The 57,671-nt window shown below is 55.2% G+C and carries 35 protein-coding genes (2 of these 35 cut by a window edge); 21 read left to right on the top strand and 14 right to left on the bottom strand.

Translation table 11 applies throughout. The annotated features are described in order from the left end of the window. The 5 genes from KTE_RS04540 to KTE_RS04520 all read right to left on the bottom strand — a co-directional run. Positions 1 to 745: the 5' portion of a Sir2 family NAD-dependent protein deacetylase gene (locus KTE_RS04540; protein ID WP_201379002.1), read on the bottom strand. 26 nt of this gene lie to the left of the window's left edge; 745 of the gene's 771 nt are visible here — the first part of the coding sequence; the start codon lies at positions 743 to 745; its stop codon lies off the left edge, out of view. Between the two features lie 266 nt (positions 746 to 1,011). Beyond that, the gene (locus KTE_RS04535; protein WP_201379001.1) at positions 1,012 to 2,922 is read right to left on the bottom strand and encodes a serine/threonine-protein kinase; all 1,911 of its coding nucleotides are present in this window, start codon (positions 2,920 to 2,922) and stop codon (positions 1,012 to 1,014) included. Positions 2,923 to 3,049: 127 nt separating this feature from the next. Next, complete coding sequence (locus KTE_RS04530) at positions 3,050 to 4,846, bottom strand: zinc ribbon domain-containing protein (protein WP_201378996.1); 1,797 nt, start codon at positions 4,844 to 4,846, stop codon at positions 3,050 to 3,052. Positions 4,847 to 5,112: 266 nt separating this feature from the next. Beyond that, positions 5,113 to 7,572 (bottom strand): Eco57I restriction-modification methylase domain-containing protein, encoded by a 2,460-nt coding sequence (locus KTE_RS04525; protein ID WP_201378994.1) that lies wholly within the window; start codon positions 7,570 to 7,572, stop codon positions 5,113 to 5,115. 100 nt (positions 7,573 to 7,672) lie between these two features. Next, a complete protein-coding gene (locus tag KTE_RS04520) occupies positions 7,673 to 10,099 on the bottom strand; it encodes an Eco57I restriction-modification methylase domain-containing protein (RefSeq protein WP_201378992.1) in 2,427 nt (808 codons plus the stop codon). 210 nt (positions 10,100 to 10,309) lie between these two features. Here KTE_RS04520 and KTE_RS04515 point away from each other — a divergent pair, with 210 nt between their 5' ends. The 7 genes from KTE_RS04515 (at position 10,310) to KTE_RS04485 (ending at position 20,608) form a co-directional block, all read left to right on the top strand. After that, positions 10,310 to 11,737 (top strand): 3' terminal RNA ribose 2'-O-methyltransferase Hen1, encoded by a 1,428-nt coding sequence (locus tag KTE_RS04515; RefSeq protein ID WP_201378990.1) that lies wholly within the window; start codon positions 10,310 to 10,312, stop codon positions 11,735 to 11,737. Positions 11,738 to 11,753: 16 nt separating this feature from the next. Continuing rightward, the gene (locus KTE_RS04510; protein ID WP_201378988.1) at positions 11,754 to 14,315 is read left to right on the top strand and encodes a polynucleotide kinase-phosphatase; all 2,562 of its coding nucleotides are present in this window, start codon (positions 11,754 to 11,756) and stop codon (positions 14,313 to 14,315) included. Between the two features lie 193 nt (positions 14,316 to 14,508). Then, the gene (gene pyrH, locus KTE_RS04505) at positions 14,509 to 15,213 is read left to right on the top strand and encodes a UMP kinase (protein WP_201378978.1); all 705 of its coding nucleotides are present in this window, start codon (positions 14,509 to 14,511) and stop codon (positions 15,211 to 15,213) included. Positions 15,214 to 15,514: 301 nt separating this feature from the next. Continuing rightward, positions 15,515 to 17,377, top strand: coding sequence for a transketolase (locus KTE_RS04500; RefSeq protein WP_201378970.1), 1,863 nt, complete (start codon positions 15,515 to 15,517; stop codon positions 17,375 to 17,377). A gap of 394 nt (positions 17,378 to 17,771) precedes the next feature. Continuing rightward, entirely contained in the window at positions 17,772 to 18,575 is an 804-nt protein-coding gene (locus tag KTE_RS04495; protein WP_201378968.1) for a ribonuclease H, read from the top strand. A 200-nt stretch (positions 18,576 to 18,775) separates the two neighbouring features. Then, positions 18,776 to 19,480, top strand: coding sequence for a DUF169 domain-containing protein (locus KTE_RS04490; protein WP_201378966.1), 705 nt, complete (start codon positions 18,776 to 18,778; stop codon positions 19,478 to 19,480). Positions 19,481 to 19,600: 120 nt separating this feature from the next. Continuing rightward, complete coding sequence (locus tag KTE_RS04485) at positions 19,601 to 20,608, top strand: phosphotransferase (RefSeq protein ID WP_201378964.1); 1,008 nt, start codon at positions 19,601 to 19,603, stop codon at positions 20,606 to 20,608. Between the two features lie 73 nt (positions 20,609 to 20,681). On the opposite strand, the gene KTE_RS04480 is transcribed toward KTE_RS04485, so the two are convergent. Continuing rightward, the gene (locus KTE_RS04480; RefSeq protein ID WP_201378958.1) at positions 20,682 to 21,824 is read right to left on the bottom strand and encodes a hypothetical protein; all 1,143 of its coding nucleotides are present in this window, start codon (positions 21,822 to 21,824) and stop codon (positions 20,682 to 20,684) included. A 422-nt stretch (positions 21,825 to 22,246) separates the two neighbouring features. On the opposite strand from KTE_RS04480, the gene deoC reads away from it, so the two are divergent. Continuing rightward, a complete protein-coding gene (gene deoC / locus KTE_RS04475; RefSeq protein ID WP_201378957.1) occupies positions 22,247 to 23,251 on the top strand; it encodes a deoxyribose-phosphate aldolase in 1,005 nt (334 codons plus the stop codon). Between the two features lie 19 nt (positions 23,252 to 23,270). Beyond that, positions 23,271 to 25,685, top strand: coding sequence for an aldehyde dehydrogenase family protein (locus KTE_RS04470; protein ID WP_201378956.1), 2,415 nt, complete (start codon positions 23,271 to 23,273; stop codon positions 25,683 to 25,685). A 78-nt stretch (positions 25,686 to 25,763) separates the two neighbouring features. On the opposite strand, the gene KTE_RS04465 is transcribed toward KTE_RS04470, so the two are convergent. Then, positions 25,764 to 27,290 (bottom strand): methyl-accepting chemotaxis protein, encoded by a 1,527-nt coding sequence (locus KTE_RS04465; protein ID WP_201378955.1) that lies wholly within the window; start codon positions 27,288 to 27,290, stop codon positions 25,764 to 25,766. Between the two features lie 258 nt (positions 27,291 to 27,548). Beyond that, positions 27,549 to 27,992, bottom strand: a complete 444-nt coding sequence (locus tag KTE_RS49450; RefSeq protein WP_201378954.1) for a DUF4388 domain-containing protein — start codon at positions 27,990 to 27,992, stop codon at positions 27,549 to 27,551. Between the two features lie 910 nt (positions 27,993 to 28,902). Between KTE_RS49450 and iscB the strand changes: the two genes are divergently transcribed. The 5 genes from iscB (at position 28,903) to KTE_RS04435 (ending at position 36,827) form a co-directional block, all read left to right on the top strand. Beyond that, a complete protein-coding gene (gene iscB, locus KTE_RS04455) occupies positions 28,903 to 30,192 on the top strand; it encodes an RNA-guided endonuclease IscB (protein WP_201378952.1) in 1,290 nt (429 codons plus the stop codon). 28 nt (positions 30,193 to 30,220) lie between these two features. Continuing rightward, on the top strand, positions 30,221 to 30,979 hold the full coding sequence (locus KTE_RS04450; protein ID WP_201378950.1) for an RNA polymerase sigma factor: 759 nt from the start codon (positions 30,221 to 30,223) through the stop codon (positions 30,977 to 30,979). A 405-nt stretch (positions 30,980 to 31,384) separates the two neighbouring features. Next, positions 31,385 to 32,194 carry a hypothetical protein gene (locus KTE_RS04445; RefSeq protein WP_201378948.1) on the top strand — a complete coding sequence of 270 codons (810 nt, stop codon included), beginning with the start codon at positions 31,385 to 31,387 and terminating at the stop codon, positions 32,192 to 32,194. Positions 32,195 to 32,441: 247 nt separating this feature from the next. Further along, positions 32,442 to 35,447 (top strand): CHAT domain-containing protein, encoded by a 3,006-nt coding sequence (locus KTE_RS04440; protein ID WP_201378946.1) that lies wholly within the window; start codon positions 32,442 to 32,444, stop codon positions 35,445 to 35,447. Between the two features lie 75 nt (positions 35,448 to 35,522). Then, a complete protein-coding gene (locus KTE_RS04435) occupies positions 35,523 to 36,827 on the top strand; it encodes a formimidoylglutamate deiminase (protein ID WP_236600641.1) in 1,305 nt (434 codons plus the stop codon). A 60-nt stretch (positions 36,828 to 36,887) separates the two neighbouring features. On the opposite strand, the gene KTE_RS04430 is transcribed toward KTE_RS04435, so the two are convergent. Next, positions 36,888 to 40,244 (bottom strand): S41 family peptidase, encoded by a 3,357-nt coding sequence (locus KTE_RS04430; RefSeq protein WP_201378942.1) that lies wholly within the window; start codon positions 40,242 to 40,244, stop codon positions 36,888 to 36,890. A 328-nt stretch (positions 40,245 to 40,572) separates the two neighbouring features. On the opposite strand from KTE_RS04430, the gene KTE_RS04425 reads away from it, so the two are divergent. From KTE_RS04425 to pyrF, 7 genes are all read left to right on the top strand, one after another. Further along, positions 40,573 to 41,898: an RNA-guided endonuclease TnpB family protein gene (locus KTE_RS04425; RefSeq protein ID WP_201378940.1), complete on the top strand. Its 1,326-nt coding sequence runs from the start codon at positions 40,573 to 40,575 to the stop codon at positions 41,896 to 41,898. A 101-nt stretch (positions 41,899 to 41,999) separates the two neighbouring features. Next, positions 42,000 to 42,680, top strand: coding sequence for an FKBP-type peptidyl-prolyl cis-trans isomerase (locus KTE_RS04420; RefSeq protein ID WP_201378938.1), 681 nt, complete (start codon positions 42,000 to 42,002; stop codon positions 42,678 to 42,680). 709 nt (positions 42,681 to 43,389) lie between these two features. Beyond that, positions 43,390 to 44,385 (top strand): aspartate carbamoyltransferase, encoded by a 996-nt coding sequence (gene pyrB / locus KTE_RS04415; protein ID WP_201378936.1) that lies wholly within the window; start codon positions 43,390 to 43,392, stop codon positions 44,383 to 44,385. Positions 44,386 to 44,430: 45 nt separating this feature from the next. Beyond that, a complete protein-coding gene (carA, locus tag KTE_RS04410; protein WP_201378934.1) occupies positions 44,431 to 45,570 on the top strand; it encodes a glutamine-hydrolyzing carbamoyl-phosphate synthase small subunit in 1,140 nt (379 codons plus the stop codon). Next, a complete protein-coding gene (gene carB, locus KTE_RS04405; RefSeq protein ID WP_201378932.1) occupies positions 45,571 to 48,786 on the top strand; it encodes a carbamoyl-phosphate synthase (glutamine-hydrolyzing) large subunit in 3,216 nt (1,071 codons plus the stop codon). A 293-nt stretch (positions 48,787 to 49,079) separates the two neighbouring features. Further along, on the top strand, positions 49,080 to 49,742 hold the full coding sequence (locus KTE_RS04400) for a phosphoribosyltransferase family protein (protein WP_201378930.1): 663 nt from the start codon (positions 49,080 to 49,082) through the stop codon (positions 49,740 to 49,742). 122 nt (positions 49,743 to 49,864) lie between these two features. After that, complete coding sequence (gene pyrF, locus KTE_RS04395) at positions 49,865 to 50,704, top strand: orotidine-5'-phosphate decarboxylase (RefSeq protein WP_201378928.1); 840 nt, start codon at positions 49,865 to 49,867, stop codon at positions 50,702 to 50,704. A gap of 103 nt (positions 50,705 to 50,807) precedes the next feature. Here pyrF and KTE_RS04390 read toward each other — a convergent pair whose 3' ends face one another. The 5 genes from KTE_RS04390 to KTE_RS04370 all read right to left on the bottom strand — a co-directional run. Continuing rightward, positions 50,808 to 51,194, bottom strand: a complete 387-nt coding sequence (locus KTE_RS04390) for a MazG nucleotide pyrophosphohydrolase domain-containing protein (protein WP_201378926.1) — start codon at positions 51,192 to 51,194, stop codon at positions 50,808 to 50,810. Positions 51,195 to 51,353: 159 nt separating this feature from the next. Further along, positions 51,354 to 51,923: a putative glycolipid-binding domain-containing protein gene (locus tag KTE_RS04385; RefSeq protein ID WP_201378923.1), complete on the bottom strand. Its 570-nt coding sequence runs from the start codon at positions 51,921 to 51,923 to the stop codon at positions 51,354 to 51,356. 21 nt (positions 51,924 to 51,944) lie between these two features. Further along, the gene (locus KTE_RS04380; protein WP_201378921.1) at positions 51,945 to 53,993 is read right to left on the bottom strand and encodes an arginine--tRNA ligase; all 2,049 of its coding nucleotides are present in this window, start codon (positions 53,991 to 53,993) and stop codon (positions 51,945 to 51,947) included. A gap of 413 nt (positions 53,994 to 54,406) precedes the next feature. After that, entirely contained in the window at positions 54,407 to 56,350 is a 1,944-nt protein-coding gene (gene acs / locus KTE_RS04375) for an acetate--CoA ligase (RefSeq protein WP_201378919.1), read from the bottom strand. A gap of 279 nt (positions 56,351 to 56,629) precedes the next feature. Continuing rightward, positions 56,630 to 57,671 carry the 3' portion of an acetyl-CoA C-acetyltransferase gene (locus tag KTE_RS04370; protein WP_201378917.1) on the bottom strand. It continues 143 nt past the right edge of the window, so only the last 1,042 of its 1,185 coding nucleotides appear in the window; its start codon lies beyond the right edge, outside the window; it ends in the stop codon at positions 56,630 to 56,632.

The following is a 57,671-nucleotide window of genomic DNA, read 5'->3' as shown; positions in this document are numbered from 1 at the left end:
CAAGGGGAGGGAGTATCTCGCCAGCTTTCCTGTGAATGACGACATCAGCGTAAGTATCGAGCGTGGTAGGTTCGAGATTAATGATGACGAGCGGCACGTTGCGGCGTAGCGCGATGCGTGGAAGCGTGGAGGCAGGCGTTACTTTCAGCGATGAGCCGATAACGATAAAGAGATCACACTGTGCGGCATATTCCTTGGCGCGGCTAAGCTCGCTTTCGGGTACGCGCTGGCCAAAGAGGATAGTCGCAGCCTTCAGATAGCCGCCACAGAGAGGGCATTGGGGATCGCGCTCGCCATCGTCGATGCGCTGTTGCAAGGCCTCTATGGACGAACGTGCTCCACACAAGGTGCAGCTAGCCATACGTGAGGTCCCGTGCATCTCTACGACGCGTTCGGGGGCATTGCCCGCGTCCTGGTGTAGCCCATCGAAGTTCTGCGTAATCAATCCCAGTAGCAGCCCCAAACGCTCTAAGTCGGCCAGGGCGAGATGCGCTGCGTTGGGGTGTGCGGTGCCCACCTGATGGCGCAACTGGCGCCGGGTCGCCCAATATTTCTGGCGCGCCTCGGCGCTGTTAATAAAGTCCCGATAGCTTACGGGCGGGTTGGCACGCCAGATGGAGCCAGGCCCGCGAAAGTCGGGGATGTCAGACTCGGTACTGATGCCCGCGCCCGTTAAGACCGCGATGCGGCGTGAGACCTGTAGCAGTTCGGTGGCATCTTGCAGTTGTTCCTGTAATGTGAGCATAAGCGATATGGCTGTGTTTTCTGTAAACGAGGAAGAGCTACAAAAACGGCAGAGTTATCATACATATGCTTGTTTGCGTACGATCCTCAGCATTATAGCGAAAGTGCGCGGCCTGTGCAAATTGCCAGATGGCACAGTTGAGAAGTTGTAGGGTCCATGCTGGCATGGACTCCGAGCGAAGCGACCATCCTGCGTTTGGGTATTCCCTATTCGGGGACGCGGCGGCCTGCGGGCCGGGCGAGTCCATGCCAGCATGGACTTTACAACTAAGGCAATGTGAGTTGGGCGTAGGTCGCAACATAGCCTGGTTCCTGGTCCTGGTTATTGGCTTTGCCTGCGACCAGGAGGCCTACCTGGCCTGCCGTATAGTGGCTATCGCTGATACTGGTTGTATGGTTGGCGAGAGTGATGGGGGTATTATTGACTTTAAAGCTATAGGTGCTGCCATGAGCGATGACCTGTAGTGTATTATCCGCGTTGAGGCCAGTGTGGATAGCTTGTACAGCAGTGCTGCTCCAAAGGGTGTTAGGCGTAGGGATACCGTTATTGCTGTCATAGCGTAGGACCATGAGACCACCTTCTCCGTCAATGATGAGGGCATAGCAGGATTGAACGTTTGATCCCGTATAGGAGAGGTGGAAGGCAATGCCATAAAAGCGCTCCTGGGTTCCAGCTTCCTGGTGGAGGGTGACGGTCCAGGTAAAGTCATCTGGCAGCGTGCCGCTGGTCTGAGGACTGGGAAAATGGGTTTTGTTATCATGCACAACAAGGTTATAGCCAGCGCTTGAGAGCGAGTCCGTGGTTGCATTGAGATCCCCCACGGGCCAGCCATGAGGATTGGCGCTGGATTTGAAGGTATCGGTAAAGGCCTGGACTCCCTGGGTGGAAGGTGAGGTCGGCCAGCCCAGGCTAACACCCAGGCGGGGGAGGACATTAGTCGCCACAAGCACGATGGCAAGCAGAATGAAAATAACTGTCATGACTGTAGAGAGCCTGAAGGCGGGCACGCGACGTGGTTGGTGTGTCTGAGGGGGAGCCTGGTAGGGATTGGTCTGTGGCATGGCCCCCTGACCGGTTACGGGCGTGCGATGCGATTGATACTGAGGCGTGGTGAGCGCACCTGCCTGAGTATAGGCTCCGGGCGAGGACGGCAGCGCCTGAGCCGTGGAATAGCTGGGTTGGGTGGGCCTGGCGGATGGATGCGAGGGAAGGGTAAGCGCCGAGGCATTAGAGGAGAACTGCGGCATCGCCGATGAGGGCTGCGAGAGCGTTGTCAGAGCCTGCTCCAGGGCATCGGCCATCTCTTCCGCGGTCTGAAAGCGCTGCTCGGGGCGTTTGGCGAGTGCGCGGAAGGTAATCTGCTCCAGAATTTCGGGAATCTGGGGGTTGGTAGCACGAATGGGGACAGGCGGCTGGAAGGTGTGCTGGTATTGAAAACCGGTAAAGTTTTCGGCCTGGAAGGGGCGCTGGCCCGCAAGCATCTGGTAAAGCACCACACCCAACGCGTAAATATCGCTGCGTGCATCCACAGGCTGTTCGTTAAATTGCTCTGGCGCCATATATGCCGCTGTTCCGACGATCTGACCTATCTGTGTCAGGGCCGGGTTGGCGTGTGCCTGAGCCAGGGTCGCGCGTGGTGCCTCATCATGGGTGGAGAAAAGTTTGGCGATGCCAAAGTCTGAGAGCAGCAGGTGATTCTGGTCGCTGGAGGAGACAAGCATGTTTTGGGGCTTGATATCGCGGTGGACGATGCCCCGGAGATGGGCGTGATGGAGGGCGCGCGCCATCTGGAGGATATAGCGTGTCGCGCGTCGTGGATCAACGGGCTGCCCATCGCGCATATAGTTGCGTAGCGTTCCCCCGCCGACATACTGCATGACCAGGTAGGTCAACGTCTCGCCCTGGATACGGGCCTCGCCGAAGTCATAGACCGACACAATATTGGGATGCTCCAGTTTGGCGATAAGCAGGGCCTCGCGTTTGAAGCGCTCGATAAACTCCGCCTTATCCTGGTGCTGTCCCTGGTCGAGCAGGTGTGGCAGAATCACTTTGAGCGCGACATCACGTTGCAGGCGATCGTGATACGCACGGTAGACGCGTGCCATGCCGCCCTCGCCAATGGCTGCCTTTATCTGATAGGCTTCGATCTGTGTGCCAATGAGTGCATCTTGTGGCATATCAACTCCCGGATAGGTGGTATGGGTGTGCAGGGTAGCAGCCAAGGGCTGCTACCCTGCACACCCATACCACCAAACTCTCTCTTCTATTCTATCATTGTCGAGCTTTTCGTGCTCAAGCATCCTATCAGGTAATGATTGTTGAAACGGTGAGCGTTACGGTTACCGTGACTTGCTTTGAGCCGCTGGTAAAGGTAAGGTAGCCGGTATAGGTTCCGTCTTTCAATTGGACCCTATTGGGAGCAGTTGCAAGTGTTGTCGTCTGCTGCCCCGCGCTCAGTGTACCAGAGGATAGTGAGAGACTCAGCCAGGTGGCAGAACTGGTTGCGCTCCAATCGGAGCTTACGTTACCACAATTGGTTAGCGTAATCTGCGCGCGATCCATGCCGCCATTGACGCTCTTCATGGCAATGGAGGTAGGAGAGGCATTGATGCAAACGACGGTTGCCGCTTTGACGGTAAGCGTGACGGTAAGCGTGCTGTAGCTGGAACTGGCCTGGCTAGAGAAGACGACCGAGGTAGTATAGGTCCCGGCTTTTAACTGGCTGGCATTGGCACTTACTTGAATTGTCTGTGTGCCTGGAGCTTCAATCTGGCCCTGCGAGGGATACACATTGAGCCAGGAGGCGTTCCAACTGGATTGCCAGGTAAGCGTTCCACTACCGCGGGTAGTGAGTGTGGTCGTAGCGGTTGTCGATTGGTTGCTACCAGCGGTTGCGCTTAGTGAGACGCTGGCAGGGTCGACGATGTCCAGGGCGGGTTGGTTTGACGCAGGAGTATCCGTGGTCGCTGGTGTATCTGTAGGAACAGGAGTATCCGTGGCAGTGGATGTGCTGGTCACAGTGGTGGTTGGAGTTGGGAGGTGAACACCATTCTGGGTCACCGTCACTTCAAGTGAGGCTGTGTGCTGGACTGAGTTGCCACTGGCCTGAATAGTATGCTTACCTGGATGCCAGGTATTGTCAACATGGAGTGAGACCTTAAAGGTTCCCAGGGCGCTGACGTTCAGTGTATTGCTTCCACGCGTTGGATGTTGTGTGGAAAGAACGTTTCCAGCCAGCATATTTGTCTGTTGTACGCTGCCAGGGGTTGAACCAGCGGCAAACAGAATGGGTGTGTTGCCATCAAGTGTAAGTGTAACCGAGGTTCCGGGGAGGAAGCCCTGCCCTGAGAGTTGATATGTATTGCCGACCTGCACGACCGAAGCTCCATCCAGGCTGAGAGCGGGAGTAAAGAGCACTAGCCCGAGGGTTCCGATGCTGGCCAGAATCACGAGCACGGTAAGCGCGATTAGCAGCCAGGAGAGGCAACCGGGGTGGCTTGGGGGCGTGGTTGGCTGGGGCGAGCCAGGAGGGCCTGGTTGAGGCGATGATGTCGGTGGCGTATAGACGGGTGGTGGTAGTGAAATGGGTGGCTGGGCCACTGTTGGCAGCCCTCCAGGGGTGAAATTGCCACCAGGACCTGGCATAAGTCCCACCTGCATGTTGCCCATGGGTGAGGGCATATTTGGCGTCCCGTTGGCGCCTGGTATGCCTGGCTGGCTGGGCGTACCCTGGACAGTAGGAACATTGTTAGGTGCTTGCTCAAATGCCGCGCCCATCAAGGGGAGACCGAGGAGGGCTGCGCGTTTACGGCGCTCCTCTTCCTCCTCCTCCGGTGTTGACGCAGGAAAAGGGGTTGGGCGATACATGGGTGTAATAGGCGTAGTGGGAGGCGTGGTGTAGACTGGGGGAGGAGTCGCCGGATTAGACGCGGAAATGGGTGTGTGCGGACCCGAAATCTGGGTCAGGGCATCAGCTTGCAGGACAGGATTATGCTGCCTGGTAAAGTCGTCGCTGGCGAGCTGGTTCAGGCTTTTTCCACAATTCCCGCAGAAACCTGCTTCGGCGGGATTGGGTGTACCACAATGTTTGCAATGCATCATCGTGTAGTCTCTACTTTTCTCTGCTTGGTTGCTAGCAGGGTATGTATAGAAATGAAAAATCCTTCTCTGTGTATATAAAATGCAGTTTGCGACGTCAAAAGTGGAATTGGATAAGAGCTCCACTTCATATGGTACCATGTATTGTTGGGTTCTGAAGTAAAAAATATGACAGTTTCCCTGTGATGTGTACCACAAAATAGTTTCAGAGCTTTACACTGCAAAGACGTGAGCTCAAGGCATTTCTTGTGCATGAAGTGGCGCGCTTGTTATCGGGAGGGAAGAAGCTCCTGCTCTTCGGAGCCGAGGCGATATTTAAGGTCATAGGAGCGAATAAAGGTCAACTCCTCTTCTGTCATGCCATAGTGTTGGGCCAGGAGCGCATCTATGTCATCAATGATCGGCTTGGCTTTTTTTGCATAGACGGTATAGCTGCCGGTTTGTCCCCGGCGGCGATGCAGGGCGTTGTGGCGATAGTCCTGCATTAAATCCTCACAGAGCTGGCACAAGGCCTCAACTATCTGGGGATCCTGGGGATAGGTAAAGCGAAAACCAAAGAGCATATAGTCTTTGAGGTTGAAGGTATCAAACGTGACGGTATAGTACCACCAGAAGAGCGAGCTGTTGAGAAGTGCCACGAAGACATCTCGGTGGTAAGGTGCTTGAAAAGAACAATACTTATTGGATGTGGTGTGATAGGGCCAGGGAAAGTTAATGAAGACCTTCCAGTACAGGCCGCCAGCCGAGCGATAGTACATACAATTCTGATTGGGCTGGGGCGAGAGGTAGCGCTCAATTGTCTCCTGCCGTAGGAGCTTGGCCAGAATCGCGTTCTCACTGGCGTGACCGAACTTTGGATAGTAATGAGGGTTCGCAGCATCAGCGTTCACGGTGACAGGACTGTAAGCGAGCGTAGGGAAGAGGGCCGGGCGCTGTTCCGTGCTCCATTTGCGTATATGCGTGCTGAAGCGTCGCTCTGGTCCACTGGCGCTCGCCAGGTAGATGGCGGTGGGGATGCTGGCAATTTTATGACCTCCAAAGAGCATGGCGGGCCGGAAGTGATAAAACGAGAGCCAGCTTGTGGGAAACCAGCGTTTAAAGCCTCGCAAGAAGGGAAGCATATTGCGCGTGGCGAAGGCCGCCAGGGGCAGGATCATGCCCTGCCTGCCATCTGGAGCGAGAAGCTGGACGCTGCGTTCGATAATATAGGGATAGAGGTTGGCGCAGGCGGCTGTTTCGTAGCGTGGTAGGCGATAGGCGAACTTACGCGCCTCGTACTCTACGTAGGGGGGATTTCCCAGAATGACGCTGAAGCCGCCCTGTTGTTGGATCTCGGGGAAGGTGGCCCACCAGTGAAGAGGCTGATGACTGGCACGCCAGCGGGCAAAGGCTTCGTCATCAGCAGGATCAACGCCATATGTCGCAGCCAGAGCATAGTCGAGTTCGCGCGGCGCCTGCGGATTCGGATAAGTTGCTGGAGCATGAACATAGCCAACCAGCGCATTACCCACATGTAGGTTCTGCTGGAGTGCGGGCAGAGGCTCAATACCTTCCACGCCTTGAAGCTGCGCCAGCAGTTTGAGAAAGAAGCGGAGTGTGCAAATCTCAATGGCCTCCTCCATGAGATCGACACCATACAGGTTGCACGTAATAATGGTCTTGAGCAGGTCATATTTCTGCTGTACGGCAATAGGCCCACTGAGACGGCAGAGACACGCCTCGTAGAGCGGTTCTAGCACATTGAGGGCCGCGAAGAGAAAGGCCCCTGAGCCGCAGGTGGGATCGAGAATCGAGACCCGGCAGAGTTCTGCATAAAAAGTGCGTACCAGTTGCAGAGGAAACGACACTGTGAGCAGATCGAGTACAAAGATCTGTATGTCCAGGTTGTGAGTGATACAAGCATCAAACGTGTGAATCTCGCCCGCTTTGAGTGTGTGCAAGAGATGTGTATAGCGTGCCTGACGTTGTGTGTATTCCTGTGCTGTTTCGCCGGGAAGCTCTGTTTGACACCCCATCTCGGCATAGATATAGCGCTCTGGCTGTGTGCGCAGGAGTTGCCAGTGAGGCGACGATGGCAAGAAGGATTCGGGTGCTTGTTGCGCGACTTTTTGTAGTAGATAGGGGAGCAGGGTATAGCGTGCGATATAGGAGGTCACATCGTCGTGTGTATAGTAGGCCCCCATCTGCTGTTGATTGACATATTGTTCCAGGATATGCCCAAGTATGTCAGGATTGATGACATCTTTCGTGCCAGAAGCAGAGGTTGATGGGTCAAGCTGCCACTCGTAGGTATCGAAGAAGGCGAAGAGTCGCTGAAAACTCTGGTCGGGAAGGTGGAGCGTGGGATAGCGCTGCTCGATGGCGTGCGGCGCGAAGAAGTTGCCCCCCAGGAAGGGAACAGAACCCAGACGTGCGAGTAGCTCAGGTGTGTGCTGGGCTTTGCTCAGGCCTTCGTGAAAGAGCGGTAGCAGGAAGTGGCGGTAGAACGTATCGGGTCCATAGTGTTCTTGTGTCTGCTGGAATTGCTCGAAGAGATAGCGTGGATTGCCCGCCAGGAAGCCCCGCTGTTGCAGGAAGGCGAGGAAGAGCAGGCGATAGAGCAGCAACGAGGCATAGTGCTCGCGCTCACGGCTCTCTTCAATACTCGAGAGCGCAGCGAGAAAGTGGTAGCGCTCCTGCTCAAATTGCTTATAAAAGCGGCGAATAACCTGTTCTTGTGTTTTCTTCACCCAGGCAACCCCTGATCTCTACTGAAACAAAAAATCTTCTAGTATAGCAACGTATAGTTGTGCTGTTTGTATGACATTTTATCCAATCGGGTAGGACCAGCTATACTTCGTTGTGGGCGGCGCGGTATTTCTGATCGTAGTGCAAGAGGAATGATAGCTCTTCTGCCGTAAAGCCATAAAACTCAGCCAGAAGTGTATCGATCTGATCAAGTAAGGGGCGTGAGCGGGAGAGCATGTATTCCATCAGCTCAATACGCAGGCCCGCGTGCGTATGTTGTACATTCTCGCGCGTATGGCGAGTACTGTGGTGTGCATGACGGAGAATATCGTGTTCCAGCGCAAGGGCGAGCTCCTGGAGCTGAGCGCTATCAAGGAGCTCGCGGGGCAAAGGGAAGGCCTTGACCAGGGTATGTGTCAGGTGAAAGCCATCCGAGTGGGTCGCGAACCAGGTATAGAAGAGCGAACTATTCATCACAGCCATAACCACGCGTGCCAGTGGCTCAGAGGAGAAGTAGAGGAAGCGGCCATGCGGAGGTGTCATAAGCACCCCATTCTTTTTGTAGAAGGGAATATGGCAGACGGCCTTTGTCCAGTAGTTGGTTGCCTCCTGGTAATACACAAAGTAGGGTGTACAGCCAGGCGCCAGTAGTGAGCCAAGTGCCACCTGGTCGGGGAGACGCGCCAACGTATGCAAAATCTGGGCATGAGGAGGCGCGGCCAACTTCAGAAAGGTCGTGGTGGCTGGCGCGCTATCCAGGGGCGTATAGTGAATCAGCTCAATGAGTTGGGGGCGTTCAGAGGCATACCAGCGCTGGATGCGGGTGCTATAAGTTTGGTGCGCAGCGGAGGTTGATGTGTCGCGTCGTGCGAGGAGCAGGGTAAGGCGCTGAAAGGCGCCCTCAAAGAGGCGGCAGGGGAAGATCTCAAAATGCGCGAGCCAGAGTGTGGCTGAGGATTGGCGTAACAGGGCGCGGAGCGAGGCGAAGCGTGGACTGCCACAGAGACTCAAGGGGACAAGCAAGCCAAGATAGCTCTGATCGGCGCGGCTGAGCTGTAAGGTGCGTAGGAGTACCTCCGCGTAGAGATTTCCATATGTTGGCGTCCTGGAGCGTGGAGGTTGATCAAGCAGGCTGGCCGGAGCGCGTTGTAGCTCCAGGTAAGGCGGGTTGCCGAGAACGATATCAAAGCCGCCGCGTGCCATAACCTGAGGAAAGAACGAGGGCCAGGAGAAGGCGGGCATGGTATCAGAGAGGATATCGCCAGAACAAATATGCTCTTCTAAGTTAGGCGGGAGCGGCTGGCGAGCGGAGGGAGGTGCGCACGCTAGCAGTGCCAGTAAAAGCTGGAGCTGACAGATAGTCGTTGCCTCCTCTAAAAGATCAATGCCATACAGGTTATGGGTAAGGATGGCGTGTAGCACGAAATAGTCCCTGCCGGGCGAACTGGTCACGGAGGCGCGAAGCTCCTGGCAGCGTGGGTGGGTTGTGAAGGAGCATAGACGTTGCAGGCAGGCGCTATAGAGCACCTGGAGGAGATCAAGGGCGGTGCAGAGAAAGGCCCCACAGCCACAGGTAGGATCGAGGACGCTTACATGCTCAAGGGTATCGTAGAAGGCCAGAAGGGTCTCAACATCCTCACACAGCGTTAGGGCATCCAGCAGAAATTGGCGCGCATCCAGATTATTAGTGACAAGTTCCATGGGTGTTGCGATACCTTCGTGTTCGAAGTGGGCTTTCAACTGTGCGAGGCGTGCGTGGCGCATGGCATGTTCAAAAGCTGTTTCCAGGGGGAGAAAGTTTGACTCCTGGAGCGCCGCTGGCAGGTAACGCGAGGGAGTGAAGTGGCTCAGAGGGAGCGCCAGCATAGCGTGAAGAGCGGAAGGTGTGATACGTTTTGCGAGAGTGTCTAAGAGATAAGGGATAAGCGTATTGCAGGCCATATAGTATGTAATATCCTCGCTGGTATAGTAGGCCCCCATCTTCTTCTGGTTGAGGTGCTGCTCGTACAGACAGGACAGCGCAACAGGCGTGAGGCTTTGTGTGTCGGACGGTTGCCTGGCAATCTGCCATGTATAGGTGTCAAAGAGACCGTAGGCAGCCCGGAAGGCGCTATCAGGCAAGCTAGCAGGCCTGCCTGTATATTCCATGGGAGAAAGGCGAAAGAGTGGGAGAGGAAGATGGGGAAGGGTATGAAACCGCGCGTCTTGTGATGGCTCACCAAGAAGTGCTGCTAGCAGCGGGAGGAAATACTGCGAGTAATAGGTATCTGGCTCATCATGGTGTTCCTGATGCTGCTCCAGGCTGTGGCGCATATAATCGGGATCTGCCTCCAGGAAATCCGCCTTTTGCAGAAAATAGAGTGTTGCCAGGCGCAGCAGAAGGCGTAGCGCCAGGGCGGAGCGCTCCTCATATGCCAGGTCGCCGGTTATCGCGCCTGCTATCTGGGCGTGCAAGCGTTGACACTGGTGGCAGAAGCGTTTGACGATTGAGTGTGGGCGTTTCGGCCCACGCCTGGATAGAGAGTCCATGAAACGTGTTCCCTCTCCTCTGGCATGTCTTCTTTTATTGTGTTGTTAGACGCATATCTTTGTCAAGGCGGTTGTACCATGTTTCAGCCCCTGGTATAATAATCAAAATTTGTCGATATATGCCTCCGTGCGGATATGCTCGTCTGTGTAGCTTGAATCGTGACGGTGCGCATAGAAAGGCCTGAACAGGCTGGAACATGTAGACGTGCTATGCTACTCACACTTACAACCACCCATCAACCCGCTACAGATTTAGGATACTTACTGCACAAAAATCCCGCACACGCGCAGACTTTCTCCCTCAACTTTGGGAAGGCGCATGCCTTTTATCCCGAGGCAAGCGAAGAGCAATGTACCGCCGCGCTGCTGCTGGATATCGACGCCGTGCAACTGGTACGTGGACGCGATAAGGGGCAATCGCTGGATCAGTATGTGAATGATCGCCCATATGTGGCCTCCTCATTTCTGAGCGTCGCGCTCTCCGAAGTCTTTGGCACCGCCCTTAATGGGCGCTGTAAGCAGCGACCCGAATTGGTAGACACGGCTATTCCGCTGAAAGCAACGCTCTCAGTGATTCCCTGCCGCGCGGGCGAGGGCTGGCTCAGGCGTTTATTTGAGCCGCTGGGCTATAGCCTGACCATTGAGCCGTATATGCTTGATGAGCAGTTTAGCGAGTGGGGCCAGAGCCATTACTATACCGTAACTCTGGAGGGGCAGCAGCGCTTGAGCGACCTCCTGTCACACCTCTATGTGCTGATGCCGGTCCTCGATCACAGCAAGCATTACTGGATTGGGGATGACGAGGTCGAGAAACTCCTGACGCGTGGCAAAGGCTGGTTAGAGACGCATCCTGAGCGCGAGCAGATCGCCTATCGCTATCTTAAGCATCGCCGTGATCTTACACGCGATGCACTCTCGCGCCTGGTTGCCGAGGACAGCGTCTCTGAGGAAGAAGAAGAGGTTCTCGACGAGGAAGAGGCCGCTGGGGCCACGGAGGAGCAAGAGGGAAGCGACGAGAAGAAAGTCTCAGTCCATGACCAGCGCTTGCAGGCGGCCTTTGAAACCATACGCCAGAGTGGCGCCAAACGCGTGCTTGACCTGGGTTGTGGCGAGGGCAAGCTGTTGCGTCTGCTGCTCAAAGAGAAGTCCTTTGAGCATATCCTGGGCCTTGATGTCTCGTATCGTTCGCTTGCCATTGCGCGGCGTCGCCTGCACTTTGAGCATATGGCACCCCGCCAGCGCGAGCGTATCAGCCTGGTGCATAGCGCGCTCACCTATAGTGACAAGCGCCTGAAGGGCTATGATGCCGCAGCGGTCGTCGAGGTCATTGAGCACCTGGATATGTCGCGCCTGAGCGCCTTCGAGCGCGTGCTTTTCGAATATGCTCAACCGGGCCTGGTCGTAATCACGACGCCCAACGCAGAGTATAACGTCGAGTTCGAGACCTGGCAGGCCGGTACCTTCCGCCATAAAGATCACCGTTTTGAATGGACGCGCCAGGAGTTCGAGGCCTGGGGTAAGGGTGTAGCCGAGCGCTTTGGCTATAGCGTCCGCTTCCAGCCTGTTGGCTCCGAGGAGACCGAGGTTGGCGCGATCTCGCAGATGGGCATCTTTGAAAAACGATCTTTTACCGCCTGAGGTTGCAATACATATAATGAAAATTACTATTCCAGAGTTCTGCCTCGTGGTGTTGATTGGGCCGTCGGGCTCGGGAAAATCAACCTTCGCGCGCACTCACTTTAAGCCGACTGAGACCATCTCATCTGACTTCTGTCGCGGCCTGGTCTCCGATGACGAGAATGATCAGACTATATCGAGCGACGCCTTTGATGTGCTCTACTATATTGCGGGCAAACGCCTGGCCCTCGGTAAATTGACTGTGATCGATGCAACAAATGTCAGAGCCGAGGATCGTAAGCGCCTCTTTGAGCTGGCGCGCACGTATCATGCCCTGGCGGTTGGCATCGTCTTTAACCTGCCTGAGAAGCTCTGCCATGAGCGCAATAGCCAGCGCCCAGATCGGCAATTTGGGCCACACGTGGTGCATCGTCAGCTCAACGAGATGCGTCGCTCGTTTGGCTCACTGCGTCGCGAGGGTTTTCATCACCTCTACTTTCTGGATTCCGCTGAGAAGGTGGCGTCCGTCGAGATCGAGCGTGAGCGCGTCTGGAACAATCGCAAGGATGAGCATGGTCCTTTGGATATCATCGGCGATGTGCATGGCTGCTTTGAGGAGCTACAGACGCTCCTGGAGCGGCTAGGCTACCAGGTGACCAGCGAGGTTGGTGAGCAGGGTAAGACCTATCACGTCACGCATCCCGAGGGGCGCAAGGTCGTCTTTCTTGGCGACCTGGTGGATCGTGGTCCGGCCACGCCCGAGGTCTTACGCCTGGTCATGGATATGGTTGAGCAGGGGAGCGCGCTGTGTGTGCCGGGCAACCATGATGCCAAGTTGTGGCGCAAACTGGATGGGCGTAACGTCCAGGTGCGGCATGGCCTGGCGGAGACGCTAGAGCAGATGGAAAAGGAAGCGCCGGAGTTTCACGCGCGGGTCAAGAAGTTCCTGGATAGCCTGATCAGCCACTATGTGCTCGATGATGGCAAGCTTGTTGTGGCGCACGCAGGTCTGAAGGCCGAGATGCATGGGCGTACCTCGCGGGCCGTGCGTGAGTTCGCCCTGTATGGCGAGACGACCGGTGAAACCGACGAATTTGGCCTCCCTGTTCGCTACAATTGGGCGGCGGAGTATCGCGGCCAGGCCCTCGTTGTCTATGGGCATACTCCCGTTCCCGAGGCCGAGTGGCTGAACAACACCATTAATATCGATGGTGGTTGTGTCTTTGGCGGCAAGCTCATTGCGTTGCGCTACCCGGAGCGTGAACTGGTGACGGTACCCGCCCTCCAGGCCTATAGTGACCCGGTGCGCCCGCTCCAGGTGCCAGAGTCCAAGCTCTCGGCTCAGCAGCAACATGACGACCTGCTAGATATTGAGGATGTATCGGGGAAGCGCTATATCCCTACCCGGCTCAAGCAGACCGTGGCTATTCGTGAAGAGAACGCCATCGCGGCCCTGGAGATCATGAGCCGTTTCGCTGCCAATCCCAAGTGGCTGTTATATCTGCCGCCAACCATGTCACCCGCGGAGACGAGCCGCGAGCCGGGCTTCCTTGAGCATCCTAGAGAGGCCTTTGCCTACTATCGTGAGGAAGGCATTGAGCGTGTGATCTGCGAAGAGAAGCATATGGGATCGCGCGCCGTAGTGATTGTCTGTCGAGACGAAGAGGTCGCGCGCCAACGCTTTGGCGTCATTGGTGAGGGGAGCGGCATCTGCTACACGCGTACGGGACGACGCTTCTTTGAAGATGCATCCCTGGAGGCAGAACTATTGCAGCGCCTACGCGTGGCACTGGAGCGTGCCAACTTCTGGACGCGCTTTGAGACCGACTGGGTCTGCCTGGATTGTGAGTTGATGCCCTGGTCCGTCAAGGCGCAGTCGTTGCTGCTGAAGCAATACGCGGCGGTTGGCGCGGCCTCGCGTGCTTCGCTGGGCAATGCTGTTTCCTCGCTCCGCCAGGCGGCTGAGCATGGCGTAGAGGTTGGAGATCTGCTTAAGCGCTATGAGCAGCGCGAGCACCTGGCCCGGCGGTATGTTGAGGCCTATCGTCGCTATTGCTGGCCCGTTACCTCGCTTGATGACCTGAAACTAGCCCCTTTCCATCTCCTGGCAACGGAGGGGAGAACCTACTTTGAGCGAGAGCATACCTGGCATATGCAGACGCTGGCCGAGATTTGCGCGCAGGATGAGCAGGTCCTGTTGGCAACGGCGTACCAGGTCGTGGACCTCACAAATGAGGCCAGCGTACAGGAAGGCATCGACTGGTGGCTGGAGCTGACGGGACGTGGTGGTGAGGGTATGGTCGTCAAACCAATCAACTTTATTGCCCAGGGGAAACACGGCCTGGTGCAGCCCGCGATCAAGAGCCGCGGCCCGGAATACCTGCGTATCATTTACGGGCCAGAGTATAGCGAACCAGAGTACCTGGAGCGTTTGCGGAAACGTGGTCTGGCAGCTAAGCGTTCAATGGCTTTGCGCGAATTCGCCCTTGGCGTGGAGGCGCTGGAGCGCTTTGTCAAATTGCAGCCGCTGCGGGGCGTGCATGAATGCGTCTTTGGGGTTCTGGCTCTGGAGAGCGAGCCAGTCGATCCACGCTTATAGGAATTGATGGCCGAGGTAGAAAGGTTTGATTTTGTGCTGCTTGGCCCTCCCAAACTTGGCTGCCTTACCTATACTCAAAATGGAATGCCCTATGCCCACGTGCTATGCCAGTGGGCATAGTTTTTGTGATATAATCACCGCGGCGTATGACCCAGTGAATACGCACAAAGAAGTATACAGAGGAAAATTACACATGGCACCTGAATATAAAGAAGCACACGTCATCAAGTTGGGTGGTTCAATGATTGTTCCCAATGGCGGCGTCAACGTCGAGTTCTTAAAAGAGTTTAACTTGTTTATTCGCAAGCAGGTGCAGGAATATCAGCGACGCTTTTTTATCTTTGTGGGTGGGGGAAAGCTAGCGCGCAACTATCGCGACGCTGGTGCGGTGATTACTGGTCACGCCCTTGATAATGAGGACCTGGATTGGCTGGGTGTACATGCCACGCGCCTGAACGCGCAACTCTTTCGCACGGTCTTTAAAGACCTGGCGCATCCCGCCATCATCAAGGACTATAGCCTGATTCTTAAGCCAGACAAGCCTATTGTCATCGCCGCCGGGTGGAAGCCTGGCTGGTCGACAGATTATGTCGCGACTGTGTTAGCTCAGGATTACAACATCGCCTCCATCCTTAAACTGAGCAATACAGATTATATTTACGATAGTGATCCACGCCAGAATTCCGAAGCCCAACCCATTGAAGAGATCTCCTGGAGAGATTATCGCTCCATGATAGGTGATACCTGGGTTCCTGGCGCGAGCGCTCCTTTTGATCCCATTGCCTCCAAGCTGGCCTCAGAACTGAGTTTGCGTGTGATGTATATGAAAGCCAACAATCTGTCGAATGTTGAGAAGGCGCTCAATGGCGAGTCCTTTGCGGGGACTGTGATCTCATAGCCGTTTCTGTTGAGCGAGTTCAGGTCTGCTGCCTGCTGTCTCTCTATCCTGGTTTCAAGCGTGATAAAGACGGAACCCCTTGCGCGATATCTGGATTCATCCAGCGTTTATCGAGGTGGTAAGGGGTTGACTCCCGTCTCGTAGAACGTTCGTCTAGTCGGTATGCTAGATGTAGATGGCAAATGCCGTCTGTGCAAGCATCAGCTTGCCCTTCTGGAACTTCATCTCCTACAATACACAGGGGAGCCGAGCGCGTCAACGTATTGAAAGTAGTTTTGCATAGATATGACGAGGAGCTTGTATGACAACGACGCAAACGCAACCGCAGATTCAGCAGTGGACAAACCTCGCTCAGCAATTACGTGTGGACAGTATCCGTTGCACGACGACTGCTGGTTCGGGGCATCCCACCTCTTCCATGTCAGCGGCTGATCTGATGGCCGTGTTGATGATCAGCTATTTGCGGTATGATTTTGACAATCCAAAACATCCCAACAATGATCACCTGATCTTCTCCAAGGGGCATGCCGCGCCCTTGCTCTACTCGATGTATAAGGCGGCAGGCGCGATTGATGACGCAGAATTAATGACGCTGCGTAAATTTGGCAGTCGCCTGGAGGGGCATCCCACCCCCGCCCTGCCGTATGTCGACGTCGCGACTGGCTCGCTTGGGCAGGGTTTGCCAATTGGCGTTGGCGTGGCGATGGCGGGTAAGTACCTGGATAAGTTACCCTACCATGTCTGGGTAGTGCTTGGTGATAGTGAAATGGCCGAAGGCTCTATCTGGGAAGCCTGCGACAAGGCTGGTTTCTATAAGACGGATCACCTGATTGCTATTCTGGACTGCAATCGTCTGGGCCAGCGTGGTGAGACCGAGCTGGGCTGGAATACAGCGGCCTACGCGGCCCGTGCGCAAGCCTTTGGCTGGCATACCATCGAAATTGATGGCCACGACTACGAGCAGATCAACCAGGCCTACGCCGAGGCGCTTCAGACCGAAGGCAAGCCTACGATGATCATCGCCAAAACCAAGAAGGGCAAGGGCGTCTCCTTCCTTGAGAACAAGGATGGCTGGCATGGCAAGCCGGTTCCCAAGGATAAAGAAGATGAGGCCTTGCAAGAACTGCATCGTCCTGCGCGGAGCATGACATTCTCAGTACAGAAGCCCGAGAACCTCCAGCCGGCCTCCATTCCCCCGGCCAAAGCTGTCGACCTGCCGCGCTACGAAGTAGGATCTTCCGAGGCGACGCGTAAGGCTTATGGCGACGCCCTGAAGGCGCTTGGTGACGCCGATGGACGTGTAGTGGCTATGGATGGTGAGGTCAGCAACTCTACCTATGCGCAAGAGTTTGCCAAGGCCTTCCCAGAGCGCTTCTTTGAGCAGTTCATCGCCGAGGAGCAACTGGTGGCGACCGCGATTGGCATGCAGGTACGGCACTATATCCCCTTTGCCTCAACTTTCGCGGCCTTCTTCTCGCGTGCCTATGACTTTATCCGCATGGGGGCTATCTCGCGGGCGAACATCCGCCTGTGTGGCTCGCACGCTGGTGTCTCCATTGGTGAAGATGGACCTTCGCAGATGGCCCTTGAGGACCTGGCGATGATGCGCGCCGTCTTTGGCAGCACGGTCTTGTATCCATCTGACCCCAACCAGGCAGCACAACTGGTCGCAGAGATGGCGAAGCATGATGGCATTGTCTACCTGCGTAGTACGCGTGAGAAGACCCCAGTTCTCTATGCCCCAGATGAGAAATTCACCGTTGGTGGCAGCAAAGTCGTTAAGCAGTCGGCTCAGGATAAAGTGACCGTGGTCGCGGCAGGTATCACCCTGCACGAAGCCCTGAAGGCCTATGAGCAACTGAAGGGCGAGAATATTCACGCTCGCATCATCGATGCCTACTCCGTCAAGCCAATTGACGAAGAGACCATCCTGGCGGCGGCGGAAGAGGCAGGCAATAAGATCGTGACGGTTGAAGATCACTGGCCCGAGGGTGGCCTGGGTGATGCCGTGACTGAGGTCTTCACCCAGCGTGATGGCCCCATGCCCCAGGTCGTGAAGCTAGCGGTCCAGAGCATGCCCGGCTCCGGTACCCCTGCGGAACTGTTGGAAGAGGCAGGCATCAGCGCGCACCACATTGTGCAAGCGGTAAAAGCTCTCATCTAGCCCTGGCAACTGAATAGTATAGAGTAGAATAAAAGCGGCGAGGTCCAACTAAGGGCCTCGTCGCTTGCTGTCCTTCCTCGCGAACAGGAACATTTGCATTTGAAATGCTACCCATCCCCTTTCCGCTTTTGGATTTTGCCAGTGTATAGAGGGAGTAGAGCCTACCAAGAGCGGTCTATATAACCTTTCTAAGGGCTATGGTGGAAAAAGCCGCAGTATGTTCCCACCAAGAGAGGTTTAAAGAACCACTCTAAGGGCTATGGTGGAAAAATGCCGCAGGCATTTTTCCACCATAGCCCATACCTCTGCGAAGCGTCGCAGACGCTGAGAAATCTGCGCGAACAGTGTAAAATAGGCACAAGTTCTTTCTGAAGGAAAGGGATTAAAGTTGAGCATGATGGATATTGGAAATCAATCACTCGAATGGGATTCAGTTCTCAAGGCCAGCATCGATATGGATGCGCGTAAGGCCTTGCCGAAGCTAGATGCGCGTGGAATCGTGGCTTTTACTGATGGGGCGTGTATCAAGAATCCGGGCGGTCCAGCGGGCTGGAGCGCGTTGTTGTGGGCCGCGGTTGATAGCAACAATGGCATTATGGCCCAGGGGGCTGCGTGTCTGGAGTGTTATGGGCATATCCCCAAGGCGCCGACTACTACGAATAATCGTGCCGAGATCTCGGCTGTGCTGGCGGTGCTCTCCATTGCACCTCCTACATTGCCGCTGAAGATCTACAGTGATAGCGAGTATACGATTAAGGTTGCGCAGGGCATTTTTCAGATGAAGGCCAACCCGGATCTCTGGCAGATCTATCGTCAGCTACTCAGCTATCGCAAGCAGCCACCTACCTTTGAATGGGTGCGTGGGCATGCCGGGCATGCACAGAATGAGCGCGCCGATGAACTGGCAGGATTGGGCGTCTTTAATGGCGATACCACAGCCTTTAAGCGCTGGGAAGCCACACAGACTGCCGAGGCCAAATCGGGAATGTCTACAGGCGAACTGGCACAGTTGCGGCGCCAGGTCCAGACGGTGAAGGCTTTTTTTGAGACGCAGGCGCGTGGCGGTGGGCGTATTAGCGAGCAGGAACGTCGCTTTATCGATGATATGGCGAAGCGGATGCAGAAAAACACATTCGCGCCAAGTGAGAAGCAGCGCAATTGGGTCAAAGTGCTAGCAACAAAATACCGCGTCCAATAGTTCTTTGTGGAAATAGGCGTTGCAGATAAATAGTCACACCGTTTAAGCCATTATATACAGGTTTTCGTTACTGGAATATGTGATACACTAAGCAGGGGTTGAGGGGAGTATGTCTCTACCTCTCCGGCAACGTGAACCCTGCATTCGCTCTCGCGTATGCTTGATGGTGTGTTTCTTGATTGAAGCGAAAGGATTGCATCTTGAAAGACCAAGTGATGCAGCAGTTGAAAGAGAATCTGCATTTACTGCACGAGCCTATCGGATTAGCGTTTGTCGAACAAACTCCTACGGATGTCGCCCATGTCGCGAAACGCGTCCCCTCTGCCTGTACCTTCTGGCGCCTGGCGGAACAGGGCGTCTTTTACGCGGGAGCGGAGGATCACCAGGAGTGCCCCATTGGGATGATGACCATGGGTTTTCAGATGCCAGCCTCTGACCAGGAACGGGCGCAGGCGCTTGTAGAGACGATGGCCAGCGTAAAGTATTTCTCGCCTGCCGAAGTAAGTGCGCTGCCCACAGTGCAGAAGCCGCACCAGTATATTGTGTATGGTCGCCTGGACCAGTTGCCTCTGGACCCGGATGTCGTCCTTTGTCGCATGAATACACAACAGGCTATGCTGGTGGCTGAGGCCATGGGACAGGTCAACTGGCTCCAAGGGGGACAGCGTGCCTTTGGTCGCCCAACCTGTGGAGTTATTCCGCGTACCTTGCAGACCGGGGAGGTCTCATTGAGCTTTGGATGTGTGGGGGCGCGTACATATATCGAACTGACGCCAAAGGAAGTTATCCTGACGATCCCTGGCGAACAGTTAGCTGAACTGGCTGAGCGCTTGCAGACCATTGTGGAGGCCAATGCTGCGCTCGCGCCCTATCACCAGCAGCAGAAAGCACTATTCCCCGCTTAAAAAGAGCTTGTAGGGGCAGAGCTTGCTCGGCCTCCGAGCGAAGCGATCTCCCCAGCGTCTGGGTGTCGGCGTGCGGGCCTCGGAGTCCATGCCAGCATGGACCCTACAAAGAAGGATTGTATGAAGAGAAATCATGCTCAAATGCTCTGTGTAGCTTATAAGCTAGGCGAGTTGTCCACCCGGCCACAAGCGGTGCAGGGTGGACTATTGCACCAGATGTGGCGCCTGGATACAACGCATGGGAGATATGCGGTAAAGCAGCTCAATCCTGCCATTATGCGCAAGCCAGGGATTGGGGAGGCTTATCGCGCCTCAGAACGTATTGCTCTGGAGATGTATGGGCATGGGGTGCCTGCCATCGTTGCACTCCAACGGGAGGACGATCCCCTCTATGAGGTAGAGGGGTCCTCGTATCTCGTCTATGACTGGTGTGAGGGCAAGGCACTTGCTTCAGAAGCAAGCGAGCCGGGGCAGGCGTGCCAGATGGGGCACCTGCTTGGGCAGATGCATAGCGTGAAGATGAGCATGCTGGGCGTGGAGGATGAGGAGTGGCGGAGCTTTGACGAGGAGGTGTGGGATATGCTAACCTTCCACGCGGCCTCGCAGAATCTGGAGTGGGCCTACATCGCGCGCTCAATGCTACCTCGTTTGCTGACCTGGAGTCGTTTGTATGAGGTGGCGGGCCAGCAATTGGGGCGGCACCAGGTCGTGAGTCATCGCGACCTGGACCAGAAAAACGTGTTGTGGCGGGATGACCAGACGCCTTATGTCATTGACTGGGAGGCGGCTGGCCTGATAAATCCGACGCTTGAACTGGTTGGAGCGGCTCTCTCCTGGAGTGGGCTTGTTGTTGGTGATGTGCGTAAAGAGAGCTTTGACGCGGTTATAGAAGCTTACCGTCAGGTGGGTGGTGAAATTCGTGATAAAAGCGAGGTCGCGTTGCATGGCTTGATGGGAACCTGGCTGGGCTGGTTGCTTTTCAATATGCGGCGCTCACTGGGAGAATCTGTTGAGCGCGAAGAGGAGCGGGACCTGGGTATGCGCGAGACGAGCATGACGCTAAAGCTCCTACGCACATTTGATGACCATCTCCCCATCTGGGCAGGCTGGCTCGATGCGTGGCGATAACATTAACAGGGTGTGTGGAATGCGCCGTGACAGCCACAGGCTGTCACGGCGCATTCCACACACCCTGTTAATTCTATGGAAGCGGAGTGAGGAGCAGTTTGGTTAATGGGAGAATAAACTGGCGTTCATTGTCCCAATAGTTATGGGCTTGTAGGCCGCCCGGTGAGCTAAAGCGCAGATTATCGACCTGGATATCATAAATATCCATAGCACGGTCATGACCAGTGTAGGGGTCGATATGGACAAAGAGGTGATCCCCATGCTTAGGAATAGGCGTCTCTCTCCGCCAGGAAAGAGGGGGTGCCAGGGGATCGGCGACAGGATCATGATCATCCCAGAAGTTGAGCCAGTGCGCTATGGGGAAATCGCACTCGATGTCACGGCCCCAGCGGAAAAAAGTGACATATTTGCGGAGGGGACTACCCGCTGTGATCAAGCCAGCAATCTTTTCCCTTGCGTACTGCGGCAGGAGGCGAAGCACATCGAAGGCAATTACTGTGCCATTGCTATGAGCGTTGAGAATGATGCGCCCAACATCGTCGCGACTGGCCAGGCGTAAGATGGCGTCAAGAACGAAGCTGCGAATGCGTTCGCGCTGCTCGTTCGTACTGACATAAGCTGCCACATCGGTTTGCAATTGTTGCAGAATTGCGAATCGGCCTGTTTGCTCCTTATTGGTTCTGAGTGAAGGATAGGTCCCGAGTAACGAGGCGTGAGGAGGTGCCTTGGGTGTGGAGATGAGGGGAGGAACAACTCTTTTGAGAAAGCGTGTGACTCCCAGGGGGGAGATGTAGTTAAAGAGCGAGGAGAGCAGCATCGTGCTGGCATTGAGCGTGGGAATCAGGTGTCCTCTATTCTCTTCGATGTCTGAGTAGACAAGCGCGATGTGTACAATAGAACCTTTGCCATTGCTCAAAGGGGCCTGGGAGGTATCAATCTGGTGCGGGCTATCGCGTACCCAGACACCTAAACGTGCTAATCCAGCCTCCCGGCGATGGCTGCCAGCCGGCCAGCAACTCTGGACATAGATGGGACCATGAGAACTGGAGGGCGTGTCTGGACGATAAAGGGGGTCTGCGCTGAGCTGGGTTGCGTCAAGGTATCTACGTAAGTTGGCATGTAGTATGTCTGCATAGCCCGGTGTTTGGCCTTGCGGGGGGTGTTGAAAGCCAATACCATGCAATGTGACCAGGCAGGTAAGTGTTTGATTCACCATAACATATCCTCCACCAGATGCAACTAACCATCCACCAATGTTATGTGTGTGATATCTGATCGCCTGGCACAGGAAAGCCGTATGACAGCCGTTATGTGTGCCTTACTGTCTATTGTACCGCGAAAAGGCCTACTTTACCACCATCGAGTGTACGAATGTTGCCAAATAGAGTAGAATAGTGGACTGTTGTGTCCGATACTGTTGGCGTTATAATTATTGCAGGATCCTCAGACGGATCGAAGGAATAGTCTGGTAGCACAACAATCGCTTCCCACATCCAGCCTCTATTGGCGGGAAGAGTATAACAAGGAAAAGCCGAATATGTCAAGTATTTTGTATTAGGTAGACATAACGAGAGGTTCGAAGAAATACTTCCTCCTGGTGTGCCTAAAATTGCTGATATTAGTGCAAGGACATTCTGCATGACTACGACAAAGTCAAAAATACAATCAGAGAAGACTAGTGCACCGGCGCCGCATGAGGCCCTGGAGCGTAATCCAGGCATGCCCCTGGACCTGGATTGGATACATCGCGTACACGTGAACCGTAGCGCCGTTGAGCGCCGCGCCGCCACCATTCCAACCCGGCGTTCAGTCAAGAAAGAGTGGCAGGCAGCCTGGCTTCTGCGGGCGATTACTTGTATTGATCTAACCACATTAGCGGGTGATGATACGCCGGGCAATGTCAAGCGGCTCTGCGCCAAGGCCAGGCAACCTGTACGCCAGGAACTGCTTGACGCGTTGGGGGTGCCACACCTGCAAACGGGGGCGGTATGTGTCTATCATAACCTGGTACCCGTGGCGGTCGAGGCGCTTGCCGGGACAAATATTCCCGTCGCTGCCGTATCAACGGGCTTTCCCGCAGGCCAGAATCCCTTTGACTTGAAGCTGCGCGAGATCCAGGCTTCTGTACAGGCTGGAGCAAAAGAGATCGATATTGTCATTTCGCGCGCCCACGTACTCACGGGCAACTGGCAGGCCCTTTATGACGAGGTCAAGGCCTTCCGCGAGGCGTGTGGAGAGGCGCATATGAAGACCATCCTGGCAACCCATGAGCTAGCGACGCTGCGTAACGTCGCGATGGCAAGCCTGGTCTGTATGATGGCAGGGGCTGATTTTATCAAAACCTCGACCGGGAAAGAGCCGGTGAATGCTATCCTACCCGTAGGCCTGGTCATGACACGCGCCATTCGCGACTACCATGAAGAGACAGGCTACAAGGTTGGCTTTAAGCCGGCGGGCGGTATTCGCAGTGCGAAATCCTCGCTGGATTGGCTGATCTTGATGAAAGAGGAGCTGGGCAATGAGTGGTTAAACAATTCACTCTTCCGTATTGGAGCCAGTGGCCTGCTTTCGGATATCGAGAGACAGATTGAACATTTTGTGAGCGGACGCTACGCGGCGGCGCACCATAATCCAATGGTTTAGATCCGGGGGAGTTGTAGGCATGAATGTAATGGAATTATTTGAGACAATGGAGTACGGTCCCGCGCCAGAGGCTGCCAACACTGTCCAGACCTGGCTCAAGGAGCATGAGCGCTTCGGGCTGTTTATTGAGAACCAGTGGGTTGAGCCAGCCAGTGGGCAATACATGGAGAGCACGAACCCTGCCAACGGCAAGGCCCTGGTGCAGGTTGCCTCCGCCAGTAGTGCCGACGTGGATGCCGCAGTAGCCGCGGCGCGTAAAGCGTTCAAAACATGGAGCAAGACCCCAGATCATGTGCGTGCACGCTATATGTATGCCCTGGCGCGCCAGATTCAGAAGCATGCGCGCTTCCTATCGGTCCTGGAGTCGCTGGACAACGGGAAATCTATTCGCGAGACGCGCGATATTGACATCCCCCTGGTGGCACGCCACTTCTACTATCACGCTGGCTGGGCGCAGTTGATGAAGCGAGAGCTGCCGGGTTATGAGCCTGTAGGAGTTGTGGGACAGATCATTCCCTGGAACTTTCCTCTCTTAATGCTGGCCTGGAAGATTGCTCCAGCCATTGCTATGGGCAATACGGTGGTCTTAAAGCCAGCGCGCTATACTCCCCTGACGGCCCTCAAGTTCGCTGAGATCGTGCAGGAGGCTGGTCTGCCGGCGGGCGTGATTAATATTGTCGCTGGCGAGGCGTCGCAGGTAGGCGATGCACTGGTGAAGCATCCTGACGTCAACAAAATTGCTTTTACGGGTTCAACCGAGGTGGGACGCAGCATCCGCCGCTCGACTGCTGGCTCGGGGAAGAAGCTATCGCTTGAACTGGGTGGGAAATCCCCCTTTATCGTCTTTGATGATGCTGACCTGGATAGCGTCGTCGAGGGCGTAGTAGACGCCATCTGGTTTAACCAGGGCCAGGTCTGTTGCGCGGGATCGCGCCTGCTGGTGCAGGAGAACGTCGCGGAGCGCCTGCTTAATAAGCTACGCGCACGTATGGAGAAGTTGCGTGTGGGTGATCCGCTGGACAAGGGCATCGATATTGGCGCGATTGTCTCGCCTTCGCAATTGCAGGAGATCGAGCGCCTGGTCGCGCAGGGCGAGGCCGAGGGAGCCGAGAAATGGCAGCCCTCCTGGGCCTGCCCAAGTGAAGGCTCGTTCTTCCCGCCCACGCTCTTCACCAATGTCTCTCCAGCTTCCAGCATTGCCCAGGTCGAGATCTTCGGCCCGGTCCTGGTTGCCATGACCTTCCGTACGCCTGCTGAGGCGGTCCAGCTAGCTAATAACACACGCTATGGCCTGGCGGCAAGCATCTGGAGCGATAATATCAACCTGGCCCTGGATATCGCGCCAAAAATTCAGGCTGGAAGCGTCTGGATCAACTGCACCAACGTCTTCGATGCCTCCAGTGGCTTTGGCGGCTATCGGGAGAGTGGCTATGGTCGTGAGGGTGGTAAAGAGGGTCTGTATGAGTATGTGCGTCCAAGTTGGGAGGCAAACCAGATTCCCGAGAAATCTCCTCGCTCCAGGCCACAAGGTGTCGCCGAAAACGAGGGAGTCGCGAATACGTCAGAAGAAGCGGAGTTTGCTCTTCCCGCCATTGATCGCACGCCCAAGCTGTTTATCGGTGGCAAGCAGGTGCGTCCAGACTCGGGGTATAGCCTGAGCGTCAAGGGTGCTGATGGCAAGCCGCTTGGGGAAGTCGGTGAGGGGAATCGCAAGGATATTCGTAACGCTGTAGAGGCGGCGCATGCCGCGAGTAAATGGGCGAGCGCTACTCCTCACAACCGGGCGCAGATCCTGTATTATATCGCCGAGAACCTGGCCGTTCGCGAAGAAGAGTTTGCGCGGCGCATTATGCAGCAAACGGGTCGGGGGCGGAAAGAGGCGCTGCAAGAGGTGCATACCACGCTCTCACGCCTGTTTAGCTACGCGGCCTGGACGGATAAGTTTGAGGGAGTGATTCACCGCCCGCCCATGCGCGGCGTGACGTTGGCGATGCACGAACCTATTGGGGTTATGGGCGTCGTGGCACCCGACGAATACCCTTTACTGGGCTTCATCTCGCTGGTGGCGCCAACTATTGCCATGGGGAACACAGTAATTGCCATTCCCTCGCCAACGGCGCCTCTTAGCGCTACGGACTGCTATCAGATCTTTGAGACATCGGATCTGCCCGCCGGGGTAGTCAATATTGTGACAGGCGAGCGCGAGGGATTAGCCAAAGTTCTGGCCGAGCATGAGGATATCGATGCGCTTTGGTACTTTGGTTCTGCCAGAGGGGCAAAGATGGTAGAGGAGGGTTCCGCGAGCAATATGAAGCGCACCTGGGTCAACTATGGGCGGCAGCGTGACTGGCTGGACCCCATCCAGGGCGAGGGCGAAGAGTTCTTGCGAGCCTCAGTCCAGGTGAAGAACATCTGGGTACCCTACGGCGAATAAAGCCGTTCAATACATACCACTTAGATAATATGGTGCATCATGGCAACCTGAGGTTGCCATGATGCACCATATTATCTCTTACCCCACTACTGCGCGAAGCTGATCGACAACCTCTTCCAGCTGGGCCGCAGCATCGGTTGCCGAGGTGGCGCCAGAAGCAAGCTGCTCAGTCACCTGGTTGGTAACTTTGAGCGCGGTTGCCAGCTTTTTATTACTCTCGTTCTGATACTGCGCGGCATTCTCGATATATTTGGCCCCATTTTGCACATGCTCGACAGCTTGCAGGAGCTTCTGTCTATCAAGCTGGTTTATATTCTGTCCAAGGTTTTTGCCCACTGTTGCGAGCTGGGCCGCGGCTGAGTTAATGGCCTCGGTGTAGTACTGAACGGATTGCAGGCCGATCTGTGAAGACTCAACCACCCACATCTGCTCGGTCGAGGCATCACGCTGGCGCGATGCCAGGCTGTTCAGGGCATCGCTGCTATCACGCAGAGCATTGACCGCTTGCAAGATGGGCCGGGTTAGGCTGCGGCCAGCCACAAGACCAATAATAGCGACAAGACCGGACATGATGAGGGCCACAAGTAGCGTCACTTCAAGCTGCTGTTGTGCGACTGCATTGACCGTGCTGAGTGGGCTGAGCACATAGTACTTCCAGGGGACCACGTCAACGCTTTTCTGTACGATTTGATAGCTCTCGTTTTGTTCGTTGGGTTGTGCCTGGTAGGTGACTAGGGATGCTTTATCGTTCTTCAGGTGTTGGTAGAGGGTTGCATCTTTTGCTACTTGAATGCCATTGGGACCGTAGCGCTGCTCATTATCGACTTGCTGTTTTACGTCTGACGGTAAGTCCTGTACTGCTGTGAAAATACGCTTAGGGTCGGTATCCGCGATGCGCACGCCATCTTCATTCAGGATAAAGGCGTAGCTATTTTTCCCATTCCGTTGATTATCATCCTTCACAGTATTCCAGATATAATCCAGGCCCAGGGTGACGCGAATAAAGCCAATGATGGTGTTGGTTGGTTTTCCCTCTGGCGTGAGAGCTACGACCGGTGAGTAGATATCCACTGTGGCTTTTTGTTGATCTGGATTATAGTAAACTGTGGAAATAACGGTTTGGCCAGCAAACACGTTATCCTGGTAGCGTTGGGGAACGAGGATGTTTCCGTGAAGGGCTGGTTTTTGCGTCGTAGGATAGGCCAGGCGAAGCTTGCCCTGACGATCATACAACTGCCAGGTAGTGTAGTTTGGATCGCGATACATACCAGCAGCCAACGCGAAGATGGTGTGCTTGGTTTGGTCCGCATAGGTTGGATCGGTGGATGGTGTGAGGAGATATTGTTGGACGGTGGGAACCTGGGTAATGGTTTTGGCGTCGAGCACACGCTCGTTGAAATATGTATCGATCAGTTTGACACGTGTCTGGGCGTCGCCCTGCATGGTTGTATTAGCTTGATCCGATAGAATCGGTTGGGTACGCCATTCGATCACAAATAAGGTGATGACCAGTGGAAGAATCGTGGCGAGCACCAATCCTAGCGAGATACGTAGAGGCAATGAGATGAGGCGACGTTGCCTATTGTTGTAATTTGATCCAGGCATAGCGCATTCTAATCCTTAAGAATAAAAGTCCCTTACTATTGGAACCAATGCTACGAGAGTGGCGTTGGCTCCAATAGTTAAGAATCTAACGAACGATCCCAATGTATTCAAGATCGCGAATGAGTTGTTGTGTTTCGTCTTGTGAACGACCCATCAAACGTGCAAGTTCGGCGCTATTTCGATTTCCATCGATGAGAAGGAGAAGACGTCGATGATTGCGCGATAGGCCAGACTGTTCGATGAGCCGAAGACTATCGTTCATCTCATGAATGCGTTGAGGCGCAAGTTGCCCGCTTGTGGGGGGGCGTACCTGGGTAGCGGCCCGCTACCACCAGTATAAGGCGGTAGTGGGCCACTACCACTAGCATAAGAAGGCGGTGCTTGGTTTGGTGAAAGCTGCCTCAACGCTGGCAGAGATGGATTGGTAACGGTTGTTTGAGGCCCAGTTGCGCGATCAGTGTCGAAAGGGACAAACGTAAAAAAACAGGATTTCCAGGTAGCAAATAGGCTGATGGCCTGTTGATCGCGTAGATGGCCTAGACGGGCCTGCGAGATCTGCCCTCGGAAAAAGGTTATTTCGCCTTCCTCCGAGGCGGGGCCAGACTCTTTTTGTACGGTGAGAAGTCCTGTCTTGCGGCCTAATTGAATGACTTGAATAACGTTATTTAGGTTGTCGGTATGTGTTCCGCGTCGTGGGGTCATATTCAAACATCCATTGGTTGATCAGGGTGCACAAGAGATGCAAGAGCGCTTTAATCCTGCAAAAAGAGCAAGGGAGGCTCTAAGTCTTCGTTCTCTTATGTGGGCATACCAAGCATATCACAAAATGTGCATAAATTGAAAACCCCCCTGCGGGAGTAGCCGAAACTCCTATTCATTCTGCCTGAAGAGTCGCTTCCTCTGGTTACACATCATGTCTTACCTGGTATGAACGAATTCAACTAACGATTTTTACCCATATCTATAGGCGTTTTTGTGAAGTTATCTATTCTTAGCATCCTGGCTCCAGGGCTATTTATTCTCTTCTGCTTCTTGACTCGGCTCGCGTAGCGAGCCTCGGGTAAGGGTATGTGTGTGGAAAACAGCTTTGCCGTTTTCCACACACATACCCTTACTCTTGAGCGCCGTAGGCGCGAAGGACCCATATTTTCGAGGATTAAATAACCCTGTCCTGGTTCGAAGGAACTAGCACTTTGTCAGTGAAACATGCGATAATAAACAAAACCAGTGCTGTGAGTTAGTGCTGCAAGAGTAGAGCACGAGGCACGACCTTAAAGCCCAGAATTGCTATCTTAACGTGTTGGGGAAATTGTTTGTTAGATTGGAAGTAGGGGGCATTGTTGGTCAGGTACCCCATGCCTGAAAGGGCAGGGGCTTGCGTTAGCAAGCCTGGACCTGTTCAGATTCAGCCATGAATCCTTTGTTTTGGCAGAGGGTTATCGGGCTACGATAGTCGGGAAGCGTTGAAGTCCTACCTACGGGTGCGTGCCAGCCTGTAGCTCTAGAATCTCTGGGTTAAACAGCAAAACGGGGTCTATGCAGTGCTCAGAGAACAGTACCGCCCACTATCATTATCGAGGCAACCATTACCCTAGCAATAGGAGGCTCAATTATGAGCAACGTGTTTGTGATTGATACGGATTATAACCCCTTAGATCCTGTGCATCCTGGATATGCGCGGCGTTTACTCAAGCAGGGGAAAGCCGCTGTGTACCGAAGATACCCGTTTACCATTGTGCTCAAACGAGTGGTAGAGGAACCACAGATGCAACCATTACGTTTGAAGCTTGATCCTGGTAGTAAAACCACTGGAATTGCTCTGGTTGATGATGGCAACGGCAAGGTCGTCTTTGCGGCTGAACTTGCTCATCGTGGTCATGCCATTAAGGAAAGCCTTGATGATCGTCGTGTGGTTCGTCGCAACCGACGCAACTGCAAAACTCGTTATAGAAAGCCCCGTTGGCAGAATCGAAGGCGCAAGAAGGGATGGTTGCCTCCCTCCTTAGAGAGTCGGATTGCCAATATTCTCACGTGGGTAGCGCGTTTGTGTCGCTTGGCTCCCATTACGGCTCTGAGCATGGAACTGGTCAAGTTTGACCTGCAACAGATAGAAAATCCTGATATTACAAGCGTCGAGTATCAGCAAGGGACTCTTCAAGGCTATGAGGTGAGAGAATACTTGCTTGAAAAATGGGAACGGACTTGCGCGTATTGTAGCGTGCAAAACGTTCCCTTGCAAGTTGAGCATATTCATCCTCGTGCCAAGGGGGGAACGAGTCGTATCAGTAACTTGACCCTGGCATGTGAGCCTTGTAATAAGGCCAAAGATACCCTAGATATTACCGTCTTCCTTGCCAAGAAACCAGAGGTCCTCAAGCACATTCTTGCTCAGGTCAAGAGGCCACTCAAGGATGCGAGTGCGGTGAATGGCACGCGATGGGCTGTATTGCAGCGACTCAAAGCCTTGGGATTGCCGGTCGAGTGCGGCAGTGGTGGTTTGACAAAATATAACCGGACCACAAGAGGGTTGCCCAAAACGCATTGGCTGGATGCCGCGTGTGTGGGCAAAAGTACGCCTGTGGGACTCTCTCATACGGGAATTGTCCCCTTGCAGATCAAAGCGATGGGGCATGGATCACGGCAAATGTGTGTCGTTGACAAATATGGATTTCCCAAGCAACACAAACAACGCAAAAAGACGTTCCTTGGCTATCAAACAGGGGATATGATCAAAGCGATGACCCCCAAAGGGACATTTGAAGGGCGCATTGCTATTCGTCATCGACCGTCATTTCGGCTTGGGAAGAGAGATATCCACCCTAAATATCTGCGATGTGTCCATCGTGCTGACGGGTATGAATATATTCAGAAAGGAGTGCGTCATGCTCCTCCCCATGACTGAAGTGAGGGGCCTCGCATGACGCGATTCTATGATGGAGTCTCTAAACCTCTCCCAATTTTCTCGTCAGGACCCGGAGAAGAGAGGAGTGGGTGACAGCGCCCAACCACCGGAGCAACTAGCAGTTGGAGACCTTGCGCGCTGTTGCGCTGAGGAAACAACAAAATTTCTTAAACAGAGTACTTCGAATGACCGCTTTTGTCTTGAATTGTTTCGGCGTGCGATTATCAGGCGCGATGAGGCCGCCTGGCAGCACATATATCAGCAATATGCGCCGCTGGTATTGACATGGGTGACACAGCATCAGAGCGCGGTGCAACTGCTTGGGCAAGAAGGAGGAGCGTCCCTGGTAAACGCGGCTTTTGCCAAATTCTCTCAGGCACTGACACCGGCCAAAATCGGTAACTTTGATTCTTTGGCGTCTGTATTAAAATATCTAAAAATGTGTGTGCATAGCGTGGTTGCCGACGAGGTACGCGCGCGCCAGGCTCGACAGTACGAGGAGACGCTTGAGGCGGTGGAGCATGAGCCATCAGGCAGCGATCCAGCCGATGATGTCGTTGCTCAGTTGTCGGCGCAGCGTCTCTGGGCGATTATCCAGGAAGAGTTGAACGGCGAGGACGAACGGGTCTTATTGTACCTGGCATATGTGCAGGGGATGAAGCCGGGCGAAATTTGCGTGCAGTATCGTCACCTCTTTCCCACCGTCGATGATGTGTACCGCATAAAACGCAATGTACTGGAGCGCTTACGGCGTAATCGGCGCTTGCGCAATCTCTTCCGGCAATAGCGCCTGGAAAAGTGAATCTGGTGATAAAGGCAAGGGAGCAGGGAAATAAAGAGGAAAAGCGCTAAAAAGGCGGCGTGCCTCGTTTACTTATAAAGAACAAGGGAGAGTTTATGGCCGTCGAGCCCATCCTGCTTCGGAAGTGGCGGTCTAAAATGTGGCATTTCTTAATTTGCCGAGAAGATCTTATTCCGAAACCCATCCCCATTCGGGGACAAGCCTTCACTGGCGTGTCTAGCGCTTCGCGCTTAGGGTTTTCGGAGAAGAAGAATAGATAGAGAAGCGTTACTCGTAGCCTGGTCGCTCTGAGCGTTTACGAATGTCGTATTGGTTGCAGCATGAGCATAGCGCCATTCGCCAGCTAGGAGTGGCGCCTGGAAAAATCTTAGAGGGATCGAGGGGGCACTCATGGAGTGTTATGAACCGGGTGCGATTCGTGATGAGGAGATAATCGCATACCTTGCGGGCGAGAAGGTAAGACCAGCGGTGAAAGACCATATGGAGCGCTGCGCGAGTTGCGCGCAGCGTTTTGGGGCCTATCAACGCCTGGAGCATGTCTTAATGCAGAAGCTCTATCGCTGGGATTGCCCTTCTAACCAGATGTTAGGTGAATATCAACTGGGGCTATGTAGTGCTGAGGACGAGGCGCTGATCAAGACCCATCTGAGCGCATGTGTGTTGTGTTCCGCGGAAGTAGAGACGCTCTCAAACTTCATGGCGCGCGAGGATCTATTTACCAACCCGGTGGTGGTCCCAGCCATTGTGGGCAATCATCGCACCTCAGCAGAGGAGGAGCACTCAGTACTTGAGCGCCTGCTCGAGCCTGTACAGGCGGGTGTGCGTCGCCTGGTAGCTACGCTGGTTCCCATGCAGCCCGCGCTCTACAGTGTTCGGGGCGCTGCCTCTGCCTGGCCGCGCCGCTATACCGCTGAAGATATCAGCATCTCGCTTCAGCTTGAGCGAGGGAGTCAGGAGAGCGGTGGCGCGCAACTGGTGGGGTTTGTGACGCGTAAGGGAGCAACACTGCCAACCTTGCAGGGAACGCCAGTTGTATTACTTGCACGCGATGAGAAGAGTTCGTATACGCAACATATTGACGACCTGGGCAACTTTATCTTTACCGCACTTGTCCCCACTACCTATACACTAGAGCTGCATTTTCCGGAAACCTGTGTGATCATTGAAGAGGTAGCCGTTGCGCTGGACGAGGATGGCTAGGGCACCTGGTAGATGGGTGTGAGCCGTTTTGTGGGTTTGAGAGATCTGGAGATGCGCCATAAAAGCTGGAGTCGAAGATGGCTCCTGTTGATTGTGATTTCTTTTGGGTGGTTTTTGGGGTCTCTAGAACGTTTGTAGGTATAAGCATCAGCAGGAGGCTGGGAGGGCCAGGAAGTATGTATGTATATATATGTAGTTGGTGGCAAAAGAGCGACTTCTACCAAAGGATTGTGTAAAAATACAAGCTATGACTGCTCAGGAACTTGCTGCGACACTGCTGAAGGCGAGCGAAGAGCAAGGGCCGAAATTACTACATCTCTACGTTCCTCATCTCACAGCCGCGGAACTCAATACGCTGGTCCATCGCCTGAAACGTGAAGCGGATCGTTATTGGAACAGTAACGTTGAGCTCTCGTTTCGGCTCTCTGGCTATCTCCTGCTCATAGGCGACCTTACCAAAGATAGCTATTACCACGCGCTAGGTCTGTGGGCGCGTGGCGATGCACTACGCCGTATGGAGCGCGATCAAGAAGCATTGCCTTTTCTCGATGCGGCGGGAGAGGATTTTCTCGCGTTGGGCGACGAGGTGAGCTGGGCGCGGACGCGCATCGGGCGTATTAATGCCTGCCTGCATCTCAACCGCATGACGGAGGCGCTTCGTGATGTAGCCGCGGCGCGTGATATCTTTGTGCGACATGGCAAGCTGGTGCGGGCGGGTCAGATAGATGTGAATGCCGCCATTATCAACTTTGAGCTGGGCCAGTATGACGCAGCTCTGCGCGCATTTGACCGCGCGATTGAGACCTATCAAATGTGTAACGAGGATGTTGATCTGTATATCGCCCGCGCGCGCGGTAATAAAGCCCTGGCCCTGGCCGCGCAGGGTCGCTTTCGCGAGGCTGTTGAGATGCATAAGCAGGCACGGGAGACCTTTGAGCGCTACGGTCCGAGCGAGGAGATCTCGCTTGCACGTGAGGATCTCAACATCGCCGAGATTTACGCGGCCCAGGGCCACTATAGCCAGGCATTGCTGCTCTACAATCAGTGCCGGGAGACCTTTGAGCGCCACCAGATGCTCGAATCGCGGGCCGAAGCCACACACCAGATGTGCGTCTGCTTGTTGCGCTTAAACCGTTCTCGCGAAGCCTACGAACTGGCGGCCGAGGTCGTGGCCTTTTTTCGCGCCACTTCGGCGCAACGCGATAACCTGGCGCGAGCCTTGATGCGCCAGGCCAGTGCTGCGATCCTGATGCGGCGCCACCATGAGGCCGACGAGTTGCTGCGCGAAGCAAGTGATTTGCTGGCTGAGGGTGGCTTTGTGCGCCTGTCGGCTATGGCACGTTTGCGCCGGGCTGACCTCTATTACGCCAATGGAGAGCTGGAAAAGAGTCTGCGCGAGGTAGAGTATGTTGCAGACGTCTTTGCGGATCAGGAGGATTTGCCTAACCTGGCGTGGTCGATGTTATTGCAGGCCTATATCGCCGAGGCTGAGCGCCAACTCGACACGGCCGAACGTTTAAGCCATTATGCCCTGGATATCGCCATGGCTCAGGAGATGCTGGAACTCCAGTATCTCTGCTATGATCTCCTGGGACACCTGGCTGAGCTACATGGCGCTATCGACCAGGCCATGCAATACTATGACCGCGCCATTCAGGGGATTGACGAAGTGCAGAGTCGCCTGGTGTTGGAGGAGCGCGTAAGCTTTTTGGAGGGGAAGGGCGAGCTCTACAGGCGTGCGATGCTGCTGGCCTTGCAGGGGCGAGATGTCCCCAGAGCACTGACGTATGTTGAGAAGGCCAAGTCGCGCGCCCTGGGTGATTACTTGCGCAACAACATTGATATCAAGTTTACAGCAAGGGACCGCCTGAGTGGGAGGCAGCTCGAAGACCTGGAGCGCTTACGCGAAGAGCAGGCCTGGTATAGCTCGATTGTCTATGGTACCGAGGGCGATGTTAATCTTAGTGATACCGCAATACGTCGCATACAGAGTATCGATCCCGCCCAGGCTCGTAAAGAAATGCTGCAACGCGAGCGCCGCATTGAGCACTTGCTCGAACAGGTGCAGTTGCGCTCGATGAGCGATGTCATCGCGCAGCCGCAAAAGCAGTGGACGAACTCGCTCGTCACGCAGTTGGGACCCAAAATACATTCGCAAACGCTGATTCTGGAATACTATCTGGCGGGGCAGGACCTCTACATTTTTTGTCTCACGCGCGAAGGGATTGTCGTCAGGTGCCTTCCGGGTGCCGTCACGCGCCTGGAGCGCCTCCTGGCATTGTTACGCACCAACTTTGACCTGGTGGCTCGCACTGTAGGCACACCAGAGCAGGCGAGTGTGTGCGAGGAGTTGCAAGAGAATTGCCTGGGCCTGTTGCAGCGGCTCTATGATATCCTCTTACGCCCCGTAGAGGGGGCGCTTCATGCCTGCCGTCACCTCGTGGTGGTGCCCTACGGCATGTTGCATTATCTCCCCTTTCACGCCCTCCTGGACGGCGAGCGCTTTGTCGTGGAGCGCGTTGAGGTATCATATCTCCCTTCGGTCTCGCTCTGGGATGTCTGTCGACAGCGGGGGCTGAACACACAGATGCGCCCCGAGGCCCTTACCAGGGCCATGGTACTGGGCTTCTCAGAGAATGGCTGGCTTCCGCAGGCTGTGCATGAGGCCGAGGTCGTTGCGCAATTGTTGGGGACGCAGCCAGCGGTACACGAGCAGGCGACCACGACGCTCTTGCAGCAGCGTGGAGCTAAGAGTCCCCTGGTGCATATCGCCGCGCACGGCCTCTTCCGCCTGGACGCACCCAATTTCTCCTCTATTCGCCTGGCTGATCGCCAGTTGAGCACAATTGAGGCCTTCAACCTCGACCTCTCCTCCTGCTCGCTTGTGGTGCTTAGCGCCTGTGAGACTGGCCGCGCCGTGATTGGGGGTGTTGACGAAGTCATCGGGTTGGGGCGTGGCTTTCTGTACGCGGGCGCCGCCTCGCTCCTGCCCACCTTCTGGAAGGTTGAGGATGCCAGCAGCGCCGAACTGATGGAACTCTTTTATCGGGTGCTCTTGCGTGGTGAGCGCAAGGTAAGTGCCCTGGCGCAGGCTCAGCGCGATTTTATCACGCAAATGCGCGCCTCAGAGCGTCCCTACCGGGCGCATCCCTACTTCTGGGCGGCATTTCATTTGATTGGGGATGCCGGTCCCCTGGTCTCGCCAGGCATGGTAGAATGGGACAGGCGGGAATCGTCGCTCAGTGAGCGCTAGCAGCTAGTGTCTCCTGTCATGATTACTGCTAGAACATTGCACCAAGACCTATGCGAATTGAGGGATGCCAACGTGATGAAATACCTGGCGCCAGCCTATGTCTATACCCATGAGGGATTGCAGAAAAATAAGCTCATCGCCATTGGCGATGATGGCTTGATCACGGGAATTATTGATAGTTCACAGGCGGTCGCACATGAGCAGATCGAGCCGCTACCCCAGATGCTTCTCCTGCCCGGTTTTGTGAATGTGCATAGCCATGTATTTCAGCGCCAGTTGCGTGGCCATACGCATCGCCCACTCTCCCGGCAGGATACGTTTTGGACCTGGAGGCGTGCCATGTATGCCGAGGCTCAGCGCCTGACGCCGGAACTCCTCTATGAGGAGGCGCGCCAGACATACAGCGAGATGCTGGCGGCGGGCTATACCAGTGTCGGCGAGTTCCACTATGTGCATCACCAGGTTGATGGCAGGCCCTACGATCGCCCGAATGCGATGTCTGAAGCTATCCTACAAGCAGGGAAAGACACAGGGCTGCGCGTGGTACTCTTAATGACCGCCTATGCACGTGGCGGCTTTCAACAGGCATTGGAGGCGGGGCAACAGCGCTTCTGTGACGCCACGGTAGAACAGTATCTGGCGCGCGTTGAAGCGCTACGCCAGCAGGGATACCAGGTCGGGGTTGCGCCCCACTCGGTCCGGGCCGTGCCGGGGGAGTGGTTTCGCGCCATTGCTGCGTATAGTCGTGAGCATAGCCTGCCGTTACATGTACATGCTGACGAGCAGGTGGCTGAGATCGAGCAATGTCGCACCGCACATGGCTGTCGCCCAATCGAGCTTTTAGAACGCTACGAAGCCCTCTCACCTCGAACGACGATCGTTCATGCCACCCATGCCACCGAGCACGAGCTTGATATCCTGGCCCAGTATGGCAGCACGGTCTGTGTTTGCCCAACGACCGAGGGCGACCTGGGGGATGGAATCGCCCCCTATGAAGACCTGCGTGCGCGCGAGATTCCCCTGACCATTGGTTCGGATAGTAACACGCGCCTGGACCCTCTAGAGGAGCTGCGCTGGGCCGAATATAGCGCGCGCATGCGTTATCAGCGCCGGCGCGTGCTCGTCGCGGATGAGCTAGCGGCTCCCGGCCCGCTCTTGTTGGACTATGGCACGCGACGTGGGGCCGCAGCCCTGGCAATACAGGCTGGCGAGATCGCTCCCGACCAGGCGGCTGACTTTGTGGCTATCGACCTGGAACATCGGCAGATGCGTGGCTGGAGCGAGGAGGATTTGCTGGATACGCTCTTCTTTGGCGCATCTTCTGAGGTTATTGCGCAGACATGGGTACAGGGAGTGTGTGTATATCGGCGTAACGCGTGATATTAAGCAAGAAAGAGCGAGAGGCGCGGCAGACATGCCGCGCCTCTCGCTCTTTCTTGCTTATTGGGAGGCGCTTTCGATATCGGTACCGCTCTCATCGGGCTTGTTGACCCAGCCACGATAGGGGCGTTTCCCCGGCGTGGGTTCCAGCGTCTTGGCCTCGTGTGCCAGGCGCACGGCCTCGATAATAGCTCTCTCCAGTTGGGGATCGGTGTCATTCATATAGTCTTGAGGTGCGATATCCACCTCGATATCGGGTTCGGTGCCATAGTTCTCAATGTCCCAGCCGACATCGGCGAACCAGTTGGCAAACTCGGGCTGTGTTGTGGTGGTGCCGTCGACGAGCTGGTGATTGAGCGTGTAGCCTACAACTCCGCCCCAGGTACGTGTCCCGATCAGGGGACCCAGTTGCAGGAGCTTGAAGCTATGGCTAAAAATGTCGCCATCGGATCCGGCGTGCTCATTGGTCAAAGAGACCATGGGGCCGCGTGGTGACTCCTTCGGGTAGGGCATCGGCTTGCCCCAGCGTGAGAACTTATAGCCAATACGGCGGCGCGAGAGCTTTTCCAGGAGCAGGCTGGAGACGTTGCCGCCGCCATTCCAGCGCACATCGATAATCAGGGCAGGATAGTCATATTCGGCCAGAAAGCCGCGGTGGAACTCAGCGAAGCCCTGTGGGCCCATGTTGGGCACATGGATATAACCGACCAGTCCGTGTGATTTCTCATGGACCACCCGCCGATTTCTGTCCACCCAGTCGCGATAGCGGGCCGCGCTCTCAGTCGCAAGTGAAATGGCATTCACCGTCACAACACGCCTGGTATTGCCTTCGACGGGTTCAATAATCAGGCTGACCGCGCTGCCGGACTGATTGACGAGTAGCTCCTGGGGGCTCAGGCGTGGGCCGACGCGTTGTCCATTGACCGCGATGATCGCGTCTCCAACGGCAACGCCAAGACCCGGCTCACTGAGTGGTGAGGTCGCATCTTCATCGGAAGGATCGCCCACAATGATGCGCCCGATGCGATAGCGCTCAGTTGTGGGATCATAGCTCCAATCGACGCCGAGCGATCCCTGGCGGTAGTATTGACCGCGCCGGTATTCGCCACCATATTCAAAGGCGTGAGAAGTTCCCAGCTCGCCCTGTAGCTCATGAATGAGGTCAGAAAGCTCTGAGCGTGACCCCACGCGTTCGATCAGCGGAGCATAGCGCTGGTAGATGCTCTCCCAGTCCACGCCCGACATATCTTCGGTCCAGAACTGCTCGCGTTGGAGGCGCCAGGCTTCGGCAAACATTTGTCTCCACTCAGCGGCAGGGAGCACTGAGACCTTGATGCGCCCCAGATCGATCCAGCCAGTTTCACGTCCGGGGAAATCGCTATCCGAGCGGGGTTTCTCCGCATTGCGTAGCACGCGCAGGCGGGCGCGCGAGCGATAGATGAGCGTATTGTGATCGCGGGAAAGCATGACCTCATTGACATTATCGAAGATGCGTTCCAGGCGTTGGGTCTCGATATCAAAGCTCTCAATCCAGCCGCGACTTTGCCCCTCGGAGAGGGCGCCGGTAAGCGGATTGACCAGGAAGAGCACGCGTCCCCGCATCGCGAGAATACTTGAATAGCGTGCCTCGCCCGTGGGGAAGGCCACGGCGCGACGGGTGATACCATCCAGGTCAATATACACGCGATTGGACGTGTTAGGAGGCTGTGTAGTCGGAGCTGGTTGTGGTTCGGTGCCGTTATTGTCGTCGCTGGCGGCGGGGGCAACTTCAGGCACAAAGCCTGGGCGACGGCGCAGGTCTTGTGTGAGTCGGGACTCTGTCACAAAGGGGGAGCGAATATCTTTGCGCAAAGGAACGGCGTAGGGCTGGACCCCACGTGGAAAGCTCCACTCAAACTGTAAGTTATCCGAGATGGGATTAAAGACGCGATAGCCCAGGAAGTAGAGGTAGCGCCCTTCGGGATCGAAGGCCGGGCTAACATCCGCCAGGATAGGTTCGGTCGCGAAATGTGTCTCGCCTGTTTCAAGGTTACCCAGCTTAATGGCGCGTTTTTGGGCACTGCAGGCAAAGCTGTAGGCCAGCCAGCGCCCATCTGGCGACCAGGCCAGGTCATAGATGCGGCCATATTCGCTATGGTCGAGGACTCCATGCTGCCCTGATGCCAGGTCAACTACAATCAATTCTTGCCGATGATTAGTGATAGCCACAATATTCTCGACCGGGCAGACTGTAAGCTCAATCACGCGCCCAAACTCGATATCGGGCAGGAGCTTGTATTCATTATCGCTTGCCGGGTCGATAATCACGAGGGTTTCGCGTCCAGGGGAATCGCAGATGGCGACGAGCCGCCAGCCGTCATTGAGCCACTCAAGAAAGCGATAGCGCACGCCATCCTGGATACCATACTGGATGGATGCCCCCTCCCAATTGCTGAGGCCGAAGGCCTTCCCACGCGTGGTAAGTGCGAGCGCATGTCCCTGGGGGTGGAGCGCGAAGGTATCGATATACTGGTCGGCGGACACAAATTTGCGGCTAAGCTGTGTGCGCTGACTTGGTAGGGTCACGGTGAGCTGGCGTACCTGATTGGTCGCTGGATCAAAGACGTAGAGATCGGCGGCCGATTGCAAGACCAGGCGCTCGCCATCGGTGGAGAGCTGACGGGCGTAGAAGGTGTCGAAAAAGGTGTGGCGTGTAAGCTCCTCGCCCAGGGGCGTGCATGAGTAGATGTTGCCTACCCCTTCATGATCAGAGATGAAGTAGATGCGCTTTCCGACCCAGCAGGGATCGGCGACGTTGCCACGAATATTGAGCAGGCGTTGAAAGGTGCCGCTACCTGTAGTATCGCACCATAGGTGGCCTACGGTCCCGCCTCGATAGCGTTTCCAGTAGGCTGGTTCCTCGATATTGCGCCCAATAACAACTCCCCCCTCTGGGCCATAGGAAATGGCGTTAGCCATGCCAACCGGCAGTTGCTGGGGTGGGCCGCCAGCCGGGCTGATCGCGTAGATGACGGTATATTTTGCCGTGAACTGGCCGGTGCTGCTTGCGTAGAGAATCGCGCCCCCATCGGGCGTCCAGCCAAGGACAGTGCAGGTGCCTCCATCGAAGGTAAGGCGACGTGCGGGACCACCGAGCGCAGGCATGACGTTGACCTCGCCCGGTCCCTCTTCACGTCCAACGAAGGCTAACCAGTTGCCGTCTGGCGAGAAATGGGGATGGCTCACGCGCCCCTGTCCCGCGGTGAGGCGCTCGGCCCGACCTCCTTCACTGGAGACGAGCCAGAGATCATCCTCAGTCACAAAGACGATATAGTCTTTGTAGATGGTGGGATAGCGGATGTATCCCTGCGCTGGAACATTAGGAATGTATTCAGTTGTGGTGAGCTGTGCTAGCTCTTCTTGTTCGTTTGTTGTCATGATGAAAATGAGTGTGCCTGTATCGCTAGGTTAAAAAAGGTGTTCGCAGTACTTATGATACCAAAGCCTGACAACTTGATGGGTGTGGTTTTTAATTATAGCATACTTCGGAAAAGGGGGCTATGAATTGTAGAGTTAGTAGAGGTAAAAAAATATGGTAGAGCTAGAGGGAGTGAAATTTCATCTTACCGGGCCATTCCTCTCCCGCTTGAAAAGCGGGAGAGGAATGGCCGCTCCTTTTTGGAGTTTGGGCAGGGTGGGAACTATGTATTCTTTCACTCCTTTTTAGTATTTGACAGGTGAGTGAAAATTTTATATACTTCTCTGTATGAAGACGACAATCAGTGCGAAAATCAAATTACAAACGACTCCAGAGCAATTTACCGCATTGCGCACAACACAACTGGCGTATCGCGACGCATTGAATGCCGTCAGCCACTATGCCTTTACGCAAGGAAAGATCAGCAATGCCAAAAAGCTGCATAATGGCATGTATGCTGAGATTCGCACCCACTTTGGTCTTCCGTCACAAATGGCCTGTACGGTGTCGCGACAGGTCAGCGCAACGTACAAGGGGCTCTGGACCAAGGTGAAGCACAACGCTACTCAACGCAAAGCGGGTCTCACCAAGAAACGCTACAAAGGGCTGGACAAGGCTCCCAAGTATGTTTCGCCTACGCTAACCTATCAGTATGGCTACGACTATAGTTTCAAGAAAAACCAGCGGGTCAGTGTTCTGACGCTCAATGGACGCATGGTCGTTCCCTATGCGGGCTACGACACCCACGTGGCTCTCATCCAAAAGGGCGCCCAAATCGGCGGAGCCAAACTCTGGTATGATCAACCTCGCAAGCAATTCTATCTGTTGGTCTCCCTGGAAATCGAAGTGGCGGACCTCACGCCGCAAACGCAAACCAGCGTAGTCGGTGTGGACGTCGGTGTCCGTTATCTGGCCGTCACCAGCGATACGACAGGAACCTGTTCGTTCCATTCGGGCAAACAGATTGTCCCCAAGGCGAACCACTATGCGAGACTGAGAAAGCGTTTGCAAAAGAAAGGCACCCGTTCGGCCACCAGGAAACTGGTGGGCATCAGTGGGCGGGAGAGACGGTTGAAGAACAACGCCAATCATGTAGTCTCCAAACGCATCGTGACCCAGCATCCCCACAGCCTTATCGGCCTGGAGAACCTGACAGATATCCGAGAGCGAACCCGGCGACGCAAGGGCAAGAAGGCCACGAAGAAGCAGCGGAAAGCCAACGCTGCGTACTCCAAGTGGAGCTTCGCTGAGCTGCACACCATGATTGCCTATAAGGCACTCTTGCAGAACTCGATGGCGATCAAAGTGGACGCCCACTACACGAGTCAGGCCTGTCCTCGCTGCGGGCATACCGCGCCGGAGAATCGTCCCAAGAAGGGGTTGCTCTTCGTTTGCAAGCATTGCCAGTATACGCTGCATGCTGATCTGGTGGGTGCCAGGAATATCACGATGCGAACGTTGCTCGCCCGGCAGGACTGGGCAAGCACGGGGCACTTGTCAGTTGCCCCTCCTGATGGATCAAGCGACGAAGCCAAAGCAGCACGTCTTTCGAGATATGCTGAATTGAGGTGGAGCTTAGATCCAAGCCCCGCGCCTTTAGACCGGGGTATCTGACGTCAATAAGTACTTCCTTGTGTTTTCCTCTTGTCAGATAGAAGAAATAATGGTAACCTCAACCTGCAATTATTCTACACAATACGAGGAGAGAATGTGCTATGTCGCAGACTATACGTCGTGAAAACAATCCAACATCGGGCCGCCCTGGCCAGCGCCAGCAAGAGCGTTTGTATCGCAAGGAGCGCCGTCGGCGCCGCATTCGGATCTGGACCTCCGCGATTGTAGCGGTTGCGTTGATTGTCATTGGTATTTTTGGTGTCTTGCAATATCAGCAATACAATAACCAGTTGGTCGCGACCGCCAATAAGAACGCGACGGCAACCGCGAATGCTAAAAGCACCGCCAGTGTACACGCGACCGCAACAGGTGTTGCAAACGCCGTTATGACTGCGACAGGTGGCTCTCCTACGCCAAGCGCGGGTCCAAGCACACCTCCTCCCGCGGATGACAGCAAAATTGTGAAGCTTCCCGATGGATTGCAGTATATCGATGTAAAGACGGGCGACGGGAAAGAAGTGACCAAGGGAAGCACCGTCAATGTAGAGTATACGGGCTGGCTGCAAAAGGATGGCAAAAAGTTTGACAGCTCTTATGATCGCAAGGGTGAACTCTTCAACCTGCAAAATGTCGGACAGGCCCAGGTTATTCAGGGCTGGAACGAGGGCTTGATTGGTATGAAAGCCGGTGGCACGCGCCGCCTGATTATTCCCCCGACCTGGCATATGGCGCACAGGGGAGTGGCCCTATCCCGGCGAATGCCACCATCATCTTTGATGTGACTGTGGTGACTGTTGCCTAACTTTCTCCTCACTTGACTTTTCGCGCCTATGGCGCTCGCTTTGAAAGAAGTATTATGGCCCGGTGGTCTGCCGATGGGGACCACCGGGCCATAATACTTCTGGTAGGAGGAGGAGGTGTGCCTGAGTACCGCTACTTAGGCACACCTCCTCCTCCTCCTACTTATTGAAGAAGAGAGAGGAGGTGTCGATTAGAACATAGTGAGGAGAAGAGCATTGCATTGGCGTGGGGGCGCCAGACCTATTCCCTGGTCTCAGGAGGCAGGCAAAAAAAGCCTTTATTTCCCTTGACTTTTGCGAAATCAGAAGGTATACTTCTAGCAATTTGAGACCAGTTCCCAAAAACATTTACACTGAAAAGGTGCGGTATCGTCATGGCTTCAAACATACTGAGGAGAGCAATGCAGACGGCGACAGTAGCCGGGTATTGGTATTTCCATTGGGAAGTCGATTCCGCCATTGGGAAATTTTCTATTATCTCCTCTCTCCTTTCATTTGGAGGTGAGGAATTTTTTTTGCCCAGAAATACAACTTGACGAGATAAGCTACGGGAAGAGAAGGGGAGGAGCCAGGCGAAGACCATCTTACCGGGCTGGCGATCGGAGAAGGTTTCAATGATGACCTATCAACCGGTTGTGTTTTAACACGCGAAGCGTACAACGTCTGCATACATTAGCTATTAGGGGGATCTATGAGCCAGATTGCTGTTGAGAAGACATATGACACGTTAGCGATGATCAATGGGGATTTCAAGGGCAAGGACATTGTCTCGTTCGACCAGTTCAGTGCCGATGATGTGCGCCGGATCTTTGCCCTGGCGGGTCATATGAAGCAGCTTGTGCTTGGCAAAGAGCCATGCCAGTTGCTCGCGGGTCAGCTTGTCTCGCTGCTCTTCTTCGAGCCTTCGAGTCGTACCTTCGGGTCGTTCGCGGCTGCGGTGAAGCGCCTGGGTGGGCAGACGCTAGAGATCCAGAATCCTGAGACGGTCTCCTCGGTCAACAAGGGTGAGACCTTTGAGGATACGATCCGCGTGTTTGAAGCCTACTCAGATGCGATTGTGCTGCGTCATCCCCGCCCGGGTGCCGCGTTGCGGGCCGCGGAAAGCGCTGAGTTCGTCCCGGTACTTAATGCTGGCGATGGCAACAACGAGCATCCTTCGCAGACGGTGCTGGATCTCTATACGCTCTATGAGCGCTTCGGCCGCCTGGATAATTTGACAGGCGTTATGGCAGGTGATGCGCTGAACAGTCGGACGATACACTCCCTGATGCGTGGTCTTTCGCTCTTCGAGAATAATACAGTCTATCTGCTCTCTCCCGAGAAGCTGCGTCTCAATCGCGAAAATCTAAACATGTTCCGCTCCCGTAATATTACTATCCATGAAATCACGAGCGAGAGAGATATCCCTAGGGATTGCCAGTACTGGTACTGGACGCGTATTCAAAAAGAGCGCTTTGACTCGCTGACGGAATATAATGAAATGGTCGCACAACGTTTTACGGTTACCCCTGCCTTGCTCGCAGAATATGCCAGCCAGGAGATGATCCTGATGGACCCCCTGCCGCGCATTGGTACAATCGACACAGAGGTCGATAAAGATCACAGAGCTGTGTATCTACGTTCGCAGGTTCGTAATGGCTTGTATACCCGCATGGCGCTACTGGCCCTCGTTCTGGGCCGCGCCTAAGCGTGGGAACTCTTACTAGTTACACTGACTCTGGAAGGATACCCAATGATGCTGCAAATTGACACTGCTAATAAGCTACTAAAAGATGTTGTGGAGGAGAGTTTGGCGTTTTCGGCAACGACTCGTAAAGGCGTCTTGTTATTAGAAGATGGAACGCGTTTCGAGGGCCTCTCCTTTGGCTACGAGCAGGCGACCGCCGGTGAGGTGGTTTTCTGCACCGGGATGGTGGGCTATCCAGAAGCCCTGACCGATCCCTCGTACACAGGCGAGATTCTCACAATGACATATCCAATTATTGGCAATTATGGGGTGCCCGATGCCGAGCGCTGGGAGGGTGATCGTATCCACGCGGCCGGGCTGATTGTCTCAAACTATATCCCGACGCCCTCTCACTTCGAGAGCACCATGGATTTGAGCACCTGGCTGAAGCGCGAGAAAATTCCCGCACTGGAGATCAAGGATACTCGCCTGCTGACCCAACATATTCGTAAGCATGGCACGATGCTGGCAACGATTATCTTTGACGAAGATATTCCTTTTCATAATCCTTATATCGATAACCTGGTCGCGCGTGTCTCTACCAGCGAGGTGCGTGAGTATGGCTCAGGCGAGACCACTATCGCCCTTATCGATTGTGGCGCCAAGCACAATATCATCCGCAGCCTGGTGGCGCGAGGTGTACGCGTAGTAGAGGTGCCCTGGGATTACGATCTCTTCGCGGACGACAGGCCCTTCGACTTTGATGGCATCCTGGTCTCCAATGGTCCGGGCAATCCCAAAATGGCTGAGAAAACCATTCAGACGCTGCGTGTCGCGATGGAGCACGAAATTCCAATTATGGGTATCTGTCTGGGACACCAGTTGCTGGCCCTGGCCGCGGGTGGCGATACCTACAAGCTGAAGTTTGGCCATCGCAGTCAGAATCAGCCCTGCCTGCTTGCTGGTGAGAAGCGCTGCTACATTACCACGCAGAATCATGGGTTCGCGGTAGGCACGGTTCCAGAAGGGTTTGAACCCTGGTTTATCAACGCGAATGATAATACCAATGAAGGCATGCGCCATCGCTCACTTCCGTTCTTCTCGGTCCAGTTCCATCCCGAGTCTACACCGGGACCCATGGATACTGAGTGGCTGTTTGATCTCTTCCTGGAGAAGGTATACGAGGCAAAGGGGGCATTGATCTAAGTGAAGTCGCTAAAGAAAGTGTTGGTGTTGGGAGCGGGTGCGCTCAAGATTGGACAAGCCGGAGAGTTTGACTACTCCGGCTCTCAGGCCCTCAAAGCTCTTCAAGAGGAAGGCATTTCAACGGTCCTCATCAACCCAAATATCGCAACCATTCAGACCTCGAAGCAAATGGCTGACCAGGTGTATTTCCTGCCCGTGACGCCATTCTTTGTCGAAAAAATCATTGAAAAAGAACGCCCCGATGGCATTCTGCTCTCCTTTGGCGGCCAGACCGCGCTCAACTGTGGTATCGCGCTCCACCAGAGCGGTGCGCTGGAGAAATACGGGGTGCAGATCCTGGGCACACCGGTCTCGGCGATTATCCTGACCGAGGATCGCGAGGAGTTCGCGCAACATCTCCGCTCGATCAATATTTCCACGCCCCAGAGCCATGTCGCTGAGACGCTGGACGAGGCCTTGCGCATCGGGCATGAACTTGGCTTCCCGCTGATGGTCCGTGCCGGGTATGCTCTGGGTGGACAGGGATCTGGTATCGCGCATAGCGAAGACGAACTGCGCCAGATTGTGGATGGTGCGCTGGCGTTTGCGCCCCAGGTCCTGGTTGAGCAGTATCTGCATCACTTTAAAGAGGTCGAGTACGAAGTCGTGCGCGACGCCTTTGATAACTGCATCACCGTCTGTAATATGGAGAACATGGACCCGTTGGGCATTCATACCGGCGAGTCGGTGGTTATCGCTCCCAGTCAGACGCTGACGAACAGCGAGTATCATACGCTGCGTGCGGCGGCGATCAAGATTGTGCGTAGCCTGGGTATCGTGGGTGAGTGCAATGTACAGTACGCTCTAGATCCCCAAACCTCGCAATACTACGTGATCGAGGTCAATGCGCGCCTCTCGCGCAGCTCCGCCCTGGCGAGTAAGGCGACCGGGTATCCCCTGGCTTATGTCGCGGCGAAGCTGGCGCTGGGTTACGCCCTCACCGAGCTGACGAACAAAGTCACAGGTGTGACCCAGGCCTGTTTTGAGCCGAGCCTGGACTATGTCGTGGTCAAAATTCCACGTTGGGACCTGGAGAAGTTCAAGGGCGTTAGTTGGACCATCGGCACCGGCATGAAGTCGGTGGGTGAGGTCATGGGTATTGGGCGCACCTTTGAAGAGGCCTATCAGAAGGCCATTCGCATGCTGGACCTGGAGCTGGAGGGCGCGACCGCCGAGCAACCTTTCGCCAGCTCTACCTCGACGGAAGAGGTGCTCCAGCAGTTCCTGCACCAGCCCACGCATAAGCGCATGTTTGCCTTGCCGTTCGCCATGCGCCATGGCTACTCCATTGAGCAGATCCATGATATCACTGGTATCGACCATTGGTTCCTGACGCGCATCTGGAACATTCTCTCGCATGAGGAGACCCTACGCCAGACGCATGATCTCTCCGCGGAGATGCTGCGCCGCCTGAAGCAACTGGGTATCTCAGATAAACGCATTGGGCAAATGGTTGGCAAGGCAGGGCTGGAGATTCGTGAACTGCGTAAGCAGTACGGTATTGTGCCTGCGATCCTCCAGATTGATACTCTGGCGGGCGAGTTCCCTTCGGAGACAAACTATCTCTACATGACCTACAATGCGCAGCATAATGACATTCAGGCCCTGGGCCACAATGGTGTCGTGGTGCTGGGATCTGGCCCCTACCGCATCGGCTCCTCGGTCGAGTTTGACTGGACCTCGGTAAGCGCCGTCGATGCGCTCAAGAAGTACCAGAAACAATCCATCGTGATTAATTGTAATCCCGAAACCGTCTCGACCGACTATGATACCTCGGATCGTCTCTACTTTGAAGAGCTGACCTTTGAGCGTATCGCTGACATCTGCGAGTTCGAGTCGCCCCATGGCATCATTGTCTCAGTAGGCGGGCAGACGCCAAACAACCGCGTACAGGCGCTACATCGCTACGGCTTCTCGATTCTGGGCACCAGCGCCGAGAATATCGATGGGGCTGAGAACCGCAACAAGTTTTCATACCTGCTGGACACACTGGGGATTCGCCAGCCGGAGTGGGCATCATTCAGCAGCCTCGAAGAGCTCCGCTCCTTTGTGGAGGGTGTTGGCTATCCCGTCCTGGTTCGCCCCTCCTATGTGCTCTCGGGCAGCGCTATGAACGTCTGCTATAATCAGGAGCAACTGGAGCGCTATGTAGGCGAGGCCGTCGCTGTCTCGCGTGAGTATCCTGTGACCGTGAGCAGGTTCTTCCAGAAGGTCAAGGAGATTGAGCTGGACGCCGTCGCGCAGCGGGGCGAGGTCAAAGCCTTCGTCATCTCTGAGCATGTTGAGAACGCGGGCGTACACTCTGGCGATGCAACCATCGTGTTGCCACCACAAACGATCAATGAGGAGACCAAAGCACGTATCGAGAAGGTTGGGCGCGCCATTGCCAAAGCCTTACAGATCACGGGTCCCTTTAACATCCAGTTCCTGGCCAAGGATAACGAGGTCTATGTCATCGAGGCCAATCTGCGTGCCTCGCGCACCTTCCCCTTCATCTCGAAGGTGACTGGTATCAACATGATTGAGCTATTCGTCGACGCTCTCTTCCAGGAATCTATTCCTGACGTCAGCATGCCTCGCCCGTCCTTCGTCGCGGTAAAGGCGCCGCAGTTCTCCTTCTCGCGCCTGACTGGGGCAGACCCCATCCTGCGCGTCGAAATGGCTTCCACTGGTGAGGTGGCCTGCTTTGGTGACGACCTGGAGGAGGCCTACCTGAAGGCGATCATCGCCACCGGCGGGCATGTGCCGCAGAAGGGCATCTTTATCAGCCTGGGTGGTGACGATAAGAAGGCCAAGTTCCTCGAAAGTGCGCGCCTGTTCGCGACCCTGGGAATTCCCCTGTACGCGACAGAGAAGACCACAGCCTTCTTGCATACCAACGGCATCGAGGCAACCAGGCTTTACAAGTTACATGAGCAGCAAGAGCCCAGTGTTCTGACCTACTTCCGGGAGAACAAGATCGACCTGGCCATCAACATCGTGGATCGCCATATCATGAAGGATATCGACGATGACTACGCGATGCGCCGCCACGCGATCGATCATAATATCCCGCTCTTTACAAAGGTCAAGCAGGCGCGTCTCTTCGCGCGAGCTATCACGCAGAAGCAGCTGGAGACGATTCCGATCAAGTCCTGGAATGAGTACACGGTTGATGAGGCTGTGACTCAGAGCTAGTATTCTAGCCTGAGAGAGTCTCATAGCCGTAGATGATGGGGAGTAGCGATTGTGTGTTGCGGCCCGACGCTACTGAAGCACGCGTCTACATATGATGGTACCATGGTATGTAGACATATGCTTCAGCAGCATCGGCCAGAAGCTTAGCCACACAGTCGTTGCTCCCCTTCCTATGAGTATAGGTGGTGTGGTGGGCTGTGGCTGCCTGCGGCAGCCACAGCCCACCACACCACCTAAGCGAGCGCCGCAGGCGCGAGAGGTCGCTTAAGAACCAGAATGAGAAGGTGGAAAATATGAGTAGTGATGCAACATTGATGGAACTCTTTGAGCAGGCAGGCGCGATCATCACAAATAGTCATTTTGTCTATAGTTCGGGGCGCCATAGTTCGGTGTATGTGAATAAAGATGCGCTCTATTTAAGACCAGAGCTGATTTCGTCGCTCTGCGAGCGTATGGGACAGCCCTATGATCCTGAGCAGATCGACGTGGTGGTGGGTCCAACAATTGGCGCGGTAATTCTCTCGCAGTGGACGGCCTATCATTTGACGCGGCGCAAGCCCTCGGGCGAGATCCTGGCGGTTTTCGCGGAGAAGGGTTCCGATGGCGTGGATAAACAATTTTTCTTTGGCCGCGGCTACGACAAGTTTGTTAAGGGTAGCAATGTCCTGGTGGTAGAGGATATTTTGACCACAGGTGGCTCGGCGCGCCAGACGATTGAGGCGGTGCGGCGCTATGGCGGTAACGTGATTGGCTTGAGCGTGCTGTGCAATCGTGGCAATGTGGGGCCAGAACAGGTTGGAGGCGTGCCTATTCATGCGCTAGTCGAGCTCCCACTGCAAACCTATACCGCCGAGGAGTGCCCCTTCTGCCGCGACGGGGTGCCGATCAACACCGAACTGGGGAAAGGGCGTACCTTTCTGGCCAAACAGCAAGCTGCCGACGCACAAAAGTTGTAGGGGCCAAGCTGGCTTGGACTTCAAGCGCTGAGGGTGTGGATCTCGTAGGAGCAAGTCCATGCAAGCATGGGCCCTACAATAGTATTCGCCGATCAGGTTATTTCATAAAAGGGGACATACAGATGAACTTTGCCGAGAAACTTCTCGCTGCCTCGCGCCGACAGGAAAGCCTGCTCTGTGTTGGACTGGATCCCGAGCCTGGACGTCTGCCTGCTTCGCTACGCCAGGAGCCAGTGATGAGTGCGATTGTGCGTTTCTGTCAGGATATTATCGCAGCGACGGCCCCATATGCGTGCGCCTTTAAGCCGAACCTGGCCTTCTTCGAGGTCCTGGGGCCGGCGGGTCTCCAGGCGTTCCAGGAAGTAGTCCAGGCTGTACCTGCGCATATTCCTGTGATCGCGGATGCCAAGCGCGGCGATATCGGCAATACCGCGCGTGCATATGCGAAAACCTTTTTTGAGACCTATGGTTGCGATGCTGTGACGGTCAATCCCTATATGGGCTATGATAGCGTGGCTCCTTTCCTGGAGTATCGCGACAAGGGTACCCTCCTGCTGTGTCGCACCTCCAATCCAGGGGCGCGCGACATTCAGGATCTGCGCGTGCAGAATGAGAACGGGACACTGCGCCCCCTCTATGAAGTCGTTGCCCAGCGCGTGCAGTCCTGGAATACTGCGGGCAACTGCGGGCTGGTGGTTGGGGCGACCTATCCCGAGGAACTGCGTCAGATTCGCACTATCTGTCCCCAGATGCCGATCCTGATTCCTGGCATTGGTGCCCAGGGAGGCGACCTGGAGGCGGCGGTCCAGGCGGGTGTGGATGCGCAGAGCGAGCTTGCGATTATCTCTTCTTCGCGTGCTATCCTCTACGCCAGCGAGGGTGAGGACTTCGCCCAGTCCGCGGCGGCAGAGGCCCGGCGCACACGCGATCAGATCAACGCCGCACGCCAGAAGCAGGGTTAGTTGTTTCGGCTCTGACGCCTGACTGGGAGCGCCTACGGCGCTTCCAAGAATGAGAGAATGGGCATGATTTGTGGGCATTCGTCCACAAATCATGCCCATTCTCTTATTCTTCCTCTGCTTGATACTTCCAGGTACGATGCAGATTCTTGGCCATTTTCTCCAGGTAGGCCTGTTGTAGATCGACGCCGGTATAGTTGGCCAGCTTAAAGATGTAGGCCAGGCAATCGGCTAGCTCCTGGCCCAGGTTTTCACGATGGATAGTCAGGGCCTCCTCAAGTGTTTTTACTTCTTGATCCGTGTGGGCAGGATCGATCATGAAATAGACCTGCTTCAGTACCTGGGCGACTTCACCAATCTCTCCACTTAACATCGTCATATTTAAGAAGATGTCAGTCGCGAAGCCTTTCTGGGCGTCCAGCCAACGGTGAAAGGCCTGGAAGTCTTCGATGGTATGCATCTCATTGGGAAAGTTCGTTGTCTCGCCTTGCATTTTTTGATCCCTCAAAGGCAACGTGGAGGTTGCCACGATTGCCACAAAAATTTTGTAGAGAATGCCGCGTGAGCGTAGTGAGTATCACATGAACCATTCAGCATATCATGTGATACTCACTACGCTCATGAATAAAAGACGTCTGATTGGTGATAGTGATTAGCGGACGGTGAGCTGCTCAAAGAGATGTGGATAGTTAATGACGAGGCCGTCGTCATCAACCGTAATCTCGGTGCTGAACTCGCTATCCAGCGACTCATAGCGGTAGACGCGCTCGCCTGGAAGATCGCTCAAACAAGTGTAGCGCTGGCGAATAGGTGTGACCTGCATGTCAGGCAGGGCGACATACGCTACCAGAATTTCCTTTGACTCATCGACTGCCAGTTGTAGGCGACGAATGGGCAGCGTATTGGTAAAAGGGGAGATGGAGATGTCGATATCGACGCAGCCTGCCAGGTCTGGAATGGGTTCTCCTTCTGCAAAGAACCAGTTTCCTTTCCCATCGGCGCACAAGTGGAGGTCAGCCTGCAGGCGCCCCAGAATATCGATATCAAACTGGGTGACTTGCCAGTCGGAGTTACAACGGACAACATAGTGGGCGCGTAGGGGCATCCCTTGTTCCATGGTAATGGCCTGTCCATCGGCGAGCACCTCCTCTTCACGGGCATGGAGGAAGAGGTGCTCAAGACCGGGCTGACCGAGATGGGACCATAAAACAGAACGTTTCACGGTAACTCTCCGCAGTGGTGTCTAGATGCGCTCCAGGGGTTCAAAACCTAGAATGCGCAGGACATTATTCATTGTTTGAACCGTGGCTTGAACGAGCAGGGCGCGGAAGGCCTTCATCTGTTCGTTCTCTTCTTTCACGATTGGAGGCGTATGTTCGTAGAAATCGCTGATATGAGCTGCCAGGTCGTAGGCATATGTGGCTAGTGCCGAGGCCGACATCTGCTCAGCTGCCTCCGCCAGGCGGCGTGGGTAGGCATCAATATGCCGCAACAGTTCCCACTCGCTCTGCTCAAGCTGTTCTGGTAGACCATTCAGCCTGGTAGGAATAGTATAGCCAGATGCCTGCAAACGGCGCAAGATGCTGTTTGAGCGTGCGTAGGAGTACTGGAGATAGACGCCGGTATCGCCATTGGGGCGAAGCACCTCGTCTATATCCAGGGCGATGATCTGTTGCAGGTTGAAGCGAATCATAAAGTAGCGAATCGCCGATGCTGCCAGCACAGAGGCCGTCTTCTCATCGATCTCGGGGCGTTCATCCTGGCGGCGAACCTCGCGCATGCGCTGTTCCGCTGTGCTGATCAGGTCATCGGCCTTGATCTCGATGCCTTTGCGTCCCGACATGGCGTAGAAATCGCGGCCATCGGAGGTATCGATGCCCAGGCTGGCGGCGGTCGCGGCCGAAAGCGTGACGACCTCGTAGCCCAGGTGCTTCGAGTTCTCGGCCTGCTCGGTGTAACCTAAGCGGCGCAGGCTTTCGTATACAACCTGCTGTGGGTAGGACTGGCGCACATCGATGACGTTGACCACGCGCTGGGCATGGCCAAAGCGTTTGGGATCACTCTCTTGCTCAGGTTTGAAGGCATCCTTGGGGGTGCGCATGGTCCAGAGCTGGCGTCCATCATGCTGGGTGCCCCAGGGCACGAAGTGAAACTGAACGTTGAACTCGGGATCGTCGGTAATGCCAAACTTCCAGAGCTGGTTGGCGATATCCTTGGCGGTGTAGGTCGCGGTCCCATCGCTACGCACCAGAATCTTATCGCTCATGCGCTCGCCATCGCTCTCCCCATCGCCAAAGGGGAGAATCCAGCAGCCAGCGGCGGGGCCAGTCTCAGGCTTTTCGAGCAGATTATGCTTGCGCAAGAAGTTGAAGGTATGCTGCCAGAGTCCGGCCTGCAAAATCGCCGACTCCCAGGTCAGGAGATCATAGGAGATGTTGAGGCGTCCCATGGTCTTAAGATGGGCTTGCACGATCTGGTGCGAGAGATCAGCGGCCATCGCAGGGTAGTCGGGGCCAGCCTCTGGCTCATCGCCATGTTCAATGGAGTGTAGCACCTGGCGGCGTAACTGAATCGCGGCAATACCCTGCTCCGACTCCTTCTGCTCATAGAGCCTGTTCACGGCCACATAGATGCGTGAGCAATAGTAGTCAAACGACTCGTCGGGAAGCTGCTCATTGCCTTCGGCCAGTTGTAGCTCGCCCTTTTGCAGGAGCAGCATGCCAACTACCACATCCGCGACCTGGACGCCCGAGTCGTCGATATAGTTCTCAGCCTCGACATGGTAGCCCTGTGAGCGGAGCATACGCACGACGGTATCGCCCAGGCAGGAGTTACGCAGGTGGCCGACGTGCGCGGCCTTATTGGTGTTGATCGCGGTATGTTCAACGATGATGCGTTGATTAAGCCCGACCTGGCTCTGACCAAAGTCGGGACCCTCTTCGAGCACACGCTCGATAATGCTGCGGCCCACACCCGCGCGGTTCAAGCGGAAATTCACAAAGCCGGGCTTGGTCGCGTTGACATTATCAAGCTCAGGAACGTGCAGCTCATTGATATAAGTCGCCAGTGCCTCCGCGATTTGCAGAGGGGGGCGACCGAGCTTATTCTTGACCCAGGGCATGACGGGAATAGAGTAGTCGCCAAAGCTGGATTGGGCTGAGAAGCGCAGGTCGATAGTAAGCTGTTCGGCGTCGTAAGCGATTCCCTCACGTTCAATGTATGCCGCCGCCGCGCGCTTAATTAGCGTGGTCAAATAGGCATGAAGATCTTGTTTTTGCTGTACTTCGGGCATATGGCTCTGCCTCACTCACCTGGCGGGCGACATGCGAGCTTCCTGGATAGATGGAAAAGGCTCTGTCGCCGCGCTTTCCTTTCGTGTGTTCACCCTTAACAGGGAGGCGTTTTTACAGAGGAACGTGCCAAACCTCGCGAACCCCCTCCAACCATCCCAGAAAAGAAGATGCGTGTGGGGGCCTAACTAAAAGGAATATCTTCTCTTCTTAGCGTAGTCCTGAATATTATAGACTGAGTTGGTTTCTACTATAACCTAGCTTCGATGTACGGTCAAGATTAGAAGGCGAAATAGCAGGGGTTTTCGAGCCTGGACAGCATGAGAGACGACATAAAAATAAGTTGATAGTGAGGTGCCCTATGCAGCCTTAGGCTACATAGGGCACCTCACTATCAACTTATTTTTATAAATCATTATGCGTCGAGGGTGCTGGTATCGCCGACCGGCTCGCCGAGCTCGCGGGCGCGAATGACGCGGCGCATAATCTTTCCCGAGCGGGTTTTGGGCAGGCTCGGCACAAATTCGAGCTCGTCAGGTACGGCCAGGGGACCAACGTTGGTGCGCACATGGAGCTTCAGTATCTTCTCCATCTCGTCGGAGGCCTCATGGCCATCCTTGAGGATGACAAAGACCTTAACGTGCTCACCCTTGACCTCGTCTGGCTTGCCAATAGCGGCGGCCTCGGCTACCGCGGGATGACTGACCAGGCTGGACTCGATCTCCATAGAGCCCAGGCGGTGTCCGCTGACCTTGATGACGTCATCAACGCGGCCCTGGACGCGGAAGTAACCATCCTGGTCTTTTGTCGCGGCATCGCCAGCGAAGTAGACATCGGGAATGGTATCCCAGTAGGTCTGGTAACGTGCGGGATCGCGATAGATGGTACGCATTTGCGAGGGCCAGGGATGGCGCACGATCAGGAAGCCGCCTTTGTTCTCTCCGACCGCCTTGCCGTTTTTGTCCACGATATCGGCCTCGATGGTGGGGAATGGACGCGAAGCGCTACCGGGCTTGAGCGGCAGGATGACGGTTGGACTGATCAGGATCGCGCCGGTCTCGGTCTGCCACCATGTATCCATGATGGGGAGTTCGTCGCGACCAATATTGCGGCGGTACCACATCCAGGCCTCGGGATTGATGGGTTCACCCACAGAGCCGAGAACGCGCAGACTGGAGAGATCATGCTTCGCGGGCCACTCTTCGCCAAAGCGCATCAGGCCACGGATACCGGTGGGCGAGGAGTAGAAGATGCTGACCTTGAACTTCTCGATGATGCTCCACCAGCGATCGGGGGTGGGATAGGAGGGAGTGCCCTCGAAGAGCACGCTGGTCGCGCCATTCATCAAGGGGCCATACACGATATAGCTATGTCCTGTGACCCAGCCGATGTCGGCCGAGCACCAGTAAACATCCTCGGGCTTCATATCGAAGACAAACTTCGTTGTGGTGTAGGTGCCCACGGCATAGCCGGCCTGGACATGCACAACGCCCTTGGGTTTGCCGGTGCTGCCGCTGGTATAGAGGATATAGAGCAGGTCTTCGCTATCCATGGGTTCGCAAGGTACAACTGTGTCTTCGGGAATCTCTTTAAAGAGCTCATCAAGGTAGAAGTCGCGCCCCTCCTGCATGTTGATCTCGCTGTCCAGGCGACGTACAACAAGCACCTTCTCCACGGTTGGCGTCTCTTCCAGGGCCTCGTCAGTGATCTTCTTGAGCTGGATATGCTTGCCGCCGCGATAGTTGCCGTCCGCCGTAATCACGACCTTGGCTCCCGCGTCATTGATACGCTCACGCAGGGCGTTGGCGGCGAAGCCACCGAAGACGACGGTATGCACCGCGCCCAGGCGCGCGACCGCCAGAAGGGCGGCAACCTGTTCGGGGATAGCAGGCATGTAGATAGCGACGCGGTCGCCTTTCTGGATGCCCAGGTTTTGCAGGGCCTTAGCCATGCGGTTGGTCAGGATATAGAGCTGCTCGTAGGTCAGCGTGCGGTTGGAGCCATCGTCGCCCTCCCAGTAGAAGGCAACCTTGTGGCGCGTCTCGCTCTCCAGGTGGCGATCCAGGCAGTTGTAGACGATATTGAATTTGCCGCCGGTGAACCACTTGAAGAAGGGCTTCTCCGTCCATTCAAAGGTCTTCGTCCATGGCTCGAACCAGTGCAGTTCTTTAGCCATGTCTTCCCAGAACTCGAAACGGTTCTCCAGTGACCACTGATAGAAAGATTCGTAGTCATTGAAGCCTTTGGAGCGCATATAAGCGGTAATATTGGCATTTTCTACGACATCGCTGGGTGGGGGAAATAGGCGATCCTCAGTTAAAATAGTGTCTGTATCCTCGAAGTTGAGGTTATTACCCATTGCGATTCCTCCTGGTTAGTAAGATACTTCGTTGTCTTTCAATAGAAACCCTTGAATGCAACGTGTGGCACATGTGATGAAAGGCGCTGAAGTCCACTGTTCACCGTTGAAAAGCGGTCCTTATCGCATCCCTAGTAGTAGTAGCCCATTATAGCATAATGCCATGTATAAGTGGATTAGCCTGTTCCCTCGTGCCTGCGGCACTCACCCAGAAGATGACATACTATGCAGTGGCAACCTCAGGCTGCCACTGCATAGTATGTCATCTTCTAAAAGTTTTTAGCCAACGTTCTCGAAGACGGCTGCGATGCCTTGCCCGCCACCGATGCAGAGGGAGGCCGCGCCATATTTTAAGTGATTGCGACGTAGCTCATTGAGCAGCGCGAGGGTGATGCGTGCGCCGCTGGCGGCCAGGGGATGGCCGATGGAGATGCCGCCGCCGTTGACGTTGGTCTTGTCGCGGTCCAGGCCCAGTTCTTTCTCCACTGCCAGGTACTGCGAAGCAAAGGCCTCGTTGACCTCGACGCGATCCATCTGGTCGAGGCCGAGATCGGCGCGCTTGAGCGCCTGGCGAATGGCGTTAGCGGGGCCAATGCCCATAATTTCGGGCGGCACGCCGACAACGCCCCAGGAGATGATGCGTGCCAAAGGCTTGAGGTTATGCTTTTTGACGGCGTCCTCGGTGGCCAGGATCACGCAGGCGCCGGCGTCGTTGATGCCGCTAGCATTGCCGGGAGTGACGACGCCGCCCTTGCGGAAGCGTGCTGGGAGCTTAGCCAGGGCTTCAAGCGAGGTATCACGAATGCCCTCATCCTGGGCAAAGGTGATTTCGTTACCCTTGCGATCCTTAAGCGTGACAGGGACGATCTCTTCGGCCAGGTAGCCTGCCTGCTGGGCCTTGCGTGCCGCGACCTGGCTGCGCAGGGCATAGGCATCTACCTCTTCGCGTGAGAGTTGATACTTCTCGGCCAGGTTCTCGGCTGTGATCGCCATGCCGCAGCCAATATAGCTGTCAACCAGGGCCTCCCACAGGCTATCTTCGAGTTGGGGCGCGGCGCCTAGCTTGAAGCCGTTGCGGGCGCCACGGATGACGTGGGGGGCCTGGGTCATATTCTCGCCACCGCCCGCCAGCGCGATCTCTCCCTCGCCCAGGCGCAGCATTTGGGCGGCATTGACGATGGCTTGCAGGCCAGAGCCACAGAGGCGATTTACGGTGAGCGCCGGGGTCTCTATAGGCAGTCCTGCTTTAAGAGCCACATGCCGCGCGAAGTAGATCGCGTCTTTGCTCGTTTGAATGACATTCCCCATCACCACCTGGTCC

The sequence above is a fragment of the Ktedonobacter sp. SOSP1-85 genome, from assembly GCF_016587415.1.
Classification (GTDB): Bacteria; Chloroflexota; Ktedonobacteria; order Ktedonobacterales; family Ktedonobacteraceae; genus Ktedonobacter.
Note: the sequence above shows the minus strand (reverse complement) of the source record. Positions and strands in the feature narration are given on the sequence as shown.

Excerpts from the sequence above, each read along its gene's own strand:
- KTE_RS04510 (WP_201378988.1), top strand. The coding sequence starts at position 11,754 with ATGAAAATTACTATTCCAGAGTTCTGCCTCGTGGTGTTGATTGGGCCG.
- iscB (WP_201378952.1), top strand. The coding sequence starts at position 28,903 with ATGAGCAACGTGTTTGTGATTGATACGGATTATAACCCCTTAGATCCT.
- KTE_RS04440 (WP_201378946.1), top strand. The coding sequence starts at position 32,442 with ATGACTGCTCAGGAACTTGCTGCGACACTGCTGAAGGCGAGCGAAGAG.
- KTE_RS04495 (WP_201378968.1), top strand. The coding sequence starts at position 17,772 with ATGATGGATATTGGAAATCAATCACTCGAATGGGATTCAGTTCTCAAG.
- KTE_RS04535 (WP_201379001.1), bottom strand. The coding sequence starts at position 2,922 with ATGCCACAAGATGCACTCATTGGCACACAGATCGAAGCCTATCAGATA.
- KTE_RS04515 (WP_201378990.1), top strand. The coding sequence starts at position 10,310 with ATGCTACTCACACTTACAACCACCCATCAACCCGCTACAGATTTAGGA.
- KTE_RS04420 (WP_201378938.1), top strand. The coding sequence starts at position 42,000 with ATGTCGCAGACTATACGTCGTGAAAACAATCCAACATCGGGCCGCCCT.
- KTE_RS04390 (WP_201378926.1), bottom strand. The coding sequence starts at position 51,194 with ATGCAAGGCGAGACAACGAACTTTCCCAATGAGATGCATACCATCGAA.
- KTE_RS04445 (WP_201378948.1), top strand. The coding sequence starts at position 31,385 with ATGGAGTGTTATGAACCGGGTGCGATTCGTGATGAGGAGATAATCGCA.
- KTE_RS49450 (WP_201378954.1), bottom strand. The coding sequence starts at position 27,992 with ATGACCCCACGACGCGGAACACATACCGACAACCTAAATAACGTTATT.
- KTE_RS04530 (WP_201378996.1), bottom strand. The coding sequence starts at position 4,846 with ATGATGCATTGCAAACATTGTGGTACACCCAATCCCGCCGAAGCAGGT.
- KTE_RS04485 (WP_201378964.1), top strand. The coding sequence starts at position 19,601 with ATGAAGAGAAATCATGCTCAAATGCTCTGTGTAGCTTATAAGCTAGGC.
- KTE_RS04435 (WP_236600641.1), top strand. The coding sequence starts at position 35,523 with ATGAAATACCTGGCGCCAGCCTATGTCTATACCCATGAGGGATTGCAG.
- KTE_RS04465 (WP_201378955.1), bottom strand. The coding sequence starts at position 27,290 with ATGCCTGGATCAAATTACAACAATAGGCAACGTCGCCTCATCTCATTG.
- KTE_RS04470 (WP_201378956.1), top strand. The coding sequence starts at position 23,271 with ATGAATGTAATGGAATTATTTGAGACAATGGAGTACGGTCCCGCGCCA.
- KTE_RS04520 (WP_201378992.1), bottom strand. The coding sequence starts at position 10,099 with ATGGACTCTCTATCCAGGCGTGGGCCGAAACGCCCACACTCAATCGTC.
- acs (WP_201378919.1), bottom strand. The coding sequence starts at position 56,350 with ATGGGTAATAACCTCAACTTCGAGGATACAGACACTATTTTAACTGAG.
- KTE_RS04500 (WP_201378970.1), top strand. The coding sequence starts at position 15,515 with ATGACAACGACGCAAACGCAACCGCAGATTCAGCAGTGGACAAACCTC.
- KTE_RS04380 (WP_201378921.1), bottom strand. The coding sequence starts at position 53,993 with ATGCCCGAAGTACAGCAAAAACAAGATCTTCATGCCTATTTGACCACG.
- KTE_RS04400 (WP_201378930.1), top strand. The coding sequence starts at position 49,080 with ATGAGTAGTGATGCAACATTGATGGAACTCTTTGAGCAGGCAGGCGCG.
- KTE_RS04430 (WP_201378942.1), bottom strand. The coding sequence starts at position 40,244 with ATGACAACAAACGAACAAGAAGAGCTAGCACAGCTCACCACAACTGAA.
- carA (WP_201378934.1), top strand. The coding sequence starts at position 44,431 with ATGATGCTGCAAATTGACACTGCTAATAAGCTACTAAAAGATGTTGTG.
- KTE_RS04425 (WP_201378940.1), top strand. The coding sequence starts at position 40,573 with ATGAAGACGACAATCAGTGCGAAAATCAAATTACAAACGACTCCAGAG.
- KTE_RS04450 (WP_201378950.1), top strand. The coding sequence starts at position 30,221 with ATGATGGAGTCTCTAAACCTCTCCCAATTTTCTCGTCAGGACCCGGAG.
- pyrH (WP_201378978.1), top strand. The coding sequence starts at position 14,509 with ATGGCACCTGAATATAAAGAAGCACACGTCATCAAGTTGGGTGGTTCA.
- pyrB (WP_201378936.1), top strand. The coding sequence starts at position 43,390 with ATGAGCCAGATTGCTGTTGAGAAGACATATGACACGTTAGCGATGATC.
- pyrF (WP_201378928.1), top strand. The coding sequence starts at position 49,865 with ATGAACTTTGCCGAGAAACTTCTCGCTGCCTCGCGCCGACAGGAAAGC.
- deoC (WP_201378957.1), top strand. The coding sequence starts at position 22,247 with ATGACTACGACAAAGTCAAAAATACAATCAGAGAAGACTAGTGCACCG.
- KTE_RS04480 (WP_201378958.1), bottom strand. The coding sequence starts at position 21,824 with ATGGTGAATCAAACACTTACCTGCCTGGTCACATTGCATGGTATTGGC.